40 protein-coding genes, 5 tRNA genes and 1 pseudogene are annotated in these 57,291 nt (G+C 44.9%); 30 read left to right on the forward strand and 16 right to left on the reverse strand.

The features are described 5' to 3' along the window. Positions 1 to 380: 380 nt before the first annotated feature. Positions 381 to 1,268: an HTH-type transcriptional activator IlvY gene (ilvY, locus tag FKN88_RS16200; protein ID WP_154169641.1), complete on the reverse strand. Its 888-nt coding sequence runs from the start codon at positions 1,266 to 1,268 to the stop codon at positions 381 to 383. Positions 1,269 to 1,404: 136 nt separating this feature from the next. On the opposite strand from ilvY, the gene ilvC reads away from it, so the two are divergent. Further along, on the forward strand, positions 1,405 to 2,889 hold the full coding sequence (ilvC, locus tag FKN88_RS16205; protein WP_158144505.1) for a ketol-acid reductoisomerase: 1,485 nt from the start codon (positions 1,405 to 1,407) through the stop codon (positions 2,887 to 2,889). A 122-nt stretch (positions 2,890 to 3,011) separates the two neighbouring features. On the opposite strand, the gene FKN88_RS16210 is transcribed toward ilvC, so the two are convergent. From FKN88_RS16210 to FKN88_RS16220, 3 genes are all read right to left on the reverse strand, one after another. Further along, entirely contained in the window at positions 3,012 to 3,263 is a 252-nt protein-coding gene (locus FKN88_RS16210; RefSeq protein ID WP_154169639.1) for an accessory factor UbiK family protein, read from the reverse strand. A gap of 115 nt (positions 3,264 to 3,378) precedes the next feature. Beyond that, positions 3,379 to 6,504 (reverse strand): multidrug efflux RND transporter permease subunit, encoded by a 3,126-nt coding sequence (locus tag FKN88_RS16215; protein WP_154169637.1) that lies wholly within the window; start codon positions 6,502 to 6,504, stop codon positions 3,379 to 3,381. Between the two features lie 11 nt (positions 6,505 to 6,515). After that, positions 6,516 to 7,622, reverse strand: coding sequence for an efflux RND transporter periplasmic adaptor subunit (locus FKN88_RS16220; RefSeq protein ID WP_040905713.1), 1,107 nt, complete (start codon positions 7,620 to 7,622; stop codon positions 6,516 to 6,518). Positions 7,623 to 8,129: 507 nt separating this feature from the next. On the opposite strand from FKN88_RS16220, the gene rep reads away from it, so the two are divergent. From rep to FKN88_RS16275, 11 genes are all read left to right on the forward strand, one after another. Then, positions 8,130 to 10,148: a DNA helicase Rep gene (gene rep / locus FKN88_RS16225; RefSeq protein ID WP_154169635.1), complete on the forward strand. Its 2,019-nt coding sequence runs from the start codon at positions 8,130 to 8,132 to the stop codon at positions 10,146 to 10,148. Positions 10,149 to 10,357: 209 nt separating this feature from the next. Further along, a tRNA-Arg gene (locus FKN88_RS16230) sits at positions 10,358 to 10,434 on the forward strand. Between the two features lie 40 nt (positions 10,435 to 10,474). Further along, positions 10,475 to 10,550, forward strand: a tRNA-His gene (locus tag FKN88_RS16235). A 242-nt stretch (positions 10,551 to 10,792) separates the two neighbouring features. Next, positions 10,793 to 10,869 (forward strand) — tRNA-Pro (locus FKN88_RS16240). Positions 10,870 to 10,940: 71 nt separating this feature from the next. Next, a tRNA-His gene (locus FKN88_RS16245) sits at positions 10,941 to 11,016 on the forward strand. A gap of 120 nt (positions 11,017 to 11,136) precedes the next feature. Continuing rightward, positions 11,137 to 11,213: transfer RNA gene (locus tag FKN88_RS16250), tRNA-Pro, on the forward strand. A gap of 533 nt (positions 11,214 to 11,746) precedes the next feature. Next, positions 11,747 to 13,462: an ABC transporter ATP-binding protein gene (locus FKN88_RS16255; protein ID WP_154169633.1), complete on the forward strand. Its 1,716-nt coding sequence runs from the start codon at positions 11,747 to 11,749 to the stop codon at positions 13,460 to 13,462. A 100-nt stretch (positions 13,463 to 13,562) separates the two neighbouring features. After that, complete coding sequence (locus FKN88_RS16260) at positions 13,563 to 15,119, forward strand: ABC transporter substrate-binding protein (RefSeq protein ID WP_154169631.1); 1,557 nt, start codon at positions 13,563 to 13,565, stop codon at positions 15,117 to 15,119. 149 nt (positions 15,120 to 15,268) lie between these two features. Continuing rightward, positions 15,269 to 16,246, forward strand: coding sequence for an ABC transporter permease (locus FKN88_RS16265; RefSeq protein ID WP_154169629.1), 978 nt, complete (start codon positions 15,269 to 15,271; stop codon positions 16,244 to 16,246). A gap of 2 nt (positions 16,247 to 16,248) precedes the next feature. Beyond that, on the forward strand, positions 16,249 to 17,187 hold the full coding sequence (locus FKN88_RS16270; RefSeq protein ID WP_154169627.1) for an ABC transporter permease: 939 nt from the start codon (positions 16,249 to 16,251) through the stop codon (positions 17,185 to 17,187). Positions 17,188 to 17,360: 173 nt separating this feature from the next. Beyond that, complete coding sequence (locus FKN88_RS16275; RefSeq protein WP_154169625.1) at positions 17,361 to 18,266, forward strand: SPOR domain-containing protein; 906 nt, start codon at positions 17,361 to 17,363, stop codon at positions 18,264 to 18,266. 44 nt (positions 18,267 to 18,310) lie between these two features. Here the strand turns inward: FKN88_RS16275 and FKN88_RS16280 are convergent, their stop codons facing one another. Then, complete coding sequence (locus FKN88_RS16280) at positions 18,311 to 20,644, reverse strand: Ig domain-containing protein (RefSeq protein ID WP_306687683.1); 2,334 nt, start codon at positions 20,642 to 20,644, stop codon at positions 18,311 to 18,313. Between the two features lie 349 nt (positions 20,645 to 20,993). Between FKN88_RS16280 and FKN88_RS16285 the strand changes: the two genes are divergently transcribed. Further along, positions 20,994 to 21,863: a hypothetical protein gene (locus FKN88_RS16285; RefSeq protein ID WP_187985349.1), complete on the forward strand. Its 870-nt coding sequence runs from the start codon at positions 20,994 to 20,996 to the stop codon at positions 21,861 to 21,863. A gap of 5 nt (positions 21,864 to 21,868) precedes the next feature. On the opposite strand, the gene FKN88_RS16290 is transcribed toward FKN88_RS16285, so the two are convergent. From FKN88_RS16290 to FKN88_RS16305, 4 genes are read right to left on the reverse strand one after another with little or no spacing between them, the layout of a single operon-like run. Continuing rightward, complete coding sequence (locus FKN88_RS16290; RefSeq protein ID WP_187985350.1) at positions 21,869 to 23,419, reverse strand: hypothetical protein; 1,551 nt, start codon at positions 23,417 to 23,419, stop codon at positions 21,869 to 21,871. After that, positions 23,419 to 23,982 carry an ECF-type sigma factor gene (locus FKN88_RS16295; RefSeq protein WP_170906481.1) on the reverse strand — a complete coding sequence of 188 codons (564 nt, stop codon included), beginning with the start codon at positions 23,980 to 23,982 and terminating at the stop codon, positions 23,419 to 23,421. The genes FKN88_RS16290 and FKN88_RS16295 overlap by 1 nt, the downstream gene beginning before the upstream one ends. Further along, positions 23,979 to 25,037: a hypothetical protein gene (locus FKN88_RS16300; RefSeq protein ID WP_187985351.1), complete on the reverse strand. Its 1,059-nt coding sequence runs from the start codon at positions 25,035 to 25,037 to the stop codon at positions 23,979 to 23,981. Before FKN88_RS16300 ends, FKN88_RS16295 begins: the two co-directional genes overlap by 4 nt. Next, the gene (locus FKN88_RS16305) at positions 25,028 to 26,365 is read right to left on the reverse strand and encodes a serine/threonine-protein kinase (protein ID WP_154169613.1); all 1,338 of its coding nucleotides are present in this window, start codon (positions 26,363 to 26,365) and stop codon (positions 25,028 to 25,030) included. Before FKN88_RS16305 ends, FKN88_RS16300 begins: the two co-directional genes overlap by 10 nt. 205 nt (positions 26,366 to 26,570) lie before the next feature. On the opposite strand from FKN88_RS16305, the gene FKN88_RS16310 reads away from it, so the two are divergent. Then, positions 26,571 to 27,335: an ABC transporter substrate-binding protein gene (locus tag FKN88_RS16310; RefSeq protein ID WP_154169611.1), complete on the forward strand. Its 765-nt coding sequence runs from the start codon at positions 26,571 to 26,573 to the stop codon at positions 27,333 to 27,335. A 73-nt stretch (positions 27,336 to 27,408) separates the two neighbouring features. On the opposite strand, the gene gorA is transcribed toward FKN88_RS16310, so the two are convergent. Further along, positions 27,409 to 28,764: a glutathione-disulfide reductase gene (gene gorA / locus FKN88_RS16315; RefSeq protein WP_158137581.1), complete on the reverse strand. Its 1,356-nt coding sequence runs from the start codon at positions 28,762 to 28,764 to the stop codon at positions 27,409 to 27,411. Positions 28,765 to 28,814: 50 nt separating this feature from the next. Beyond that, positions 28,815 to 29,654: a 23S rRNA (adenine(2030)-N(6))-methyltransferase RlmJ gene (locus tag FKN88_RS16320; protein ID WP_158137582.1), complete on the reverse strand. Its 840-nt coding sequence runs from the start codon at positions 29,652 to 29,654 to the stop codon at positions 28,815 to 28,817. Between the two features lie 432 nt (positions 29,655 to 30,086). On the opposite strand from FKN88_RS16320, the gene prlC reads away from it, so the two are divergent. Both prlC and uvrD read left to right on the forward strand, forming a co-directional pair. Continuing rightward, the gene (gene prlC / locus FKN88_RS16325) at positions 30,087 to 32,129 is read left to right on the forward strand and encodes an oligopeptidase A (RefSeq protein WP_154169584.1); all 2,043 of its coding nucleotides are present in this window, start codon (positions 30,087 to 30,089) and stop codon (positions 32,127 to 32,129) included. A gap of 164 nt (positions 32,130 to 32,293) precedes the next feature. Further along, on the forward strand, positions 32,294 to 34,468 hold the full coding sequence (gene uvrD, locus FKN88_RS16330; RefSeq protein WP_154169582.1) for a DNA helicase II: 2,175 nt from the start codon (positions 32,294 to 32,296) through the stop codon (positions 34,466 to 34,468). A 679-nt stretch (positions 34,469 to 35,147) separates the two neighbouring features. On the opposite strand, the gene FKN88_RS16335 is transcribed toward uvrD, so the two are convergent. Together FKN88_RS16335 and rarD are read right to left on the reverse strand one after the other, a co-directional pair. Beyond that, positions 35,148 to 35,810: a LysE family translocator gene (locus FKN88_RS16335; RefSeq protein ID WP_158137585.1), complete on the reverse strand. Its 663-nt coding sequence runs from the start codon at positions 35,808 to 35,810 to the stop codon at positions 35,148 to 35,150. A gap of 28 nt (positions 35,811 to 35,838) precedes the next feature. Then, a complete protein-coding gene (gene rarD, locus FKN88_RS16340; protein WP_154169577.1) occupies positions 35,839 to 36,750 on the reverse strand; it encodes an EamA family transporter RarD in 912 nt (303 codons plus the stop codon). A gap of 225 nt (positions 36,751 to 36,975) precedes the next feature. On the opposite strand from rarD, the gene recQ reads away from it, so the two are divergent. Both recQ and FKN88_RS16350 read left to right on the forward strand, forming a co-directional pair. Further along, on the forward strand, positions 36,976 to 38,811 hold the full coding sequence (gene recQ / locus FKN88_RS16345; protein ID WP_306687684.1) for an ATP-dependent DNA helicase RecQ: 1,836 nt from the start codon (positions 36,976 to 36,978) through the stop codon (positions 38,809 to 38,811). Further along, positions 38,804 to 39,118, forward strand: a complete 315-nt coding sequence (locus FKN88_RS16350; protein WP_154169573.1) for a DUF3630 family protein — start codon at positions 38,804 to 38,806, stop codon at positions 39,116 to 39,118. Before recQ ends, FKN88_RS16350 begins: the two co-directional genes overlap by 8 nt. A gap of 9 nt (positions 39,119 to 39,127) precedes the next feature. On the opposite strand, the gene FKN88_RS16355 is transcribed toward FKN88_RS16350, so the two are convergent. Then, positions 39,128 to 39,976: a MurR/RpiR family transcriptional regulator gene (locus tag FKN88_RS16355; protein WP_154169571.1), complete on the reverse strand. Its 849-nt coding sequence runs from the start codon at positions 39,974 to 39,976 to the stop codon at positions 39,128 to 39,130. A 292-nt stretch (positions 39,977 to 40,268) separates the two neighbouring features. On the opposite strand from FKN88_RS16355, the gene murQ reads away from it, so the two are divergent. Both murQ and murP read left to right on the forward strand, forming a co-directional pair. Next, positions 40,269 to 41,171, forward strand: a complete 903-nt coding sequence (gene murQ / locus FKN88_RS16360; protein ID WP_158137587.1) for an N-acetylmuramic acid 6-phosphate etherase — start codon at positions 40,269 to 40,271, stop codon at positions 41,169 to 41,171. Between the two features lie 24 nt (positions 41,172 to 41,195). Beyond that, a complete protein-coding gene (gene murP / locus FKN88_RS16365; RefSeq protein WP_306687685.1) occupies positions 41,196 to 42,644 on the forward strand; it encodes a PTS N-acetylmuramic acid transporter subunit IIBC in 1,449 nt (482 codons plus the stop codon). An 81-nt stretch (positions 42,645 to 42,725) separates the two neighbouring features. Here murP and FKN88_RS16370 read toward each other — a convergent pair whose 3' ends face one another. After that, on the reverse strand, positions 42,726 to 43,214 hold the full coding sequence (locus FKN88_RS16370; RefSeq protein ID WP_004397492.1) for a TIGR00645 family protein: 489 nt from the start codon (positions 43,212 to 43,214) through the stop codon (positions 42,726 to 42,728). Positions 43,215 to 43,330: 116 nt separating this feature from the next. Continuing rightward, positions 43,331 to 44,650 (reverse strand): amidohydrolase family protein, encoded by a 1,320-nt coding sequence (locus tag FKN88_RS16375; protein WP_306687686.1) that lies wholly within the window; start codon positions 44,648 to 44,650, stop codon positions 43,331 to 43,333. Positions 44,651 to 44,892: 242 nt separating this feature from the next. Here FKN88_RS16375 and FKN88_RS16380 point away from each other — a divergent pair, with 242 nt between their 5' ends. The 10 genes and pseudogenes from FKN88_RS16380 to FKN88_RS16420 all read left to right on the forward strand — a co-directional run bounded on the left by FKN88_RS16380 (position 44,893) and on the right by FKN88_RS16420 (position 57,109). After that, entirely contained in the window at positions 44,893 to 47,688 is a 2,796-nt protein-coding gene (locus FKN88_RS16380; RefSeq protein WP_306687687.1) for a pitrilysin family protein, read from the forward strand. Between the two features lie 378 nt (positions 47,689 to 48,066). Next, entirely contained in the window at positions 48,067 to 49,230 is a 1,164-nt protein-coding gene (locus tag FKN88_RS16385; RefSeq protein WP_199249765.1) for a linear amide C-N hydrolase, read from the forward strand. Further along, complete coding sequence (locus tag FKN88_RS17535) at positions 49,194 to 49,445, forward strand: YtcA family lipoprotein (RefSeq protein ID WP_072670339.1); 252 nt, start codon at positions 49,194 to 49,196, stop codon at positions 49,443 to 49,445. The genes FKN88_RS16385 and FKN88_RS17535 overlap by 37 nt, the downstream gene beginning before the upstream one ends. Positions 49,446 to 49,447: 2 nt before the next feature. Next, complete coding sequence (gene mdtN / locus FKN88_RS16390) at positions 49,448 to 50,515, forward strand: multidrug transporter subunit MdtN (RefSeq protein WP_158137603.1); 1,068 nt, start codon at positions 49,448 to 49,450, stop codon at positions 50,513 to 50,515. Continuing rightward, a complete protein-coding gene (locus FKN88_RS16395) occupies positions 50,496 to 52,397 on the forward strand; it encodes an FUSC family protein (RefSeq protein ID WP_306687688.1) in 1,902 nt (633 codons plus the stop codon). The genes mdtN and FKN88_RS16395 overlap by 20 nt, the downstream gene beginning before the upstream one ends. A 104-nt stretch (positions 52,398 to 52,501) precedes the next feature. Then, a complete protein-coding gene (locus FKN88_RS16400) occupies positions 52,502 to 53,947 on the forward strand; it encodes a TolC family protein (protein ID WP_306687689.1) in 1,446 nt (481 codons plus the stop codon). A gap of 181 nt (positions 53,948 to 54,128) precedes the next feature. Continuing rightward, positions 54,129 to 54,587: an ion channel gene (locus FKN88_RS16405; protein WP_158137604.1), complete on the forward strand. Its 459-nt coding sequence runs from the start codon at positions 54,129 to 54,131 to the stop codon at positions 54,585 to 54,587. 336 nt (positions 54,588 to 54,923) lie between these two features. Then, entirely contained in the window at positions 54,924 to 55,754 is an 831-nt protein-coding gene (gene fhuF, locus FKN88_RS16410) for a siderophore-iron reductase FhuF (RefSeq protein ID WP_306687690.1), read from the forward strand. A gap of 82 nt (positions 55,755 to 55,836) precedes the next feature. Continuing rightward, positions 55,837 to 56,022, forward strand: a pseudogene (locus FKN88_RS16415) (type II toxin-antitoxin system HipA family toxin); the annotation flags it as partial. 82 nt (positions 56,023 to 56,104) lie between these two features. Next, a complete protein-coding gene (locus FKN88_RS16420) occupies positions 56,105 to 57,109 on the forward strand; it encodes a YecA family protein (protein ID WP_306687691.1) in 1,005 nt (334 codons plus the stop codon). Positions 57,110 to 57,291 lie beyond the last annotated feature (182 nt).

Here is a 57,291-nt window from a genome sequence, read left to right on the forward strand (position 1 = left end):
TTTTTTATTGGTTGGTAATCAATAGCAGATAAAAGCAGACAGCGGATAAGTTTAATTGAATAGAATACCGGCCTGTCACGCCGGGGGGCGCGCTGGTTGTTCAACGGCAGGGAGTCCCGTCCGCTCCGCCACTGATAATAATCCCTAGCAGCAATGCTGGGGATTTTTTTGTTGTTCGTTATTAATACGAAAGAAAAGCAGACAGCGGATAAGTTTAATTAAATAGAATACCGGCCTGTCACGCCGGGGGTCGCGCTGGTTGTTCAACGGCAGGGAGTCCCGTCCGCTCCGCCACTGATAAGAGTCCCTAGCAGCAATGCTGGGGATTTTTTGCATGGGGCAAATAGGCAAACTACTAGGATTTGGACTTTCTTGACCCGTCAACCGCTTTGGAAGTCGCTGATCACTCGCCATAATGCCCTCACCAATGGATCATCGAGCTGAGAACGTTTGCAACAGACCCCTAATTTAAAGGGCTTAATCGGTAATACAGAGAGCTTTTGGACTTTATCTCTGAGCGGACTATTGTTGATCACGACATCCGGTGCCACGCCAACACCACAACCTAATGCCACTAAGCTCACGATAGCTTCATGTCCGGCGATTTGTGCATAGATATTGGGTTTAATCTTCATTTTCTTAAACCAACTGTTGGCTCTCTCTCGTGCTGTCCCTGCCTCGGGAACAATAAAGGGTATTTGGTTCCAATCGGGAAACTCTTTTTGCAGCTCTTCTAAAAAATGACTGATCCCTGTAGGGGCGATCACTGACAGCGGTATTTCACTGATCGTAGCGAATTCAAGCCTTGAAGGCACATTGTCAGGGATGGCTGCAATGGCAATATCCGCCTCATCTTCAAGAATAATTTCAATCGCTTGAGCTGGATCGCCGGTGAGTAATTTGAATTCAATATAAGGATGTTGGAGACGAAAAGCATTGAGTAAATCAGGTAAGTGGCTGTAACTGGCAGTGACCGAGCAAAATAAACGAATTTCACCTTTCAGTTCACTGTGCTGTTCATTGAGTTGTAATTGTAGTTGTCGCCAGTCATTAAGCATACGCTGGGCGACGGGTAAGAGTTTATAGCCAGATGGGGTGATCTCTACACTTCGATTATCGCGGACAAATAAACTATGACCTATTTCGTCCTCTAATTTTTGAATTTGTCGACTCAGTGCTGACGGACTGACATGCAGTGCTTTTGCTGTGCTGCTAAAATTTTTATACTCACAAAGGTGTACGAATAGCTGTAGGGTTTTTATGTTCATTAATCTTACCATTGTTGCATTTATTGCAATTACTACTTGTGAATATATCACTTTAAGCAATGATGTTCATGCACTACTATGAAAGCTATTCGGTGTATGACCACCGACCGTATGGATCATCATCAAGGAGCGCACAATGGCTAACTATTTCAACACATTAAATTTACGCGAACAGCTCGATCAGTTGGGTCGTTGCCGATTTATGGCCCGAGAAGAATTTGCGTCAGAAGCCGATTATCTGAAAGGTAAGAAAATAGTCATTGTAGGGTGTGGCGCTCAGGGCCTGAACCAAGGCCTAAATATGCGTGATTCTGGACTTGATATTGCTTATGCTTTGCGTCAAGTGGCGATTGATGAACAACGTCAATCTTATAAGAATGCACAGTCTAACGGCTTTCCAGTCGGTAGCTATGAAACACTGATTCCGCAGGCGGATCTAGTGATAAACCTAACCCCAGATAAGCAACACACTAATGTGGTAGAAAGTATTATGCCACTAATGAAACAAGGGGCAGCACTTGGTTATTCTCATGGTTTCAATATTGTCGAAGAAGGCATGCAGATCCGCAAAGATATTACGGTCGTGATGGTCGCCCCTAAGTGCCCTGGAACGGAAGTTCGTGAAGAGTATAAGCGTGGCTTTGGCGTTCCGACCTTAATTGCGGTCCATCCGGAAAATGATCCTCAAGGTGAAGGCTGGGAAATTGCTAAAGCGTGGGCGGCGGCAACGGGAGGGCATCGTGCTGGGTGCTTGGAGTCTTCGTTTATTGCAGAAGTAAAATCTGACTTAATGGGTGAACAAACCATTCTTTGTGGGATGTTACAAGCGGGCTCAATTGTCTGTTATGAAAAGATGGTTGCTGAAGGCGTTGACCCAAGTTATGCCGGAAAACTACTCCAATATGGTTGGGAAACCATCACAGAAGCACTCAAGTTTGGCGGTATCACTCATATGATGGATCGCCTATCAAATCCAGCTAAAGTAAAAGCTTTTGAGTTATCAGAGCAACTTAAAGATTTATTACGCCCACTGTATAACAAACACATGGATGACATTATTGCTGGTCACTTCTCTCGGACTATGATGGCTGACTGGGCGAATGATGATGCTGAGCTACTGGGGTGGCGCGCCGAAACGGCACAAACTGCGTTTGAAAATTATCCTGATTCGAACATCAAAATTGCTGAACAAGAGTATTTTGATAATGGCATTCTGATGATTGCGATGGTTCGTGCTGGGGTTGAGCTAGCCTTTGAGGCGATGACCGCATCAGGAATTATCGACGAATCGGCCTACTATGAATCACTACACGAGTTACCATTGATAGCCAATACTATTGCCCGTAAGCGTTTGTATGAAATGAACGTAGTGATTTCGGATACTGCTGAGTATGGTAATTACTTATTTGCCAACGTCGCCACACCATTGCTGCGTGAGCAATTTATGCCTTCAGTAAGTACCGATGTGATTGGCAAGGGACTTGGTGCGGTTTCCAATCAAGTCGATAACGCAACGTTAATTGAAGTTAATAGTGCGATTCGCAACCACCCAGTTGAATATATTGGTGAAGAACTTCGTGGCTATATGCAAGATATGAAGCGTATCGCGGTTGGTGATTAACCGCTAGTCACACTAAAGAGCAACACAGCAAACACAACAACATAAAAATATAATAAAGGGGCTGAGTGATACACGAAGCCCCACTTTTTTCCTTCCGGTTCACATTTCCCAGTTAACGCTACTTATTTTTCGTTAAGTTTCGCTTCCAGCTCGTTAAGTTTCTGCTCCATATCGCTGAGCTTTTGACGTGTACGTAGTAAGACTTGCGTTTGTACATCAAATTCTTCTCGGCTAACCACATCGAGTTTATTTAATTGTCCTTGGATAACTTGGCGCACTTTTTGTTCGACATCAGAGCCGAGGTCTTTGACGGGTTGAGGCATTGAGTCGTGGATTTGTTTAGCAATTTGTTCTAGTTTTTTGGGATCAAACATTGGGTGGTCTCTCCTTATTTATTGCCGCTATTCTATGCAATTCATGGTTAAAAGTCGTTACTTAGCCAATAAAAAAGGCCACGTTTGTGGCCTTTGCGATAACAGAGGAAGAAGCTTACGAGCGATTTTCGGCTAGTTGTCGTTGAGCGGCTTTCGCTTCATCAATCCGTGCGAGTTTCTCTAGATCTTTATCTTCAACGAAGATAGGAAGCGGTTTGTGTTTCTCCGCTAAATAGCTATAAATTACCGGAAGTACAAATAGCGTAAACAGAGTACCAATCGAGAGACCCGCGACAATCACGATGCCAATACTAAAGCGCTGTGCGGCTCCTGCACCCGTTGCGTACATCAGTGGTATCAAGCCTGCAATCATCGCCGCTGTAGTCATCAATATTGGACGTAGACGAACCTTGGCTGCTGCCATCACGGCATCAATACGGCTGAGCTTATTATGTAACTGCTCTTCTTTGGCCACCTCACAAATCAAAATCCCGTGTTTGGTAATCAAACCGACCAGAGTGATTAACCCGACTTGCGAGTAGATATTCATGGTTGATGCTCCCCACGCCAGGGCGATCAGCGCGCCGCAGATAGCTAAAGGTACAGATACCATGATCACTAATGGATCGCGAATCGATTCAAATTGAATCGCCAAAACTAGGAAGATAATCGCTAATGCTAAGCCAAAGGTCACGTAGAGTGCGCTTCCCTCTGTCACGTATTGTCTTGCTTCGCCCATATAATCATGGCTATAGCCTTTAGGCAGTTGAGTTTCAGCAATGTTTTCAAACCAAGCGATGGCATCACCCATGGCGGTACCTGGTGCAGGTACCGCACCAACCGTTGCTGAATTTAACTGATTAAAGTGAGGCAGTGAGCGCGGCTCGGCGACCACATCAATGGTGATCAAGCTGCCCAATGGGATCATGTTGCCATCGGAAGCCCGTACAAAGTAGTTTTTCATTGATTCAGGATTAAGGCGATATTTACGCTCGACCTGCGGAATGACCTCGTAAGATCGGCCATCTAAGTCAATACGGTTAACATAGCCATCGGCCATCATGGTCCCTAACGTCATACCAATATCCTGCATGGTCACACCGTAAGCGCCCGCCTTGTCCTTGTCGATGTTGATTTTCATCGTCGCGGAATCGTAGTTCAGATCCAAATCCGAATAGATAAAGAGTGGGCTAGCTTTGACTTGTGTTAATACATCACTGGCAATGGTGAATAAGCTCTCAAATGCGTTAGGTGTAGTGATGACAAACTGAATCGGTAACCCAGAACCTGCGCCGGGTAACTCAGGCATTTGGAAGGCTGTTACCGCCATGCCGGGAATATCTTGCACTAAGTGGCCAACACGTTTCGTCACCTCTGCTTGACTGGCTTGACGTTCGCTCCAAGGGAACATTGAAGCAATACCAAACGCTTGGTTAGAATTTGGAACCCCGGTAAACACTTGAGCAAATTGTACCTCTGGCTGATCAGAGAGAATTTTATTCACTTCATGCATCGTATTCGATAGGTAATCTAAGTTAGCGTTAGATTGTCCAGTACCGAGTAGCATGATTACCCCTTTATCTTCCGATGGGGCAAGTTCACTAGGAATGAATTTAAATAAAACGGGTAGACTCGCAAACACGATGATCGCAAAGGCAATCACGACTGGGCGATGCAACATCACTGCTTGCAACATGCGATCATAGCGCTGAGTTAACTTATCGAGTAGATGATGCACGGTTTGTTCAAATTTGCTCGGTATTTCATTGGCTTTGAGCATCTTCGAGCACATCATCGGTGATAAGGTTAAGGCGATAATACCAGAGACAAACACTGCGCCAGCTAAGGTTAGCGCAAACTCTTTAAACAATGCACCCGTGATCCCGCCCATTAAAGCGATCGGAGCATATACCGCACCTAGTGTTAAAGTCATCGAAATGACTGGAACCGCGATTTCCCGAGTACCGATAATTGCCGCTCGAAACGGTGACTCTCCTTCTTTAATATGCCGGTCAATGTTTTCTAGTACGACAATCGCATCATCAACCACCAGACCGATCGCCAACACCATCGCAAGTAGTGTCATCAGGTTCCATGAGAATCCCATCGCTTGCATCACCATAGCGACACCAATCAGTGATAGCGGAATGGTAATAATGGGAATAATCACCGCTCGCAGCGATCCTAAGAATAGCGTGATCACCACCAGTACAATTAACGCAGCTTCAATGATGGTTTTGATAACCTCATGAATGGATTCATTAATCGCAACGGTTGAGTCATACATGATATTCATTTTTATCGTGCTTGGCATATTGCGCTCAAGCTCAGGCAGGACATCAAGAACATCTTTGGCAATATTGATAGGGTTAGCGCTTGGGGCGGCGTTAATTGCTGCCACAACCGCTTCTTGCCCATTAGCACTCGCCCGGTAGCTGTCATGACTCTTCGCTAAACTGACTTTGGCAATGTCAGCCAGACGAATAATGTTGCTAGCATCGGTCCTTACGACAAGGTTTTTGAGCTCTTCAACACTAGAGACTTGAGTATCAGCGCTACCATTAAACAGCACAAACTCACCAGTGATTTGACCGGTCGCCGATTGATAGTTATTTGCACTCAATACGCCCATAACATCTTTCGCGGTTAGATTAAACGCCGCCATTTTTGCCGGATCTAACCACACACGTAGGGCATATTTCATACCACCGTACAGATCGATACTGGAAATACCATTAATTGCGTACAGTTGAGGGTTAATCACCCGTTGTAAATAATCGGTGATCTGACTGGAATCAAGTTCATTGCTAGTGAAACCCAGATACAACACGGCGGTTGTTGAACCTGTCGACATACTGACCGATGGATCTTCGGCCTCTTTTGGTAGCTGAGAGCGAACCGAGTTGGTTTTGGCTAAAATATCTGCCAATGCTGCGTTAGGGTCAGTATTGAGTTTCATGTAAACGGTGATTTTGGAGCTACCTAACACCGATTGAGACGTCATATAGTCAATATTATCGGCTTGAGCCACCGCTTGTTCTAATGGCTGAGTGATAAAGCCTTGAATCAAGTCGGCACTGGCACCGTAATAACTGGTAGAGACCGTAATCACCGTATTGGTCATTTCAGGGTATTCGCTCACTTGCATTTTGAACATCGCTTGCAAACCAAGCAATGCAATCAAAAAGCTGATCGATACCGCTAAAACTGGACGTTTAATAAAAACATCAGTAAAGCGCATAATTCCTCCGGTTACAGCATCGGTGTTTTGGCTGGTGGAGTCGTCGCATCGCTTTCTACGATACGTACTTTCACGCCATTGCTTAAACGAACTTGCCCTGTAGTGACGACGACATCCCCAGGATTTATGCCTTCGAGGATATGAGCAATGTCACGAGTACGTTCACCAACTTTGATGACTCTTTGTTCGACACGCTGTTCACCTTTATCTTTAGTCAACACAAATACACTATCGCCATAGAGTGTAAAGGTGATGGCGGTTTGAGGCAGAGTCACCTGATTCTCTAGTGTTGGTAATATGATGTGCGAGCGAGCAAACATACCACTGCGTAATTTACCATCGCTGTTAGGGATATCCGCTTGAACTTGAATCAAACCACTTTGCACGCTAACGGCAGGTTCAATCGCCGTGATCGAGCCTTTAAACGAATCGTCAGGATAAGCATCGACAAAAATATCAACATTTTGTCCGATGAAAATGCGGGAAATATCAGTTTGTGGCACGGTAAAACGTAGACGCATGACGGTGGTGTCTTCTAGGCGTACGATGTCAGTGCCGGGTTGTAAATATTGACCGAGATTGACATTACGAATACCCACTACGCCAGCAAAAGGTGCTTTAATTTCGCGGCGAGCGATAGCGGCTTTTAAGCTTTCGATATCGGCAGCGAGCGAGTAGTAACTGGCTTCTGCGTCATCAAGAGCTTCTTTAGAGATTGACCCTTTACTGAACAAACCTTTGTAGCGCTCGTATTTTGCTTTTGCAGCTGGGAGTCGAGCTTTTGAGCTCTTTAAATTGGCTTGTTCGACGGCAGAGTCAAGCATTACCAATGGTTGATCTTCTTCTACTTGAGCGCCTGATTCAAACAAGATGCGATCAATCACGCCACTGGTTTCTGTCGTTAGAGTGACGCCTTGATTCGGCTCAATAAAACCAATGGCTTCAATCACGGGTACCCAATCAACGGCATTGACCTCCGTGACCGTTACCGGAAATTCTGCTTCAGGTCGATTAGCCATAAATTCAGCGATTTTTTGCTGTTTAAACAGATTGAAACCTATCACGCTACCAAATAGCAGCACCACGATAAGTAACATAAATAATGTCCACTTTTTCATTCTGGTGAGAACTCCAAGTTAATGTTGAATGACGGTATCTCAATCGGCTCGATAACGACTTGAAATGTGCCACATGGTTGAAATGTTTCCCTATCACAATCGATGAGAGGGGTTAGGTTTTCTTGAGTTTGGGACCAAGTGCGCTGGATACACCTCATGCTCAATAGCTAAATAAACCGGTAGCAACGTTTATAAAACGTAGGTGGTTGTACCGATGATTACCAGTAAAGAGAGAGTCCAATAGCTATTTTTTGCTCAATTCATTTTATTTGCAATCAGTTGTTATGGTTTGGCATTCATATTTTTCTTCTGACTGAATAATAAGCTTGCCATCATATCTGATTAACTGAGGTCACATTATAGCCTACAACCCAACCATGTTTGCAATACAGTTGTGCAGTAAATGAGAAAAAATTTTACTTTGCGACTGTTTTTTGAGTTCAACATAGTATTGAGCCATCAGCGGCATTATGATTAGCGTCTTGAATAATCCACACAGAGAAGAAGATGAAGCTGAACTCACGACAAGATGAAGCGGTAAAGTATGTATCGGGTCCTTGTCTCGTCCTCGCGGGAGCTGGGTCGGGAAAAACCCGCGTGATTACCAATAAAATTGCCTATTTAGTTCAGCAGTGTGGATATAAGGCACGTAATATTGCAGCGGTGACCTTTACTAATAAAGCCGCTCGAGAAATGAAAGATCGCGTTGGTCAAACATTAGGTAAAGCGGAGTCGCGTGGTCTCATCGTATCAACGTTTCATACCCTTGGTTTAACTATTATTCGAAGAGAGTACAAAGCGTTAGGGTTAAAACCCGGTTTCTCATTATTCGACGATCAAGATCAATTAGCATTATTGAAAGAGCTCACGGAATCTCAGTTAGAGGGCGATAAAGATTTGTTGCGTCAGCTATTAAGTACCATTTCTAATTGGAAGAATGACATGGTATCGCCGCAACAAGCCAAAGCCATCGCAAAGGGTGAGCAGCAACAACTTTTTGCTTTTTGTTATGAGTGTTATCAGAAGCAGATGCAAGCGTATAACGCCTTAGACTTCGACGATTTGATCTCACTACCCGTTCGGCTCTTGCGTGATCATCAAGAGGTGAGAACGCGCTGGCAAAGTCGTATCCGATATTTACTCGTTGATGAATATCAAGACACCAACACCAGTCAGTATGAATTAGTTAAACTATTGGTCGGTGAGCGTGGGCGCTTAACTGTCGTGGGTGATGATGATCAATCGATCTACTCTTGGCGAGGCGCTCGACCACAAAATTTGGTCCAGCTAGGTCAAGATTTTAGTCATTTAAAATTGATTAAATTAGAGCAGAATTATCGTTCAACCAGTCGAATTTTACGTGCCGCGAACATTTTGATAGCTAACAATCCTCATGTGTATGAAAAAGTACTGTTTTCCGATATTCCTGATGGGGAAAAACTCAAAGTCATTATTGCTAATAATGAAGATCATGAAGCTGAGCGGGTCACTGCAGAGCTGATCGCCCATAAATTTCTTAATCGTACCGAATACCGTGATTACGCGATTTTATATCGGGGTAATCATCAGTCGCGTCTGATTGAAAAGTCACTGATGCAGAACCGAGTGCCTTATAAGTTATCTGGGGGAACGTCATTTTTTGCTCGGGCAGAAATTAAAGACATCATGGCTTATTTGCGAGTTTTGGTGAATCCGGATGACGATAATGCTTTTTTACGGATCGTGAATACTCCTAAGCGAGAAATAGGGCCTGCGACCTTAGAAAAACTAGGTAGTTACGCCAACATGCGAGGTAAAAGTCTGTTTGCGGCGAGTTTTGAACTGGGATTGGAACAACATTTAGCGGGGCGAGGCCTGGATAATGTACGACGTTTTACGCAGTGGTTAGTTGAAATCACCGATAATGCGGAACGTGGCAATACTGTCGAAGCCTTACGCTCGCTGGTGCGTGATATTCACTACGAAGATTGGTTGTATGAGACATCTTCAAGCGCGAAAGCGGCGGAAATGCGCATGAAAAACGTTTCTGAACTTTATACTTGGATTGTCGCCGATTTAGAAGGTGACAATTATGATCAAGAAGAGAAAACTCTAAGAGAAGTGGTTCAGCGCTTGACTCTACGCGACATGATGGAGCGTGGCGAGCAAGATGACGATAGTGATGCTGTTCAGCTAATGACATTGCATGCCTCGAAAGGATTGGAGTTTCCTTACGTTTATCTGATAGGCGCTGAAGAAGGCATTTTGCCTCATCAAACCAGTATTGATGAAGAGAATGTCGAAGAGGAGCGTCGTTTGATGTACGTTGGCATTACACGAGCGCAGCGAGAATTAACGTTTACCGTTTGTAAAGAACGCCGTCAGTTTGGTGAACTGATTAAACCGACCCAAAGTCGCTTTTTGGATGAATTACCTTACGACGATGTTGAATGGGAAACGAAGAAAAAAGTGCTTTCTCAAGAAGAGCGAATGAATAAAGGCCAAGCACATATCGCTAATTTAAAAGCCATGTTTACTAAAAAATAGCCAATATCGACTTTAGCCATTAACGGATTATTTTGGGTGATGGCGTATTGTCTATCACTGATAACGCGCTTTAGAGGCAAGAGTTAGCGGTAAAATTGGCTTTTATCGGCAAGGTTTGTTGAAAAAGACGCCAAACAAGAAAAAAAGTTGAAAAAGTACTAGACGCCCTCAGGGGATATCCGTATTATTCCACTCCGCCGATAGGGCATGCGCCCGTAGCTCAGCTGGATAGAGCGTTGGCCTCCGGAGCCAAAGGTCGAAGGTTCGAATCCTTTCGGGCGCGCCATCCGGTTGGTTGATTAGGGTGTGTATTGGCAACATCAGTGGTGGCTATAGCTCAGTTGGTAGAGCCCCGGATTGTGATTCCGGTTGTCGCGAGTTCGAGCCTCGTTAGTCACCCCATTATTTTGGTAGCAATAGCTTCCATTCTTGATTTTTCGAGATAAAAAATTATATCGGTGAGCAGCGCAGTTTGGTAGCGCATCCCGAGTTTGGGAATAGTGGACCAGAGGGCGACCCTCGGTAGTTGTTCTTAAAGTAAAAATTGTTTCGGTGAATAGCGCAGCTTGATAGCGCATCCCGAGTTTAGGAATAGCGGACCAGAGGGCGACCCTCGGTAGTTATTCTTAAAGTAAAAATTGTTTCGGTGAATAGCGCAGCTTGGTAGCGCATCTGGTTTGGGACCAGAGGGTCGGGGGTTCGAATCCCTCTTCACCGACCATTTTCAATAAGTTAAGCAATTAGCTTAACTGACAAATAGCTATAATTAATTAGCTATTACAAAGATTGATGGTGGCTATAGCTCAGTTGGTAGAGCCCCGGATTGTGATTCCGGTTGTCGCGAGTTCGAGCCTCGTTAGTCACCCCATTATTTAAGCAGTATAAAAAGATATCGGTGAATGGCGCAACTTGGTAGCGTATCCCGATTTTATGAGCAGCGGACTAAAGGGCGACCCTCGGTAGTTGTTCTTAAAGCAAAAAATTGTTTCGGTGAATAGCGCAGCTTGGTAGCGCATCTGGTTTGGGACCAGAGGGTCGGGGGTTCGAATCCCTCTTCACCGACCACCATAAGAAGCCCCAGTCGAAAGACTGGGGCTTTTTTCATGCGCTAAATTTAAAATGATATAGCGCTCTTGCTAGGGTCGGGGGTTCGCCTGATATTCAAGCTCAGCTCTTCACCGACCACTATAAGAAGCCCTAGTCGAAAGACTGGGGCTTTTTTCATGCGCTAAATTTAAAATGATATAGCGCTCTTGCTAGGGTCGGGGGTTCGCCTGATATTCAAGCCCAGCTCTTCACCGACCACTACAAGAAGCCCCAGTCGAAAGACTGGGGCTTTTTGTGATCATGGTAGAGATAAGTGGTGAGTCAGCGCTGAGTTGAGCTTTTCGATAACTCAGCGATAAATTTATCTTTTCGAGTTTGCTTGTTGCTTTTATGTGAAAATTTTGCCAAATTGTTCAACTTGTAAATAACCAGAACAATGGACTGGTCAAAAGGATTAATTGGTACTGACTGAATAATCAGCCATTTTATGGTCTGAATCAGTCAGTCTCAGACACGGATAATTACGCCATAGCGGTTGAGGTCTGGTTTGCATGTCACTTTTAGAAGTTAATAACTTACGCATAGAATATCCCTCACGTCATGGGGTTCATGTTGCGGTAAAATCACTCACACTGGATATTCAGCGCGGTGAAATTGTTGGTGTCGTCGGTGAATCGGGGGCTGGCAAATCGACCGTCGGTAATGCAATTATTGATCTATTGAGTCCTCCTGGCACCGTTGCTGGTGGTGAGGTGTTTTTAAATGGCGAGAAAATTTCTGGCCTATCAATAGAAAAAATGCGCCAAGTGCGTGGTTCAAAAATCGGCTTTATTTTTCAAGATCCGATGACGTCTTTAAATCCATTATTCACCGTTGAACAGCAGTTAACGGAAACCATTCATGCCAATATGAAGGTGAGTAATGAACAGGCTTACCAACGCGCATTAGCGTTGATGAATCAAGTAGGTATTCCGCAGCCTGAAAATCGTCTTAAGCAGTATCCTCATCAATTTTCAGGTGGTATGCGTCAAAGAGTGGTTATCGCTATCGCCTTGGCCGGAGAGCCGAACCTGATCATTGCCGATGAGCCAACCACTGCGCTAGACGTGTCTATTCAAGATCAGATCTTGAGTTTGATTCGTGATTTGTGTAAGAAAAATAATGTTGGCTGTATGCTGGTGACCCACGATATGGGCGTTGTTTCTAATGTTACCGACCGTGTTGCGGTTATGTATCGCGGTGATCTCGTCGAATTTGGACCGACGGCGAAAGTGCTTGGCGACCCTGATCATCCTTACACACGTAGTTTGATCTCTGCCGTCCCGCGCTCGGACATGAAATTAGACCGATTTCCGCTGGTTAGCTACATCGAGCAAGCCAGTGAACTGGCGCCACTGGATATCAAAACCCATTGGTTAGGACAAAGCCAAGATCAGCGTGCCTATACTGGCCCACTATTGAATGTTGAGCAGGTTAACTTGCGCTTTGTAACCAAAGACTCATTGTTTGCCAGTCGTCGTGAATATGTTCAAGCATCGAACAATGTCAGTTTCCAAGTCCATGAAGGGGAAACGTTTGGACTGGTCGGTGAGTCGGGATCGGGTAAATCAACCATCGCGCGAGTGATCGCGGGCTTATATCAACCTAATGAAGGTCGAGTGACGTTTGAGGGAATCGATCTTACCGCTCTCAAATCGGAAAAACAGCGTCGTCCTATCCGCCGTCAAATGCAAATGGTGTTTCAAAATCCGTATACGTCAATGAATCCTCGCATGAAGGTGATGGACATTATTGCTGAACCAATTCGCTTCCACCATTTGACCGACAATGAATCGCAAACGCGGCAAATCGTGCACGATCTTTTAGAGTATGTTGGCTTGGGCCGAATGGCTGGCGTTAAGTATCCTCATGAGTTTTCTGGTGGTCAGCGTCAACGTATTTCGATTGCTCGAGCTCTCGCGACTCGTCCTCGTCTATTGATTTGTGATGAACCGACTTCTGCCTTGGATGTTTCTGTGCAAGCACAAATCTTGAATTTATTAAAAGACTTACAGCAAGAGCTCAATTTAACCATGTTATTCATCAGTCATGATTTGCCGGTTATTCGCCAGATGTGTGACCGAGTCGGGGTGATGAAGATGGGGACCTTATTGGAAGTTGCCCCAACAGAGCAATTGTTTACCCATCCACAACATGAATACAGTCAACAATTGATCTCGTTAATGCCGGAATTCACAGGCTTAAGAGAACAACGAGTCTCGGCTTAATGCGCGATGAGCGTTAAAGGTTGACGATAGGTCATCGACGTTGTACCCAATAACCAAAACAACCCATAGGGATATCGATTCCCGCATAAGGAGTTATGCAATGAAAATCATTAAAAGCAAGCTAGCCCTAGCCTTAATTGCTGCTGGACTGAGTTTTTCGCTCAACGCTGCACAAATCAAAATCGCTTACGATTCAGACCCCGTGTCGATGGATCCTCATGAGCAGCTCTCTGGCGGTACACTTCAGTTATCGCACATGGTGTTTGATCCGCTGATTCGTTTTACTCAAGACATGCAATTTGAAGCCCGTTTAGCGAAATCTTGGCAGCGTTTGGATGATGAAACCATGCGCTTTCATTTGCGCGAAGGCGTCAAGTTTCACTCTGGTAATCCTTTCACCGCCGATGATGTGATATGGACGTTCAATCGCTTGAAAGAGTCCGCCGATTTTAAAGGTATTTTTGAGCCGCTAGCTTCGATCAGTAAAGTGGATGATTACACGGTGGATATTAAAACCCATGGTGTTTATCCCCTGATCGAAAACGTTGCGACCTATATTTTCCCGATGGACAGCCAGTTCTACTCTGGTAAGACCGCTGATGGCAAAGATAAAGCGGAAATTGTCAAACACGGATCTTCCTTTGCTTCTTTAAATGCTTCGGGCACCGGCCCTTTCATTATTACTCACCGTGAGCAGGGTATTCGTATGGAGTTTGCTCGCTTTGCGGATTACTGGGATACAGCCAGCAAAGGTAACGTTGAGAAACTGACTCTCGTGCCAATCAAAGAAGATGCAACCCGTGTGGCGGCATTATTATCTGGTGGTGTTGATATGATTGCACCTGTCTCGCCTAATGATTACCAGCGCATTCGTAATGCGCGTGATGTTGAGCTGTACACCATGCCGGGTACACGCGTGATCACCTTTCAATTAAACCAAAATAGTCATGAAGCCCTACGTGATGTACGTGTTCGTCAAGCGATTGTCTATGCGATTAATAATCAAGGGATTGTCGATCGTGTTATGCGTGGCGCAGCAACGGCCGCGGGTCAGCAGAGTCCAGTCGGTTATGCCGGTTATAACGAGAATCTCAAACCGCGTTTTGATCTTGAAAAAGCCAAACAACTGATGAAAGACGCAGGTTATGAACAAGGCTTTAATTTGTCGATGATTTCGCCGAATAACCGCTATGTTAATGACGATAAAATTGCTCAAGCCGCTTCTGCAATGCTTGCTCGTATCAATATTAAAGTTGATTTGAAAACCATGCCTAAAGCGCAATATTGGCCAGAATTTGATAAATGTGCGGCGGATATGTTGCTGATTGGTTGGCACCCAGATACAGAAGATTCCGCTAACTTTACCGAGTTTTTGACCATGACGCGTAATGAACAGACTGGTAAAGGGCAGTACAACTGTGGTCACTACTCTAATCCAGAAGTGGATGCCTTAGTTAATGCGTCTAACGTCGAGACCGATTTAGCCAAACGCAGTGAGATGCTGAAAAAGGTAGAAGAGATCCTATACAACGAAGCGGCCTTTGTACCATTGCATTGGCAAGACCCCTCTTGGGCTGCGAAGAAAAACCTTGAGTTAGCGCCGATCATCAATGGTATGGACTTCCCTTACTTTGGTGATCTGGTTGTCAACAAGTAGCGTTTAGATAACCTTTCTGAAATGTTTGAGGTTGAGGAAAGGTTGCCCTCTTAGATGGCAACCTTTTTCTTCTTTAAAGCCGTTGTTTATTGTGGTCAATATTGTCATCACCCCAGCAGGGTGATGGATAGTGTTGTAAGGGGCAGGGAATGTTTTCTTTTTTGATCAAACGCCTATATCAGGCACTGATCGTTATGTTTGTGATTAGCTTGGTGGCGTTTGCCATCCAAGATAACTTAGGCGATCCGTTGCGTGAACTGGTTGGGCAATCGGTGTCGGAAGCACAGCGCCAAGCGATGCGTGATGAGTTGGGGCTTAATGACCCATTTTTGGTCAAATATAGTCGTTTCTTAGGCGCGGCGATCAAAGGTGATTTAGGGACTTCCTACTTTTTCAAACGCCCAGCGGCTGAGGTGATTTTGGATAAACTGGTTGCGACTCTTGAGCTGGTTTTTGCCGCGACCGTGATCATCATTACCTTATCGATTCCATTAGGCGTCTATTCGGCTATCCACCCTAAACGGCTGTTTTCGAAACTTATTATGGCAGGCAGCAGCATTGGTATTTCGATCCCAGTCTTTTTGACCGCCATTATGTTGATGTATGTGTTTTCGATTGAACTGGGTTGGCTGCCTTCTTATGGCCGCGGTCAAACCACCAACGTTTTCGGCTGGCAGTCGGGGTTATTTAACCTCAATGGGTTAAGTCATTTAGTGTTACCAAGTGTCGCTTTGTCTTCGATTATGCTGCCTCTGTTTATTCGTTTAGTCCGAGCAGAGATGTTAGAAGTTTTAAACTCTGAATACATTAAGTTCGCTAAAGCCAAAGGCTTAGCGATGAATAAAATCTATTTTCAACATGCTTTAAAAAATACCCTATTACCGGTGTTGACGGTAGGCGGTGTACAAATTGGTACCATGGTGGCGTATACCATTTTGACCGAAACGGTCTTTCAGTGGCCGGGGACTGGATTACTCTTTTTGGAAGCGATTAATCGTGTCGATACACCGCTGATCACGGCCTACGTAATTTTTGTTGGGTTAATTTTTGTCGTCACCAATACGATCGTTGACTTACTGTATGGATTAATTAATCCGACGGTGAATCTCACCGGAAAAGGAGCCTAATCATGACGGCAATAACAACCATGCCCTCCGCTTGGCAGCGTTTTAAACAATCGGATTTTTTGTATTATTTTTTACGCGATAAAGTGGCGATGGTCAGCTTTGCGCTATTTAGTGTTTTTTTACTGTTAGCCTTGTTAGCGCCTGTGATTGCGCCGAGTAATCCTTACGATCTCGCCAGTATCGACATCATGGATTCTGAGCTGCCTCCTATGTGGATAGACGGCGGTGATGGGCAATTTGTATTGGGTACTGATGGGCAAGGCCGAGATATTCTCTCAACCATTTTGTATGGCTCGCGCTTATCACTGACGATAGGCTTTCTCGCCGTTGGGTTGCAGCTTATCTTAGGGATCATTATTGGTCTTTCTGCGGGCTATTTTGGTGGGCGTATCGACAGTTTTTTAATGCGTTTTGCCGACATTCAACTCTCTTTTTCGACCATGATGGTAGCCATCATTGTTTCGGCGATTTTTAAAGCCAGTTTTGGCGGCGAGTTTTATAGCCAATATGCGGTGATCATGCTGGTGGTGATCATCGGTATTGCGGAATGGCCTCAGTATGCTCGAACCATTCGCGCATCCGTGTTAGCTGAAAAGCAAAAAGAGTACGTTGAAGCGGCGCGTGTGATGGGTTTTAAGTCGTTACGGATTATGTTTCGCCATATTTTGCCCAACTGTTTATCACCAATCTTAGTCATTTCGACAGTACAAATCGCCAATGCGATCATGTCTGAAGCGGCGTTGTCGTTTCTTGGTTTAGGACTGCCTGTCGATCAACCTTCTTTAGGAGCATTAATCAGCACCGGATTTAAGTATATTTTCTCTGGAGCATGGTGGATAACCGTATTCCCCGGCATCATCTTGATCAGCTTAGTTTTGGTGATTAACTTACTAGGAGATTGGCTGCGTGATGTCTTTAATCCTAAAATTTATAAAGGTTAAGGTCTAGCTGATTGATTTTATATCGATATGCCACTTACACTGAGAGTCGTCATTGAAGACGACTCTCTTTTTCTAGACATAGAGGTTGGCGTGATTTTCGCAGTGGTTTTTAGGTCATTGAGTTAGTAGCGAATCAAATCACGGTTGTCACTAAAGTTGGGATAACGATAGATATGAGAATCAGCACAATCAACACTGCACCACGAGGGCTCGTTTACCTACTATTGGGCGGAGCTTTATTCTTCAACGGCCCATTATTTGCGCAAGAGGTACTTTGCGAAGCGACGCAAGCCTCTAGCGAACAGTTACCGGTTCTGGCCAGTCATTGCCCGATCGGTGATGGGTTATGGGGCAATAGTCAGCCACGTTCAAGTCAATCTCAGTTCTGGATTCAATGTGGTCTACTTGATAAACCCTTATCGCTTGAACAAGCGAAGCTTATCTATCAACAGATTTCAACCCATGTATGGATGAAGCCAGAAGGGCGAGCCACACGCTGTTTGATCGGCCCCTACGATAGTTTTACCCAAGCACGCAGTGAGTTGATGCTGGTTAATAACCTTGCCGCTTATCGTGATGCGTTTATTCGAGAAATTCGCCCATCAGCACCGCATTCCTCAACGGTAACTACTCCAACCACGGACAGTCCGGCAAAACAGGCGGAACGAAAAGTGGCAGAAAGTGGTGTAGCGGCAATTCAACCGCTACGCTCTGCTCGGCCTGTAAGTGTTTCTGAAGATGTTGAGATCCGTCATCAAGCGACGATTAATGGCACGACTTATGTCGTTCCTTATAGCTTTGCGAAAAATAAGTCGTTTTATATGGAGCACAACCAGCCATGGAATCGACTCAGTTATGACGAAGCAAGAACGCTTTGTCAGCAACAAACGATGCGTTTAGTAAATCAGCAAGAGTGGCAGCAGCTATTAGCCAGTCAAATTGCCGAGCGAGATCAGTGGCCATTATACATTCCCTATTGGGGAGAAGGTCGTAAAGGGTTATTTGCCAGCGGTAAAGTGACTCAACTACAAGGTAATTCGAAGCTGAATGTATTGTGTGTAAAGTCGGTGAGTCAGTGAAAAAGCCCCGCATAGCGGGGCTTGATATTTTTCGAGGCTAATAATTACTCGTTATCGCCTGTCCCTGTCCAGGTGACATTGAACTTAATGGCTTCAATATATTGCCCTTGATGGTTCTTTACTCTGCCGATAAAGCTATACACACTACCAATGGTTAGTTCCGGTAGGTCGAAATCAATCGATGCGTGCTCAATGTGATTTGCTGTTTTTTCATGGCACTCAAGTGAGGTACCCCATTCGTTACCCGAATAAACACCGTAAGATTTGTAAACTTTACCCGTATTGTAATCGGTCGTTTCAGTGACTAGCTGTGGTCCGTGAATGATAAAGTACTTATAAAACTCTTCTGCATTCTGGCAAGTGAAATTTTGGTCTGGGAACTCCAACGTTAAGTTTGCATCCATTGCCCCGATATCATCTGGATTGTTGTTTCTCAATAGCGATAATGAGACCATGCCTAATGCTTCAACGCCCTCTTGCTGTGTCGGTAACATCATAGGGAAAAAGCGCTTTTCTGGGCCGTCATTCGATTTTATTTGAATTCGCGCTTCAGCGTCTGACTTACGATGAAACAATGTGTAACGCTCGGTTCCTTCGTCAGATGACCAAGTTAAAGTTTTTGCGCCTGGGGCGATATCATCAGCGTCTGTAATCGTTAGTGTGGCTTTTTCTTGACCGAAAGAGGCTATCAATTTCTCGCCTTGAACTTGATAGGTGCCGTTATACCAAGAACGATTGTCGAGATTGCCACACTGGGTTAAGTTGTCCATAGTGCGGTAGTTACCCGATATTTTGCCGTTTTCAAAATGCAGCGTATCGCACCAAATCCTATCATACGGTAGTTTAGTTGTTGCCGTACCACCTCCGTGTTCAAGACGATACCAAGTGGTGGCTTCTAAAGGATGCTTGAGTGATGGCGGGGCAATCCCTTCTTTTACCTCTGGTAGAATAAAGGTTGTCGAGCTTTCTGCCCCTTGGTCATCTTTGACCTTAACGGTAAAGGTTTTTCCAGCTGGAGAAGCTTGGCTTGGAGTGCCACTAAGGGTGATCATTGGGCTATCAACATCAGCGATGGTTAATCCTGCAACTTGTACCTCACCGCCCCAATAGCTAACGACTTGGCCATCGGTATCGTTAAATAGCGCGCTGATATTAATCGATTGATCAAACGCTTCCCCTTGTTGGAGATACCAAGCATCGATCTGTTGCTGTAATGTCTCTTTTTCAGCTAGATTGATGACGGGGGCTTGATTTAGCGCGGTCACTTTTAAGTTTAGTTGTACGCGCACTTTACCTAGCTTTGCCTCTTGGTTGTCTTTATCGGTGGCGACTAAGATCAAGTAAAGATTATCTTGTGCCTTGAGCTCAGAGCCGTTTGAGCTGAGAACCAATTGCTGATTGTCAATCTTCGCGCTCAGTCCTGAAGCCTTTAAATCCTGCTCTAATTCAACCTTAACAGTCGTTTGGTCTTTATCGCTAAATAAGTCCGCGATAGAAAACGCTTGGTCAGCAAAGGTGTCGCCTTCTTTGAGATTTAGATTGGCAAAATCGTCCTCAAGTTTACCCTTAACCTCTTTGCTCACCTGCAGCTTATGGTTGGTGACTACATTAGGGGCGAAATCACTCTCGGCATTCTCATTCTCATTATCATTGATAATCACTGGACGTTGATTGACATCCTTGATCTCTGTGTCGTCCATTTTATCGACGAGTTTTGCTGCTTGTTCGGCAAATTGCGCCGCGTTTTGGTCATAACTTGCTGGGTTAGCGGCTTTCGAGTCGGTGAGGATCTGGGCTTTTTTATGCAGCTTAGGATTGGTGTTGGTAAAATCGCTTAATAGTTCCGCCTGGTTATCCAGCCCTAAAGTGTTAGCAACGGTTTGTTTCGCTTGAGTGAGGTCGCTGGTCGGATCGTTTTTCATTGCTAGCACAATCAAATCGGTGATTGGCGAAATCACCTGCTGCTGTGCCTCAAGGGTAGGAGCGCGAAATACCACTTCATGGGCCATGGCTTGAGCCGGATGGTCCATATCAATGGTGTATTTACCGGCATAAGCCGCATTTTGGCTCGCCAAGCTGCTCTGCACCGCTCCACCTGGGGTCAAGGTCTGTACCGCTAAGTGACCTTTGAGTTGATAGTCAGCCGGTAATTCCAATTGACCACTTTGGTCGGTTAAGCCAAATACATGCTCATTATGATCGAATTTGCCGTTTTTATTCGCATCGTCAAAGATCACCGCTTGATAAAAGTGACCATCAAGGGCGGTGATTAACACTCCCGCTGTAATGGGTGGCTGCTCGCTATTATCCGCGCTATCGGAACCACAGCCGCTCAATGCGATTGCTACTGACAGAGTTAGTAAACTAATTTTGTTCATTATGTTGAATTTCCTTGCAAACTTATTTAGTGCACAGTTAAACCTTAGCTATTAAGCCGATAGTTAAGGTATATCCCCTTCCTACTTGAAGCTTTAGTGGTATTGGCTATGTTCGTTTACCCCAATCAGATAGTTTGTCTACGCTGATCGGGAGTAACTATTCATAACTTCAAGTCGTTTCGGTGTATGAATATCAATGAGCGTGGTTGTACTGGCTTTTGATATCAATATCAAGGAACGGAAATCAGAGAAAAATCCGTAAAATTTATTTTATTTTTTTTGTTTATCGAGCGTTGGCATTTAGCGCCAAATGGGTAGTATCTGCGCCTCTCATCATAAGGAGTGGAACATGAGACAACCCCTTACTATCGCTAGCTGTTTATTTTGCTCATTTTCTTGTTTGGCCGCTAATACAGCAGAATATGGTTATTCATATTTCACATTGGGGGTTGAGAATGTTCATTACCAAGAGCAACATGGCGCGACTCAATCTTCAGTCACTATGCTTAATCCGGTGCTCAATAGCGGTGGTTTATATCGCATCAATACGAATTGGGATTTTTCAATTGATGCTTTGGGTACATTTTCTCCTCGCAATGCACAAGAGCAGTGGCAGTGGCAAGGCCAGCGCTTGCAAGATAATCAGACCGAATATTTAAAAACCGCAACTCATGTACAACTGCACTATAAATGGCAAGATCATTGGCGGATAGTGGCTGGACCTTCATTTACTTATCAGACTTACACCCGTTATGCCGCCAACACTTATTTAGGACAAGGCCATTTACAAAATGTGGGTACTTGGAAGGAAACCATGACCCAAGTTTATCTTGATGCTGGGCTTGGCTATGACTCTGGTTATCTCAGTGGTGCTGACGGGTGGCAGTTGAAAGGTAAGCTAATGTTCGGCCTACCGCTATGGAATCGAATCACCAATTCACAGTTTGCCGATATGAGTTTTGATAGCTTTGGTTTTCGCACTGGGCTTGAGGGCTCACTGAGTTATCAAATTATGCCGGGACTGAATGTGGGTGGCTTTATGCAGTTTAGCTATGAAAAGCGCTTTGCTTCCCAAAATAAGCGAGTTGAGTTGAATCATTGCCTGACCATGGAACAAGGCCGTTGCAGTGAATATCAACCACGATCCGCCAATGCTTTAGTTCCTGAGGCGGATACCGTGACATTTAGCCTTGGTCTACAGGCATTATGGCGATTTTAGGTGACTTACTTAGGTGAATGGTAAATCAGATTAATCGCAAATTTCTCCAATAAGTGCGCGTATTCAGGACGCGGATAAAGTAAATAGGTATAAATTTCACCCGCAACCGGCACATCTTGAGCTAAAAACTCATGGTCTAAATAGACGGCGATACGGGTTTTGGTTCGTGCATATTCACCACATAAAGGAGGATAGTTGCCAGCGCGATCACCACTTTCACTAATTAAGGGGATTTGATAGTGGCTAGAACCAATTAAGCTCGAATAGGCCCAATAAGGCTCGATATCTCGACAAAACAGACTATGAGTTGGATGGAAAACATTCAGATCTGAATCTGCAGGTTGGTAGTAATTTGGTTGGATGTGGCGTACGTCAAAAATATAGTTAAATAGGCCGATGGGATAAAACTCTTGCTGGGCATTGAGCATCAGATAATCGAAATTTAAGCCTTGATACTGATATTCACCGGTATCTACGTTCAAGCGTGATTCTGCGCCAACTCGTTGATCAAATAAACTGAACGCCATCTCTTGGCCATTTTCGTTACTGGTAATGTGATAAATCATCAAATCGGAATAAAAATGAGAGGGATAATGATGACGCAGCTGCCAACTGGCGGTTTTTCCGGCTGGAAAGTGTAAGTGAATGTGTTCATCTTGCTGCTGATAGGTGGCCACGATTCTCATCTCCTCTAGCTGCGGGCAGCGTCGTCGATGGTTAGCTGCCGCGTACCAGACGTTACCTTCTTTGAGTTCGAATAACTCACACTGTAAAACATGAAACGGGTAACGCTGGCTGCCAAGGGTTCTAGTGGTATTAATTCGATATAAGGGTTGATCGATTAACATATCGCTTAGCGGTGGCTGTGGTGTAATTGCAGGCAACGAAAAATGTGCCGTCACCCAATTTTCAGACTCTAATCCATGTTGATTATCATTAGCTGAGATACTGAGCCTTAGCTCGCTTTCTTGACTGTCAGCGATACCTGTCAGGGTTAAGGGTGTTAAACTACGTACTTGTAGTGCGCGACTATTAAGTTCAACCCGATAGCTAAGTAAATCGCCATCTGGATCAATAAATAAAGGTTCAATAGCAACGGAATAATGGATCGCGCTGCCGTGTGGTAATACCCAACCAGCGATCTGTTGCTGAAGCTGCTCATAGTAGGTTTGGTTAATATGAGGAGGGCGATTTTGAGTCGTGTCTGGGGCCGTCTTGGTAATATCTCTTCTCTGGCGATCTGTTAGTGAATGAAATTCTTCAATCGTCAGATTCTCATCGTTAACTGGCTGCGTAACGCTCTCTGATGGCGTTGCCTCCAAGACTGGTTGCTTAGGATCCAGATTAATCACCATGTTGATCTCATGGCTTAGTTGAAGTTCAATCATCTCTTCTTGGCGTGAGCGCGGTGATAAACCCAGCGTTACGGCCATTGTTGATGGTTCAATTTTTTGACTGACAAGTGTGGTAGATTCGGCAGCGGATGGTTGACTTGACCATTGCCAGTAGATAAGAGTTAAACAACCAAGGCCAATCAATCCAACTAGGTATCTCATTATTGATGCATCCGCAGTTGTAGCCACGATTGAGCAAATTTAAGATCTTTTTCGATTAAGCTGGTGCTGCACTCTAACAGTTGACTTATTTCGTTGATTTTTAAGCCAAGAAAATATTTTAACTTTAACGCGTTGGATTGCCTTGGGTAGCGAACCGTAAAGCTATCTAAGGTTTGATCGAGCAAAATCAGCTGTTCAACATTCGCTTCTGCTGGGGTAGGGAGCGATACTGTCGCCTGGCGCTTCTGAGCTTGCACTGTTCTGGCATGATCAATCAATATTTGCCCCATGACTTTAGCGGCGAGCAGTAAAAATTCACGTTGATGGCGAATCTGTTGTAAATCGGCTTGCGCTAATTTGATGTAGGCTTCATGAACCAGTACGGTGGTATTGTATAACTCCTCACTTAATACCGGATTATCGTGACCATATTTAGCGATGTTTTTACGCCGTTCTTGTTCGGCTAAACGGCGAAGTTGTTGATAGGCCAACTGATATAACTGTGCTTCGGCCTCTTTATCCCCTTGCTGCCACTGGTGTAAGATCTGGGTAAAGTGATTCATTTAGTTTTTATCTCATGGTGTTGTTTGGTGAACTCGCTGGCGTGAAGTAGTTGTAAGGTTTCACTGCCATCTTGGGCTCGAATTTTTTGCTGTTGTAAGCGATACAAAATTCCTTGATCCCAGCGCTCTCCAGCAGGCAGATACTCCCAACTGACAATCTGTCTACCTTGTTCCGCATCATACCAAGTGACGCTGGTGTTGAGCTGGGCAAGCTGGACATAAGGCTCTGGATTATTACGCCACCACATGGCAGGAAACTGAGCGGAGATATCTTCGCGATAGTCGTTGATCTGCGCTGGGCAGTTTGGTTGATGCTGTGGGCCGAGCTTAATCGTATTCGGTGAGATAAGCAGACAACGATATTCGATACCATTTTGTTGATAGAAGGTTTGTCGCCAAATACCCGATAGGTTGATTCGGTCACCTTTCTGTTGTGGGTAAGTGAAGGCTAAAGTTTGCCCTAAATTATGATGACTAATATGCTGGTTTGGGCCTAAGCCTTGTACTTTTTCGATCAATAACTGGCTCTCAGGGTGAAAACTCAGAGCAATGGTACGATATTTCCAGTCGCCTTCATCGTCGTGATCTTCGACATAAAAACCACTTAAATCATTGTTAGTACAGCCGGTAAGGGCACAGCCAAGTAGCCCTTGGCGATCAACAAAAGGTTGCAAAGGCTCGGTTGATTGCGAGGTAATAGCCCCCTTGATATCGAGATGACAATTTTGAAAATAGTCACCGGGTGAGGGGTATTCAGTGAGGCCATCGTTGTCAATCGAAAAGATAATACGGCCAATGGGAGGTTGGTAGTCTGGGTGAAATTGACGATCCAGATCATGCAAACAGACTCTGCCATGCCAGTCGCGTTTTTGAATCATGGTATTGATTAATCGCTGACCTTGAGGATGAAAAATAACCTCTGCGACATCTTGAACCGTAGCTGTACCATTTTGAGTACCACTAGCTAAGCAAGATAGGCTTACCAAGCACAATAAGCCCATCAAAAATTGAGTAAATTTAAGCCGCGAGCAGAGGATAGTGATGATCATTGACATTGGTTATCAGAGCAATTGAGTATGAGTTTTTGTTTAGGTACGTTCGGAGCCACTAAGGCTGCCAGTAGTTTTTGTTTAATGTGTTGTGGTATCTCTTGGCTAGACAGTAGTGATCGCCGAGTCATATCTAGCATTCCTTCGAGAGTGAGTGACTCTCCCTGTGCGTACTGTGCGTGATGCATCAGGGTGGTTAATTGCAACAATATCTTTTCTGTGATTTGTTGTTCTTGCTGTAATTGTCGGTTTTTTTCGATCAGCGTATAAGTGAACATCATCACCAAGCAAACGAGAAGTAAACTGAGTGCACTAAGCATGGGGCGACGTCGAATAAAGCAACTTAGTACGTGCCACGGTTGCTCAGACTGTTGTTTAATCGGACGATGTGCAAGCAGCGCATCAATGTCTTGTCGCAGCTCGCCAACAGTTTGATATCTTTCGGTAGTATGCTCTGCTGTCGCTTGGTTTATGATCAGGGTTAAAGTTGCAGTCAGTGACCCCACAGGAATTATGCTCGCCAGTACTTTGCCTAATGAATACACGTCACTTTGTTGAGTTAAATAATCGCCCCGTTTTTGTTCAGGGCTGGCATAGTCGGCACTGTAAGCTTTAAATTCAAATTGTGGTTTATCACCATGGCCCTCACGCAATTTTTGCGTGAGGTTAAAATCAATTAGTTTTAATTGATGCTGTTCGGTGACGAGAATATTTTCGGGTTTAAGATCGGCATGCAGGATATGATGATCATGCGCATGCTCAATGGCACGACATAACTGACTAAATAATTGTAATCGCTGGTGCAGGTTAAGCTGATAATGTTGGAGGTGAGCGTTGAACGCTAGGCCATCAATGCGCTCCATCACCATATAAACCTGATCATTATAAATGCCGCCATCAAATACCTTAGCGATAGCAGGATGATTCAGTTTAGCCAGTAACTGCGCCTCGTTAAATAACATTCGAGAACCCAATACTTGGTTCATGGTCGGTTGAATAAATTTAATCGCCAACTGTTGTTCGAAAGAATCATCCGCTCGATGGGCGGCATAGACAACGCCCACGCCACCTCGACCAATCTCCTCGGTTAACTGATATTTATCGATGCGCAAATTGGAATAGTCTTGTCTTGAGCTAGACCAAGTCTGGGCATGATCAGTTAATAGTTGGCTCAAAGAAAAGGTCGACGTTGTTTTTGAAGCCAACAAAGTCACCAATTGTTGATAGAGAGCGGAATTCTGCCGTTGTAATGATTCAAGCCACTGATTTTGATCCGATTCTGATAGATCGAGGTAATCATAAAAGCACTGAGTAATGGAGGCTGGGTCGGGCACGAAGTTTGGTTTTTATTATTATGAATTTGAATTAGTTTAACCAACTTAGTTACATAAAGAAATACATCATATTGCAGTGACTTAATGAAGAGTGCCCTTATCGGCGTCATTCCATTCAGCAATAGCCGTAATCACTGTCTATACTTTGCTCATTGGTAGCCGCTCTGTTATGGGGCATGCGCTATTACTAACTGGAGGCGTTAGCATGGGTAAAGGTATTAAATTATTAATTATCAGCTGGTTAAGTTTGTTTTTTTCTGCACCACTGTGGGCTAATGTGACGTGGCAAGGCCATTGTCGAGACCGAATCCCCTATCTTTATTTTGAAAATGGTCAGTGTAAAGGGCCGGGTGGGGATGTGATCACTCAAGTCATTGGTAAATTAGGCCATCAAGTTCAGTGGACGCAAGTGCCTTGGGCGAGAACCATTGGTGTTGCACCACAAGGCGGTGTTGACTTAATCCCCTTACACTCTATGGATGAGGAGCGTGAGGTCTATTTACATCCACTACTCATGGGTTATGGTCAAAGAGAGGTCTTTTACTTTACCCGTAAAAACTCTGATATCGATGCTAAAGATTTTGATGAAATCGTCAGTAAAGGGTATGTGGTTGGTGCATTAAATGGCAGTTTTTATAGTTCGCAATTTAATCAAAATACCGATCGGCTACGGACTATTTTTGTCACTAGTGGCGATCAAATTATTAATATGCTCAAGGCGGGACGATTTGATTTGGCTATCACTTCGGAGCAGCATGGACTTGACGTATTTGAAAGTGATCCCGAACTGAGAAAAATTAGTTATACGGATGTTTCGCTCAATGGACGCTTTTTTAGTGTGCCTAAACGCTCAGCAAACTATCAATACATTAATCAATTAGAGGCGGCATTGACTGAAATGCGCCGTTCTGGGGAAATTACGCGGATATTTGAGTCTTACGGTTTAGAGGCGCCGATTCAACAAGAGTGATTACGTTAAGATAAGCGTATAAACAAAAACTGCGAGCCAAAATGTCAGCTCGCAGTTTTATTAGGAGGAGACGTTACCGCATAGTAACAAATTCTTCACTGCCCGTTGGGTGAATAGCCACTACCGAATCAAAGTCAGCTTTGGTCGCGCCCATCTTCATTGCAACCGCAAAACCTTGAATCATTTCATCCACCGTAAAGCCAATACCATGTAAACCGACCACGGTTTCTTCTGGGCCCGCGCAGACTAATTTCATTTTGCATGGCTGGCGATGAGAGGTGACTGCGGTATACATAGCAGTAAAGCTCGATGTATAGACTTTGACCTGATCGGCGCCATACTTAGCGATCGCATCAGGTTCGGTTAAGCCAATGGTGCCAATCGGTGGGTGACTAAAGACCACGGTAGGCACTAAGTCATAATCCATTTTCGCTTCAGGTTTGTTGTTGAACAAACGCTCAGACAACTGACGACCCGCTTTGACGGCCACGGGGGTCAACTCAATACCGCCTTCCATAATATCGCCGACACAGTAAATGCCTTCAACATTGGTATTTTGGTATTGATCGACTTTAATGTAGCCTTGCTCATTAGTCGCTACGCCAGTGGCAGCAAGATTAATCGCATCAGTCGCGGGATGACGGCCAATCGCCCAGATCAGGGTGTCGACATTGCAGCTTTGGCCATTTTCAAGATGCAGTGTCAGGCTGCCATCGGCCTCTTTAATTACTTGTTTTGGCACGCTATGGGTGTGCAGCGTTGGCCCTTCCGTTTTCATTACTTCGGTTAAGGTATCGATGATCATCGGATCAAAGCTGCGCAGTGGCGATTCTTTACGTACAAACAAGTGGGTCTCTGTGCCAAGGGCATGCAGTACCCCAGCTATCTCAACCGCGATATAACCAGCACCGACCACGGCTACGCGTTTCGGTTGCTCGGTTAACTCAAAGAAACCGTTGGAATCAATACCGTATTCTGCGCCAGGAATGTTTGGAATGGTTGGTCGGCCACCCACGGCAATCAAAATATGATCGGCAGTATAGTGCTGACCTTCGACTTCGATGGTTTTGGCATCAATAAAACGGGCAAAACCACGAATAACATCCACTTTGTTATTACCGAGCACGCGATCGTAAGATTGATGAATGCGACCAATATAGGCTTGGCGGCTTTCAATCAGTTTTGACCAATCTAGACTATTAACCTTGACATCAAAACCGTAGTCTTTCGCGTAAAGCTGCATTGCTTCGGCAATTTGAGCGCCATGCCACATGACTTTTTTCGGCACACAACCGACATTCACACAAGTGCCACCGAGATCTTTCGCTTCAATCAACGCGACTTTTGCGCCATACATTGCCGCACGGTTCGCCGAGGCGATGCCACCGCTGCCGCCGCCAATACAGATATAATCAAAATGTGTTGTCATTCCTTTCTCCGTTATTCTTTTCAGTGCGTTATTAAGTAGATTGGGTCAGTTTATTCTGGAACAACCCATTCGACTTTAAAATGACCCGTTGCCGGAGCGATGGCTTGCTTGAGAAACGGTAGAATGGTTTGCATTTCACTCTCCAGTTTCCACGGCGGGTTAATTACAATCATCCCTGACGCGGTCATACCGCGTTGGTTGGTATCGGGTGCTACACCAAGCTCAATTTGTAATATTTTACGAATGCCAAGGTTAGCTAGCCCATCTAACATATCCTCAATATCGCAGCGGTTAACCACGGGATACCAAATCGCATAAATGCCCGTTGACCAACGTTTATGGCTTTGCGCGATGGCTTGCACCACATCGCGATACTCTTTGGCCAGCTCATAAGGCGGATCAATCAGCACCAAACCGCGGCGTTCTTTTGGCGGTAAGCTGGCTTTTAAGCGTGCAAAGCCGTCTTGTTTGTAAATCGCCACTTGGCGATCACGAGCAAATTCTTGCTCCAGTAATGGGTAATCACTGGGATGCAGCTCGCTGAGTACCATGCGGTCTTGGGCACGAAGATGAGCACGAGCGATGCGTGGTGAACCTGGGTAATAGCGTAGCTCCTCGCCTTGGTTGAGTGCTTTAACCGCATCCAGATAACTGTCTATTTCAGCGGGCGTGTCTGCCTGCTGCCATAATCGGCCAATCCCTTGTTTGTATTCTCCGGTTTTTTCTGACCACTCGTGGGTTAAATCGTAGCGCCCAACGCCAGAATGAGTATCGTGATAAACAAATGGCGTCTCTTTTTGCTGTAACGCATTGAGAATAAGACTTTGTACGATATGCTTTAATACATCAGCGTGGTTGCCAGCATGAAAACTGTGACGATAACTTAGCAAAATGAGCTCTCAAAACACCCTGAGCGAGTGTGGCTAGTGAATCAAATAATATCGCCTGATTATATACTCAAAAGCGTTTCAGGTGCAGATTGGTGATACGTCAGTCTGAGCGAGGTGGGTTGATGATATCCCCTTAGTAATTGAAGCTGCTGCGGTGTTGGCGACGTTCATTCACCTCAGTCATATCGTTTGTCTATGCTCATGGGGATTGATTCACTTGCCGCTTACTTGTAACTCCAAGTCGTTTGGGACAGTGGGGTGAAAGTTAGCTTAAGATCGTCAATCTTGTGGTGATTTTAAGTCATAATACTTAAGTCGCTATTGAAATTTCGCTTCACCACCCCGATTTACTTTCTCATAACAAGAACCTTCTTACTTTGCTAATCCAAATAGGAAGGAGAGCGACACGTCTTAACTCAAAAGGAATGTTATATGTCAAACCCTCTTCTCACGTTCACGGACTTACCGCCGTTTTCTGCTATTAAACCTGAGCATGTAAAACCTGCGGTTGAACAGGTGATTGAAGCTTGCCGCACTAAAATTAATCAAGTTCTTGAGGGTAACACTCAACCTTCATGGGCGAGTGTGATTGCGCCGATTGAAGAAGTCGATGATCGCTTAAGCCGAGTGTGGTCGCCTGTTAGTCACATGAATTCCGTTGTTAATAGTGATGAGCTACGTGACGCTTATGAAAGCTGTCTGCCTCTGCTGTCTGAGTACAGCACTTGGGTTGGACAACACAAAGGGCTGTTTGACGCCTATAAAGCCATTAAAGCCAGTCCAGAGTTTGCAACCTTAACTCGAGCTCAGCAAAAAACCATCGACGATGGCCTGCGTGATTTTGAGCTTTCAGGGATTGGCTTACCTGCTGCGGAGCAGAAACGCTATGGTGAGATCAGTAAGCGCATGTCCGAGTTAGGTTCAAAGTTTTCTAATAATGTCCTTGACGCCACCATGGGCTGGAGTAAACAGATCTCCGATGTTGAGCAGTTAGCAGGTATGCCAGAATCAGCCCTTGCTGCAGCGAAAGCGGCCGCAGAAGCGAAAGGGTTAGAAGGGTATTTATTGACTCTAGAGATGCCTTCTTATCTACCCGTGATGACCTATTGTGATAACCAAGCTCTGCGTCAAGAGTTGTACGAAGCGTACGTGACGCGAGCATCGGATCGCGGCCCTAACGCTGGTCAATGGGACAACAGCGAAATCATCGCTGAGAAACTCAAGCTACGCCATGAAATTGCTCGGATGTTAGGGTTTAACTCTTACAGTGAAAAATCATTAGCGACCAAAATGGCGGAAACCCCAGATCAAGTGTTGGGCTTCCTGAATGATTTGGCGGCGAAAGCCAAGCCTCAAGGCGAGCGTGAAGTAGAAGCCTTACGCCAATTTGCTGAGCAAGAATATGGCGTGTCTGAGCTGCAATTATGGGATGTGGCATACTACAGTGAGAAGCAAAAACAGCACTTGTTTAACATTTCCGATGAAGAATTGCGTCCTTATTTCCCTGAAACAACGGTAGTCAAAGGCTTATTTGAAGTGCTTCACCGTGTGTTCGGTATGTCGGTTAAAGAGCGTGCAGGGGTGGATACTTGGCATCCTTCGGTACGTTTCTTTGATATTTTTGATTCCAACCATACCTTACGTGGTAGCTTCTATCTTGATCTGTACGCTCGTGAGCATAAACGGGGCGGTGCTTGGATGGACGATTGCCGTGGCCGTCGTGTGACGCAAAATGGTGAATTGCAAACGCCAGTGGCTTATTTAACCTGTAATTTCAACCGTCCAGTCGGCGATAAACCAGCCTTATTTACTCATGACGAAGTGGTGACTTTATTCCACGAATTTGGTCACGGTATTCATCATATGCTGACTCAAGTTGAAGTGGGTTCAGTGTCTGGCATCAATGGTGTGCCTTGGGATGCGGTTGAGTTACCGAGTCAATTTTTAGAAAACTGGTGCTGGGAAGAAGAGGCATTGACCTTTATTTCAGGTCATTACCAAACCGGTGAACCGCTGCCAAAAGCCATGCTGGATAAAATGCTCGCTGCGAAGAACTTCCAATCGGCGATGTTTATTCTGCGTCAATTGGAATTCGGTCTGTTCGACTTTACGCTTCATACCACCTACGACCCAGAAGTAGGGCCAAAAGTGCTAGAAACCTTAGCTGAGGTGAAGAAAAAGATCTCAGTATTACCAAGCTTAGAGTGGAACCGTTTCTCTCACAGCTTTAGCCATATTTTTGCTGGTGGTTATAGCGCCGGTTACTACAGCTACTTATGGGCTGAGGTGTTGTCTGCCGATGCGTTTTCACGCTTTGAAGAAGAGGGTATTTTTAATACTCAAACCGGACAAAGCTTCCTAGAAAACATTCTTGAAATGGGCGGCAGTGAAGAGCCTATGGAGCTATTCAAGCGTTTTCGTGGTCGTGAACCACAAATTGACGCCATGCTGCGCCATGCTGGGATCCCCGCTTAAATACACGTCAAGCAAACATCACTTAGAAGGGCTGCACATGCAGCCCTTTTCTATTCCATCACTCGACGATCACGATGAAACGGAGACTTATGACGTCATTTGGTTATCCCATCGTTTAAGAGTATAATCGTACAAATTATGTATAAATAAACAGTAGATTAGCCATGATGGATCCCTCTCTTTTGCTCGATGGTCTCAACGATAAACAGCGCGAAGCCGTTGCCGCCCCTTTAGAAAATCTATTAGTGTTGGCAGGAGCGGGCAGTGGCAAAACACGGGTACTAGTACATCGTATTGCTTGGCTAATCTCGGTTGAACAAGCGTCGCCATTTTCGGTCATGTCGGTGACGTTTACCAATAAAGCCGCTGCAGAAATGCGTGGACGAATTGAAGAGCTAATGCAAGGCAGCGCATCGGGTATGTGGAATGGTACTTTCCATGGCATTTGTCACCGTATCTTACGTGCTCACTATTTAGATGCCAATTTGCCGGAAGATTTTCAAATCTTAGATTCTGAAGATCAACTGCGTTTATTACGCCGTTTAATCAAAGCGCAAAATCTTGATGAGAAACAGTGGCCCGCTAAACAGGTTTGTTGGTGGATCAATGGCAAAAAAGACGAAGGATTACGTCCGCGGCATATTGATGTTTACCGCGATCCGGTGACGCAAACCTATCTGCAGTTGTACAGCGCTTATCAAGAAGCGTGCGACCGAGCGGGGTTGGTCGATTTTGCCGAAATTTTATTGCGTACTCACGAGCTTTTGCGTGATAAACAGCACATTCGCGAACACTATCAAGCGCGTTTCAAACATATTCTGGTCGACGAATTTCAAGATACCAATAATATTCAGTACGCTTGGCTACGCATGTTAGCTGGGCCTGAATGCCATGTGATGATTGTGGGTGATGACGATCAATCGATTTATGGCTGGCGCGGAGCGAATATCGCCAATATTGAAAAATTCACCTTGGAATTTCCGAGTGTTAACACCATTCGTCTTGAGCAAAACTACCGTTCAACCAAAACCATTTTACAAGCCTCGAATGCCTTAATTGCCAATAACACCGAGCGGATGGGGAAAGAGCTATGGACCGATGGCAATGAAGGTGAACGGATCTCGGTGTACTCTGCTTATAACGATTTGGATGAAGCCCGCTTTACGGTGACCAAAATTAAAGAGTGGCGAGATAACGGCGGTTTACTCAATGATTGTGCGATGCTTTATCGCAATAACGCTCAGTCACGGGTATTGGAAGAAGCGTTAATTCAAGCTGGTCTACCTTATCGCATCTATGGCGGGATGCGCTTTTTTGAACGCCAAGAGATCAAAGATTCGCTGAGCTATTTACGTTTAATCGCGAATCGTCATGATGATTCGGCTTTTGAACGAGTGATCAATACTCCGGTGCGAGGTCTGGGTGATAAAACGCTGGAAACCATTCGTTTTGCCGCCCGTGATCGCGGCTGTACTTTGTGGGATGCCAGTATCGCGTTATTGAATGAGCAAGTGCTAACCGGGCGCGCTGCGGGAGCTTTGAGCCGCTTTGTTGAGCTGATTAATGCCTTGGAAGATGATAGCGCTGAGATGCCTCTTTACGTACAAACGGACCACGTGATCAAAACGTCAGGTTTATACGCCATGTATGAACAAGAGAAAGGCGAAAAATCTAAGGCGCGAATCGAAAACTTGGAGGAATTGGTCACCGCCACACGTCAGTTTGAAAAACCGGAAGAAGCCGATGAGATGAGCATGCTAACCGCATTTTTAACCCATGCGGCACTGGAAGCTGGAGAAGGGCAAGCGGATGAGTTTGATGATGCGGTGCAATTGATGACATTACACAGCGCGAAAGGACTCGAATTTCCTTTGGTGTTTATGGTTGGCGTCGAAGAAGGTATGTTCCCGAGCCAAATGTCCGCTGAAGAAGCGGGGCGTTTAGAAGAAGAGCGCCGTCTGTGTTATGTCGGCATGACGCGAGCGATGCAAAAGTTATACATCACCCATGCAGAAATTCGCCGTTTGTATGGCCAAGATAAGTACCACAAGCCATCACGTTTTATTCGCGAACTACCTGAGCAGTGTTTAGATGAAGTGCGTATGAAAGCGCAAGTCAGCAGACCCACTAGCAGTGGCCGGTTTAGCACTAGCGCGGTGAAAGAGAATTTTAATGAAACGGGCTTTAGTTTAGGGGCGCGAGTGCGGCATCCGAAATTCGGTGAAGGTACGATCATCAACTTTGAAGGCAGTGGCCCACAGAGCAGAGTGCAAGTTGCGTTTAATGGTGAAGGCATTAAATGGCTGGTCACCGCTTATGCTCGACTAGAAAAAGCCTAACGTTTTTCAGCGTTACCAAACAAGTGGGTAACGCTGATTACCGATAAAAGAAAACCCCGCGGGCAAAGCCTGCGGAGTTAGGGTCTTACTTGCAGCAATCCAGCTACTCAATCGGTGCTCCCTGCATCAATTCCTTGATAGTATGCCATATCCTTTAGCGTAATCCGTCCATCGCCTTCCTAGCGGTGTCCTTTATCATCCTGATCGACTAACCATCCTGTTAGTTCGCTTACTTGTTCCCTGAGCAGTGTCCTTGACATCATCCTGATGTTTAATCCTTGCCTCATCCAGAGGAGTCCATTGTCATTCCGTTGTCGTTACCATCCTAGTAACGAGTGCATCCTTTCAATGTCCCTGTGCAGTCCTTGCTGATGATTAATCCTTAACCATCACTCGTCATCCTGACGTTTACTGTCCGTAGTAATTTCTGTTCCGTGTCAGCATCCTTCCGACACCACCCATATTACGCTTTTAAACGGCTTCAACAAGAGACTAAAAATAAATGCACAATAAATCCCATGCTATAGATTTTGTTTTAAAGTTTTTAAATTCAGCTAGTTATGGTTTTTTTAGTGGCGTTACTCTAGAGATAAAACGATGTTGGCTTACTTATTTGTGCGAGATCGCTTACAAAAGGGCAAGCCAATCTTCCTCTTTGTTCGCTGAGCTCGAAGATCGATTAGGATTGATAAAACAAGCCGATCAGCGCTTGAGAGAGAATCATTAAGCCAATTAGGCTGAAAATAATCCCACATAATAAATCAATATAGCGGCTTGCTCGTTGCAATTTACGCTGCAAGCGCTCGGTTGATAGCATCCACGCTAGTGCGGCAAACCACAGCAGTGAGATAGCCCATAGAATCAGTAACGCCATCCCTTTACCTTGTAGTGACATACTGGCTGGCACTAACGTTGACATCAAACTGATGAAAAAAACCAAGGCCTTAGGATTAAACAGATTGGTAATTAAGCCACGAGAAAATGCTTGTCGCTTATTATTCAGTAGCAATTCTGTGCGCTGGGAGATAACCCCACTGTCTGTTTTCCAGTGTTGCATGGTATGGCGTAATGCATTACTGCCCAAATAGAGTAAGTAACTGCCACCAGCGACTTGGACAAGTGCAAACAGCAAGGGCTGTTGATGAACAAGATAGCTGACTCCCGTTAAGCTTAATAACGAGTGAAGCAAGATACCGCAGGAGAGCCCGAGGGCAATATAAAGCCCAGTGTGGCGACCATAGCGAGTGGCGTTTTGAATCACCAGCGCCATATCTGGTCCCGGACTCATCAAAGCAATGAAATGGACACTGGCTAAGGTGATTAATAAGCTGATTTCATTCATGGTTATTGGCTCAATTTAGATGATTATTTTACTCGGTAACAATACGTGTGGTATGACGTTTATAAGTTAAACCATCATAACTAAAGGCGATTAATGCGCCCCAAATAAAGACGAAAGTGATCGCTTTATCGGCGCTGAATGCTTCGCCATACACCAATACGGCTAACAAAAACATCAAGCTGGGGCCGATGTATTGGAAGAAACCGAGCGTCGATAACTTAAGGCGTGTTGCCGCACCAGTGAAACAGAGCAAAGGTAAAGTGGTGATGATACCTGCGCTGATCAGCAGTAGATTCAATGACCAGTCATTGTTCGATAGATGGCTGGTTGGCGTATCGGCCAGCATAAACAGATATAACGCGGCGACAGGCAGTAAAAATAAGGTTTCGATAAATAGGCCACTTTGCGCCCCCACGCCGACTTTTTTGCGTAGCAAACCGTATAAACCAAATGTAGTGGCGAGCACTAGCGCTACCACTGGCAGCGATCCAAATACCACCAACTGAATGGCAACGCCAATCATCGCCAGTAGCACGGCAAACCATTGTAATTTGCGTAGTCGCTCACCTAAAAATAGCATGCCAAGAAAGACATTCAGGATTGGGTTGATGTAATAGCCAAGACTGGCATCAAGCATATGGTTAGCATTAATCGCCCAAATAAAAATCAACCAGTTACCACCAATCAGGAGGGCGGTGATTAATAAATAACCGAGCTTGATTTTGGATTGGAAAATGTCCACTACATGACGCCACTGGTGACTGAAGTGAAGTAAGCCTGCTAGTAAGAAGAAAGACCAAATAATCCGATGACTGAGAATTTCTAGCGGAGAAACGTGGCCCAGTAATTTAAAATAAATCGGTGCTACGCCCCACATGGTGTAAGCACTGATCGCTAAAAAAATGCCTTTTTTAGCTTCTTGTTGTTGTTCTAATGTCATGATGTCGAATTCTCTGCAGTCGCAAGGGATAAAGAGGAGAAATGCTGGTCAGGGCGTGTTAACTAATACGTAAAAACGTAACTAAAGGTTAACCGCTGAGAGTATAACCTGTAAATCGAATTCATCGACTACTTTGCGGTTTAATTCACCGGCAAACGGCACTACAATAACCGACTGTTCTGATGCTTGAAGTATCAGTATCCCCACTCATGATTGAGAACTTGCATGACCGCCACTGTACTCGTTGAACAACCGGAACTTAACTTATCGCCGCAGCACGTGTTACGTGAGGTGTTTGGCTATCAGACGTTTCGGGTTGGACAGCAAGAGGTGATAGAGGCGGCGATCGCTGGACAAGACAGTTTGGTGATTATGCCCACAGGGGGTGGTAAATCGCTTTGCTACCAGATCCCCGCATTAGTTTTGCCTGGGCTCACGGTGGTGATTTCACCGCTGATCTCTTTGATGAAAGATCAGGTTGATCAGCTCAAAGCTAATGGTGTTGCCGCGGAGTGTGTCAACTCTAGTCTCTCACGTGAGACGCTGATTGCGATTTACAACCGAATTAATCGTGGACAGATAAAATTGCTCTATGTCTCGCCAGAGCGAGTGTTAATGACCGATTTTATCGAACGTTTACAACAGCTACCATTAGCGATGATCGCTGTGGATGAGGCGCACTGTATTTCTCAGTGGGGGCATGATTTTCGCCGAGAGTACGCCTCACTTGGTCAACTTAAACAGGTTTTCCCTCACGTTCCCTTTATGGCACTGACGGCAACGGCAGATGATGCAACGCGAATTGATATTTTACATCGCCTGCAATTGGCTAACCCGCACACTTATTTGGGCAGCTTTGATCGACCCAATATTCGTTACACCCTAGTCGAAAAGCACAAACCCGTATCGCAAGTGATCCGTTATTTAGAAACGCAACGCGGCCAATGTGGGATCATCTATTGTGGTAGTCGTAAAAAAGTCGAAATGCTGACGGAAAAGTTGTGCAATAACGGCATTCGAGCGGCCAGTTATCATGCTGGGATGGAGGTTGATGAGCGTGCTTATGTTCAAGAGGCGTTTCAGCGTGATGACGTGCAAATTGTTGTTGCTACGGTCGCCTTTGGGATGGGGATTAATAAATCCAATGTGCGTTTTGTGGTCCATTTTGATATTCCACGCAATATTGAATCTTACTATCAAGAAACCGGACGTGCGGGACGAGATGGTTTGCCTGCTGAAGCGATCATGCTTTACGACCCTGCCGATATCGTTTGGCTGCGCCGCATGCTAGATGAAAAGGAAGAGGGGCCTCAAAAGCAGGTCGAAAGCCATAAACTGACGGCGATGAGTCATTTTGCTGAGGCGCAAACCTGCCGCCGACAAGTATTGCTCAACTACTTTGGCGAATATCGTGATACGCCTTGCGGTAACTGTGATGTCTGCCTTGACCCACCGAAACATTTCGATGCCACGGAGCAAGTGCGCAAAGCGCTGTCTTGTGTTTATCGTGTTCAGCAGAGTTTTGGGATTGGTTATGTGGTGGAAGTGCTGCGTGGGATGCAAAATATCCGGATTCGTGAAAATGGTCACGATAAACTCTCTACCTATGGTTTAGGGCGCGATCACAGCCATGATTACTGGGTGAGCATTTTCCGTCAGTTGATTCATAAGGGCTTGCTACAGCAAAATATTACTCGCAATTCCACCTTGCAGTTGACCGAAGAAGCCCGGCCGATTCTGCGTGGCGACAAAGCGGTTGAATTAGCCGTGCCACGTTTAGACACCGCAGCGCGGGCGGTGAAATCGGATAAATTGTCGAATAAAAACTACGACAAAAAACTGTTTGCGAAATTGCGCAAACTGCGTAAATCGCTGGCCGATGAAGAAGGCTTACCACCGTATGTGGTCTTTAGTGATGCGACTCTAATTGATATGTCGGATATTTTACCGACCTCGTATGGTGAGATGTTGGCTGTTAACGGTGTTGGTCAGCGCAAACTAGAGAAATACGCCGATCCATTTTTGGATGTCATTCAGGAGCATTTAACCGGTCATGGCTGAGTTCGCTTTACAAGATTATCTCGCCGATCCGGGGCGACTTATCCTGAGCACGCCAGAATGGGATATGGATAGTTTCCCCGCTCTTGGCGAGCATTTTCTGCAGTGGTTATCCGCTTCGCTTATCGATAAGCAGCTTGATGCCGATTTGCATACTTGGCTAATAGATTTTGAAGGTTGTCAGCTACTACTCAAAGCCGAACATTACAGCGCCAGTATTTGGCTTGAAACATTGAGTGATGAGCAAGGTCGAGAAGAGCTAGCCTTTATCGCCCAGTTACTCTCTGGTCACCCATCCGCCGCTGATTGAGTCTTCGGCTTATAAAATTTGCCGAATGTCCGACGAAATGGTCTCTATCAATTGTCGCGCTGAATCTTCTCGCCGCTGAACCAAACTGATAAACAGTAAATCGGTTAAGACATTTTGCGCAGTACGAGAGGCGATAGACGAGCTGCGATGTTGCGTTTCATCGGCGATGGTATCTAAAGCGATATCCGCCAGCTGACGCAGTTTACTTTTCTTTGGTGCGGTCAGAGCAATCACTTTGGCCCCTTGTTGCTTGGCCGCTTCGGCGGCAATAAAGACCTCTTTTCTATCCCCAGAAAAAGAAATCGCGATTTGCACATCTTGAGGCGTGAGCGTTCGCGCGGTAGCAATTTGTACGTGACTGTCTTGCTCAGCGAGTGCGGTAATGCCTAATTTCAATAGCTTGAAAGCTAAATCCTTCCCGGTCAGTGCCGACCCGCCAATGCCGACGATTTGCACTCGATGCGCTTGATTAATCCAATTCACCGCATGGTGAAATTGTTCAAAACAGAGCGCGTTAGTGGTATGAAACATGGCATCCGTTTTTGCTTGGACTAACTTTTGTGCAATCACCGCCAGTGGATCATTAATAAAAATATTGTGCTGTACAGGCGTTGATTCGAGCGCTTGTTTGCGGCTGAGTTCTTCTACCAGCAATAGCTTAAAAGCACTGTAACCTTTAAAGCCCATTTTTTGAGCAAACTTAATGATACTGGATTGGCTGGCACTCACTTGATCGGCCAATTGTAAACTGGTCATTAAGGCCGCTTGCTGAGGATGAGCAAGGATCCAGTCGGCAATTTTTAACTCATTTGCTGAGAGCTGAGTACGTCGACTGATCATTCGATTAACTATAGACATGATGATTTCTCCATATTCTATAAGCGGTTTTACCACGAATCTGCAATTTAAAAGACGATTTATGGTGCGGTTTTTGGAATTTTTTATTCCTTGCTGGGAATTAAATCTGCTTTGACGATGAATAGTATTCAGTGACTTGGCGTATCTTTTAGCTTGTCTTACCTTATTTTGGATGATTATTCCATGCTTTAGCTGGTTAATGAATAACCATAGCTGTGATCCTTATCACTCGATTGGAATTTTTTATTCTATAGAATCGCCATCAGTTGTTATTAGACATATAGGCTTGTGCATGAAAATAGATTTAACCCAATGGGTAACGGAGAGCCGTAATCCAGCGAGCGCGGCGATTGATACCTTATCCACGTTTGAGATGTTACAAATCATCAATCAAGAGGATAAGAAAGTCGCTTTAGCGGTTGAAAAAACCTTGCCTCAAGTGGCGCAAGCGGTCGATGTGATTACTTTTGCTCTGCAATCTGGTGGGCGTTTGTTCTACATGGGAGCGGGAACTTCTGGCCGATTAGGTATTCTGGATGCTAGCGAATGTCCCCCTACTTATGGTACCTCACCCGACTTGGTGATTGGCCTGATTGCTGGTGGTCATCAAGCGATTTTAAAAGCGGTGGAAAATGCAGAAGATAATGTAGAACTTGGTGAGCAAGATCTGCAGCGTTTTCACTTTGGTAAACAAGATGTTTTAGTGGGCATCGCCGCTAGTGGCCGAACGCCGTATGTACTGGGCGGCATGGCTTACGCTAAATCCGTTGGTGCGACGGTTATTTCTCTGGCCTGCAACCCTAATTGTTTAATGGAACAAGCCGCGGATATTGCTATTACGCCCGTGGTTGGCCCTGAAATTGTCACGGGCTCTTCAAGAATGAAGGCTGGCACGGCGCAGAAGCTGATCCTCAATATGTTAACCACAGGAGCGATGATTCGCAGCGGTAAGGTCTTTGGCAATTTAATGGTCGATGTTGAAGCCACTAATGCCAAGCTTATTCAGCGTCAAACGAACATTGTTCGTGAAGCAACGGGCTGTAGTACAGAGCAAGCTGAACAAGCGCTAGAAGCTTGTCAACGACATTGTAAAACGGCGATTTTGATGATCCTTGCCGATCTGAATGCACAGCAAGCCGCGGAGCGGTTGGCAAAGCATCATGGCTTTATTCGTGCGGCACTGAACGATCAATAATCCAATCGTGTTGAGGTAAGGTAAATGGCTAAAATTACATCGAGCATGATAGCTCAACTGCTTCGCGCGGTCGGCGGCAGTGATAACATTAGTAAGTGTGGTAACTGTATGACCCGCTTACGCTTAACATTGAATGATAACCTCCTCGCCGATCAAGCTGGGATTAAAGCCATTGCTGGGGTTATGGGGGTGGTAGAAAGCGATCAACAACTGCAGATTATTCTCGGTCCTGGTAAAGCGCAAACTGCGGCTGAAATGATGAATGAGATGATCGCCAATCTTGGGCTTACCGCTACATCAACGTTAGATACGCCTGATTTATCGACAATTGCTGCGGCGCAAAAACAGCAGATGAAGAGTAAACAAACCAGTGCCGTGCAGCGTTTCCTCAGTAAGTTTGCGACCATTTTTACGCCATTAATTCCGGGCTTTATTGCCGCTGGTTTATTACTTGGTTTTGCCACTTTATTAGAGCAGATGCTAGTCCTTGGTCAATCGCCAAATCAATTTACGCTGGATCTGATCGCCTATATGAAGGTGTTTGGCAAAGGATTATTCGCCTTTCTGAGCATCTTAATTGGGTATAACGCGCAGCAAGCATTTGGCGGTTCTGGGGTCAATGGCGCTATTTTAGCTTCCTTGTTTGTGCTGGGTTATAACCCAGATGCGACAACGGGCGTTTATTCTGGCATGAGTGAATTTTTCGGTTTTGTGATTGACCCTCGAGGCAATATTATCGGCGTACTGTTAGCGGCGATTTTGGGTGCTCAGGTCGAAAGAAAAGTTCGCCAATACATGCCTGATGATTTAGATATGATCTTAACCTCTTGCGTCACGTTATTGATCATGGGGGCGGTGACTTTTTTGGTGATAATGCCGATTGGTGGTGAGTTATTTAAAGGCATGTCATGGTTGTTTCTCAACCTGAATGATAATCCACTAGGGGCTGCGTTGCTCTCCGGTTTATTTTTGATTTCGGTGGTGTTTGGCATTCATCAAGGGTTTGTTCCGGTCTACTTTGCTTTGATGGATGTGCAGGGTTTTAACTCGCTGTTTCCTATTTTGGCGATGGCTGGAGGCGGCCAAGTTGGCGCGTCGCTAGCCCTGTACTTTAAAGCCAAAAAAGACGCCGTGCTGCGCACCCAAGTGAAGGGCGCGATCATTCCGGGTATTTTAGGCATTGGTGAGCCGCTGATTTATGGCGTCACCCTACCCAGAGTGAAACCGTTTGTCACGGCATGTATTGGCGGTGCGGCTGGTGGTTTCTTTATTGGTTTAGTCTCTTATCTTGGCTTACCTGTCGGACTTAATACGGTATTTGGGCCATCGGGTATTGTTGCGATTCCGTTAATGACATCAGCGCAGGGTATTTTCCCAGGGATGTTGGTATTTATCTGTGGTCTACTCATTTCTTATGTGGTTGGTTTTTTTGCAACGCTTTGGTTTGGATGCAAAGATGTTGACTTAAGTTAGTTCACCTTCCCCCTATTGGTGAATGATTTTGCCCTGATCCGATAGGTTCAGGGCTTTTTTATGTTTGGCTCTAGCGGCGGATTATTTTTTGGTGATTTTATCTAAATAACCCATCATAAAAGCAGAGATGACAAAGGTAATGTGCAGCATCAAATACCATTGTATTTTCTCATTGGCGATATTTTCGGTGTTCATAAACACTTTCAGCAAATGAATTGAAGAGATCGCGACAATCGAAGCAGCAACTTTATTTTTCAGTGAACCGGCATCGAGTTTACCCAACCAGCCCAATTTATCGTTATGTTCCTCAACGTCGATTTTAGAAACAAAATTCTCATAGCCAGAAAACATCACCATCACAATCAGCCCGCCAACTAAGGTGATATCAATCAATGATAACGCGATTAGAATCAGGTCAGCTTCTTGAATAGCAAAGATATTTGGGAGTAGGTGAATCACTTCTTGAAAAAATTTAATCCCTAAGGCGAGGAGGATAAAACTCAAACCGAGATAAATAGGTGCCATGATCCAGCGAGCAGAGTACAGCAGTTTTTCGATAATACGTTCCATTTAAAGTAACCATCAACAAAGCCCAATAGGGCAGAATGAGGCTGATATTACTTTGTTTTTATACTTAAGGTGTAGTGAAAATTGAGGGGATAAGATCCCCTCAGCAGACGTATTGATTAGAGCGTATTTTTATAAATGAGACCGTCTTTCATGATCAGTTGTAGGTTATCCGTTGCTTCTAAAATGGTTAAATCTTGTAGCGGATTGCCATTGACGATCAGCAGATCGGCCAAAGCTCCGGCCTCAATAACCCCTAACTTACCTTGATAAGGCGCACGCTCTCCTGAGAGCATCAGTAGCTGTGCATTGTCGTAGGTAGCCATTTTCAGTACTTCAGCAGGGGTGTACCAGCGAGTCATAATACTCAACAGTTGCGTTTGCCCTTTGAGTTTTTCCGCACTGAACAAAATATCGGTTCCCCATGCGACTTTTACTTGATGTTTTTTCGCTAAACGATAGGCCCTGTCTGTGCCTTGTTCGACCATTTTTTGTTTCAGACGTTGCGGTGAGCCTTCGGCAAAGCTGGATTTTCGCTCAGAAGTAAACGGTTGTAAGCTCCACCAAATGCCTTCTTTGGCCATTCGTTTTGCGGTTTTTTCATCAATTAATTGGCCGTGTTCAATCGATTTAACCCCACCATCAATGGCTTGATTAATCGAGCGAGGAGTATAAGCGTGCACGGTTACATAGGTGCCCCAATTTTCTGCCGCTTCCGTCGCGGCGCGAATTTCTGCCAGGCTGTATTGAGTCACATCAAGCGGGTCATAAAATGATGAGACGCCACCACCTGCCATGAGTTTAATCTGCGATGCCCCGAGGGCTAACTGTTCTCGCACATGCTGACGGACTTCATCTGGACTATCAGCAATCGCTGAAGTGCCTGTCCTAACAGAGATGGTGTGTTTTTTACTATCAGCGGTTATTAACTCATTGGGCAGCCGAAAATCACCATGGCCGCCAGTTTGAGAGATAAAAGCCCCGGCTGGCCAAATACGAGGACCGGTGGTGATCTGCTTATCGATCGCCATTTTTAAGCCGAAAATGGGGCCGCCCAAATCGCGCACACTGGTATAACCCCGTTGCAGCATATCGGCAGCGGTTTTAGCGGCAACAATATTAATAAACCCTTGATCAGCAAGCATTAAGGTTTGTTGAGGCAGGGCGGCGAGCATTAAATGAGTATGAGCGTCAATCAATCCCGGCATTAAGGTTTTGCCTTGACCATCAATTACTATGGTGTTGGAGTCAGTGACGTTAAGGGCTTGGTAATCTTCGATTTTGCTGATCAAATTATCTTGCACATAGACATTTTTTGCTGCGCTGAGCGTTGCTTGTCGTCCATCAAATACTTGCACATTTTTAAATACATACTGAGCGGCAAAAGTAGGCCAAGCGATTAGGCTTACACCTAGCAGTAGCCAAAGCGGTTTATTCATTTTATCACTCCAATCAACTAGCGGCATGGCACCTTGGTGCACAAACAGATAAAAGTGTAGCGATATTTGGCGAAACTATCCGATTTGAAACGCAAAAATGCCAACTTTGTTGAATAAACCTCAGCGGTTTACTCGTTGAGTTGCTTGATGTTTTTGTATGCATTTGTATGTAACCATTCTAAAGCGAGATAAAACATGAATAATGACGATTCTTTTTTACTGATGTTATTCGAGGTTGTCTCTTGTCTCTCTTTACTCGGTTAATGCCATTCTTTGGCGCTTGCTACATCATCATGTCTCTACACTCGGTTGCCAATGAATTAACCCCTGATCCACGAATCCATCAAGGTCGTTTAGCTAATGGCCTAACTTATCAGTTGATGGTTCACCCGTACCCCAAAAAAGCGATTATCATGCGCATGCAAATTGCCGGTGGTTCCTTGGTGGAGTCTGAACAGCAGCAGGGATTGATGCATCTATTAGAGCATATGGCGTTTAATGGCTCTCGATCCGTTCCACAAGGGGATATGATTGCTCAGTTAGAAAAGCTTGGCCTTAGTTTTGGTTCGGATACCAATGCAATTACTGAACATCATCAAACGGTGTATCAATTTAATATCATTGAAGGCTCTCAAGATAAGCTTACAACTGGGCTGATGTTAATGCGTGAGATTGGTGATCAACTGACTTTAACACCCGAAGCTCTAGCGCAAGAAAAGCCGATCGTAATGGCGGAAATACGCGAAAAACAATCGATAGAGCTAGATAATTATCAACATCAGCAGGCATTTTTATACCCAGATAGCCCATTGGCGAGTCGTCTGCCAATCGGCTTGGAAAGCGCAGTTAGTCAAGCGACAGTAGCACAATTACGTGATCTCTATCAGCGCTTTTATACACCAGAGCGCACGACCATAATTGTTGTCGGTGATATTGATATTGCCGCCACAGAGCGTCAGATTCAGCAAGGTTTTGCCAACTGGCAACCACATCCACAGGCAGTTTTAGTCAGTGATGATCCACTGCCAACCTTGACAGTCCAGCAAGAGCTTAGAGCGGATAGTTTTTTTGACCCACGTTTACCGACGACAGTGACTTTGGGTATGTTACAGCCTCAAGATGTACTTGCTGATGGTATCGCAAGACGGCATAGAATGCTTAACGACTGGCTAATTCGTCATCTGTTGTATCGCCGCTTAACCGCCCATCTGCCAGAGGAGGATATGGGGCGTCGAGTCAATGTGGCCTTATTTGAAGAGTTTAAACATGGCTTACGCTTTGAGTTATCACTTAATTCCGCCCCTCATCAGTGGCGAGAAAGCCTTACCCTGCTAGAGCAGACCATGCGTCAAGCTTTGGTGGGTGGTTTTACTGAACAAGAAGTTAATCGAGCATTAGACTTGATCGAACAAGATATACAGCATGCTCTAGCTCAACCACTAAGTGTGAATAGCTTTGGTTTAGCTGAGCAATTGGTCGATTTTAACGCTCGCGGCTTATATTTTTTAGATCCCAAGCAGGAATGGGCGTTGTTTCAACAATTGAAGCCTAGTTTGACTGCATCAGCACTGCATGAAGCCCTAAAGCAGCGTTGGCAAGGGGAACCATGGATTTATCTGACTCACTCTCAACCAGAAGAACAGGTGGCAAAAGAGCTTCTGAGCGTCTATCAGCAAAGCCAGCAGCAGCCGATTAGCGCTCATCAAGAGCAAAAATTGACTCCGTTTGCTTATGCAAATTTCGGTAAGCCTGGAAAAGTCATTGCCGATCAGCGTGATGAACAGGCAGGAATCCGCCAACTGGTTTTTGCTAATGGCGTACGACTTAGTTTGAGACCCACTCAATTTGAATTGGGACAAGCGATAGTGCAGCTCAAAGTCGGTTTTGGTGATGTAGCCCTGCCTAAAAGCGAAGGGCTAACCACGTTATTTCAACGTAGCTTTGTTCTTGGAGGATTAGCTGAGCATAGTTATGCTGAGCTGGGACAAATATTAGCAGGGCAAGGTTTAGCTGTGGGATGGAAACTATCGGAGCAAGGGTTTAATGATGCCGTCTCTGTGCGAACCGAGCGATTAAGAGCGCAGCTAGGGTTACATACCGCTTTTTTGATTGCGCCAGGGTTTAGACCTGAAGCGTTACACCAGTTTCGGCAACAAGTGCGAGAGCATGCATTTAGCCGCCATACCAACGCTGAAACGTTATTTTGGCAGCGATTCGCTGAGCTATTACATCCAGAGGACATAAACTACGCCCTTGGCCGCGATCAAGAGCTATTGAAGCGAGATTTTTCTGAAATCGCCCCCGTGCTCGCGTCGGCCGTCGATCGTGGCTTACTTGAGGTCACGATTGTCGGCGATATTGATGAATCTCAGGCGATTCAAGCGGTAGCCGAAACATTGGGTGCTTTAGAGCGTCATCCGTTGCCAATCACCAAGCGTCCAGTCGTAGCTCGCCTGCCTGAGTTACCAGCGAGCCGCCAGTTGAGCCATCAAGGAGCGGTTGATTCAACAGCACTGGCTTGGATTTGGCCTAATCTTGATAGTTACTCCGTTGAGCAAGCGGCGAAAATCTTGTTATTAGATCGCGTTTTGCAACTGCTGATCACTGAAGAGCTACGAGTACAAACGGGGATGAGTTATTCACCTTATACTTTCAATTCTAGTGCGAAAGAACCGTCAGAGTTAGGTTATATCGGCTTATTTGCGCTGGTTGATAGACAGCATGTTTTATCTATTGAAGGTAAAGTTGACACTCTCATCGAGCAACTGGGTTCAGGGCAGCGAATAGACGCTGATTTATTGGCGAGAGCTAAGCAGCCTTTATTACAATCCATCGCTCATGTCAGTAATAGCAATGGATTTTGGTTAGAGGCTACGGCAATGGGCCGAACTCAACCAGAGTATTATCAGCGCGTGCAGCAAATTTATGATCATATTGCCGCCGCTGATATTCAGTCAGTACAAACAAGTGCCCAACGCTATTTAAGTAAAGACAAGTGCTTAAAAGTGATTACCTCGTTTGGCGAGTCCGTGGATTGATTTACTGAATATTGGTTGCAAAGAAAGCCAACTGACTTTGTAAATATAAGAATGCTACTCGTTTAATTCGGGTGGCATTTTTTTTCAAGCACGAGGATCACGATTTTTAAATACATTTTTAAAACAATCCATCTCCTTTTTAAATGTATTTATTTTTTATCGTTATTTAGTTGTCAGTAAAAACTGATGATTAGCAATGAATTTACAACATTGATGGTGCGGAAAAACTCTATTTTTTGAGATGAACTAATGATAGAGGTGGATTCATTGACAAAGCCATTGATTGAACTATATTTTTTTTACGAATACTTTGTCGATACACCTCCTATTAAATGGGGATTCATGTGACTTGGTACAGAATTATTTCAAGGAGCTGTCATGCACGCATCATCTACACTCAAACGAACACTCATTTCAACAGTACTTGCGGCAACGTTTATGCTTCCAGCAATTAGCCAAGCTTGTACGTCACTTTTGTATACTGATGCCAACGGTGCGCCTTATGCGGGTAGGACCATGGAATTACCGGTCCAGCTAGATTATAAGGTCGCTTTCTTTCCCCAAGGCTCGAAATTTTCTTCCCATGCCGATAAGCATGCTTCTTTAAATTATGAAGCAAAACACGCTTTTTTATCGATTGCCATGCCAGATCCTATTACTAAAGATCTTAAAGTAGTCGAGGGCATTAATGATCAAGGGTTGAGTTTCAGTGTCTTAGCTTTTGCAAGTACTGAAGGCCCAGAAGATATGTCAGACAAAACTCAAAAAATGTTATCTGCGATCGATTTAGGAAGTTGGGCATTATCACAATTTAAAACGGTGAATGACGTCAAGGCCGCGTTAGAGAAACAGCCTGTATTGGTCACCGCTCTATTACCCATGGGATTATTGAAAACCCCTTTCCACTACACTCTACACGATGCTAATGGTCACTCTATCGTTATTGAGTTTTCGAATGGTAAACAGCATATCTATGAAAATCCTTTAGGTGTTATGACCAATGGTCCTGAGTTTACTTGGCACTTAACTAATCTTAATAATTACACGTTTTTAAGTAATATCGACCAATCAGAGATAAAACTCGGCGGGGTAACGTTTAAACAACCGGATTCAGGAATCGCAACGGCAGGATTGCCGGCATCAAATACGTCGGTAGGCCGCTTTGTTCGTGCGGTTTATTATGCTCAGTTTACTGAAAAAGCGAAAACACCCGATGAAGCCGTCACGACCTTGGCGCATATTATGAATAATTTCGACCGACCTCGAGGTATCACTATTGATAGTCGTATGACCGAGGCTCTTCAAGATAAGGTAGCTCCTGGAGTGGTTGGACACCGTATGTACACATCAGAATATTCGACTTGGACTTCGTTATCTGATCTTAAACGGCTGCGATTAAGTGTTCGTTTATATGAAAGCTTAAATTACGTCACTTTTGACCTAGGAGCATTACGCAAACAATCAAGTCCAATGGTCGTTCCTCTCAGTCAGTTCTCTGGTGGAGCATGGGATGGAACGCAAACACTCTTATCTCATCAATAAGGGGCATATCGGTGAGCCCTTTGTTACCCTTTTATGGCGCTTATTTTCCGTCTTGGCTTATATGCGCCATGATTGGGATAATTAGCACGGTATTAATACGTATTGTCTTAATCCGACTTGGTGTTGATGAAGGCATCCCGTTACGAACGATCGTTTATATCGCGCTTGCGAGTATGATTACTTTGACGCTAGCGATCACTGTTTTTGGAGTTTAGTGATGTCTAACTCTGCTTATACACGTCGATATAGTGTTGTGGGTACTGCCTTGGCGATAGCGGTTGTACTTGGCGCACTTGTATCGGGATGGTATTACTTTCAACACAGCACAGATAAGGCTCTTTCTGAGGATGCGGTACTGAGTGCAAATGTTGTTAACGTTGCTTCTATCGTTGCAGGACGAGTAATCACTATTGCTGTAACCGATAATCAGCGTGTCGACGAGGGACAGTTGTTATTTGAAATTGATCCCAAACCCTATGAAATAATAGTCAATAAAGCCAGATCAGAATTACAGCTTGCTAAAGCATTGCGTGATGCTCAGCGTAGAACAATTACGGCTGAGTCATCCAATGCTGCTATCGCTTCAGAACAGGTTCATCGTGCTCGTACCAATCTCTCTCTTGCAGAGACCGCACTTGCCCGGCTATTACCATTAGCGGCTAAGGGGTACGTTACTGTTCAGCAAGTGGATGATGCGAGAACGGCGAGGGATGATGCTCAAACCACGCTCGAACAAGCCATACATCAAGAGGCTGCGGCTCAAGCTTTGATCACCAGTCTTGATGAATCAGAGGCATTAGTTGGTGCTCGGCAAGCAGCATTAGCGATTGCTGAGCATGAATTAGCGGCAACTCAAGTACGTGCCCCACATGAAGGTCTTGTCGTCGGTCTCACGGTTTCAACGGGAGAGATTGTTGCTCCCGGGCAGTCTCTGTTTACGCTTATTGATACTCGTAAATGGTACGCTTTGGCGACTTTTCCCGAAACAGAGCTGGCTCATATTGCTGTGGGCAACTGTGCACAGGTTTATATACTGGCAGATCGTTCTATTCCCGTTTACGGTCGGGTTGATAGTATCGGTTGGGGAGTGATATCTGAAGAGCTGATCAATTTACCTCGCAATGTTCCTTACGTACCCAAATCATTAAATTGGGTACGGATTGTTCAACGCTTTCCTGTACGAATCATTATCGATAATCCTCCAGCATCTTTGATGCGTGTAGGGGCTTCAGCGGTTGCGGTAGTCAAGCATAGCGAAAATTGTGATGACCGTTCAAAAGAGTAATACTCGCGAGTTGATGTCGTATTTATGGTCTCAATCTCTGGAGGATTTACAGTCAGCGCCAGGGCGAGCGGGTTTAGCTTGGCGAATTGCACTGTTATGCGCTTTGGTAACCGCGGTCGGTATGATGTTTCAGATCCCTGAAGCTGCGATCAGCTGCTACCTAGTCATCTTTCTAATGAAGCCTGATGCGGTGGTCAATATTGTCACGGGTTTTGGCTTTCTCATCTTATTGCCCGGACTTATTGCGTTTTTGGTTTGGCTTATCAACCTAACGAATGGTTCGACGATGCATATCATGGCGGCTATTGTCGTCACTTCTGTTTTGCTGGTTTATCTTGGCGCGGCAACACAGCTAGGGGAGCAAGGTAGCGTAGCGGCGTTGATCATTGCTTTTTTACTTACTTTGATCGTTAAGGCACCGTTTGGCGAAGCGGCGAGCTTTGCACTGCGTGAAGCTTGGTTAATGGCTGCTATGCCGATGATATTAATGATCGGCTTTAATTTTCTACTCGGATTTTCACCAGTACAGCTATTACGGGATAAATTGCGCTCTCGATTGGCCGTGACTATTAAGGCATTAGAAACCGGTGACTCAGCCGCGTTACTTCAATATCTACGCGAAGGAAATAGTGCCTTTGAGCCGCAAGCGCTTACTGTAAAAGCACTTCGTTTAGTTAATCTTTCTGCCGCGCAACAGATAGCTACCGATATTCGTGCAGGTTTTAAACTCATGCTTGCTGTTTCCGCCTTACCCGCCTCTATGGATGCTGATCGCCGGATCGCTCTAGTGGATGCTATTCGTGATATTGATGATTCACTTGCTCAGGGGAAGGCTCCCCAATGTTCAATTGCTCGTGCTCAAGATCTTGACACTGAAATGGGAGAAGCAGAGAAGCAGGCCTGGGATGCGCTCCGTTTACTTGCGGGAGCGAGTGAGCCTGAAATCGTGTCGACAAGCAAGCCCGCATTTGTTGCCCCAGACGCTTTCACTAATCCTGCCTACACTCGTTTTGCGTTCAAAACGACCTTAGCTGCGATGATTTGTTTTCTTATCTATACCGCTATCGATTGGCAAGGCATTCATACGGCGATGATTACTTGCTATGTAGCAGCATTAGGAACGACAGGAGAGACTTTACACAAGTTGGCGCTGCGCATTGTTGGGTGTTTGATAGGAGCATCACTTGGCATTGCCTCTATCTTTTGGGTGATACCTTATATCGATGATATTGCTTCGTTAATGGTATTGATATTTTTAGGCTGCTTAATTAGCGCTTGGATTTCAACGGGGCCAGAGCGTAGTTCTTATGCTGGTGTTCAGGTAGCGCTCGCCTTTCTACTCACCGTATTGCAGGGTTTTGGTCCGAATCTGAGTTTGGAAACCGCGCAAGGTCGAATTTTTGGTATATTGCTCGGTAATGTTGTGGTTTATCTGATTTTTTCTCGTCTTTGGCCCGCGCCTTTAGAGGGCGAGGTCCGTACATTATTTTCTCGTGCTCTATCGGAGTTGACTCGGATGGCTAGGTTACCTTCCCATCAACGCATACAGGCTTTGGGGCATACTGCTGCTGTAGAATCGTTAGTCGGAAAATGTGATGAAGCGTTGTGTCTATTGCCGTTTGAGCCAAAATGGTTACGCCCGCCACCAAAACGTGAAGCGGCTCTTAAAAAAGCGATTGATGAAATAGAATCGCTCAATAGAGCCATTTGGTTGAGCGGTGAAACGGACCTTGGGCCACTTGCTGATTTACTTGATGATCTTGCACTACGATTTCAAGATAAGTCCGGAAAGCCCGGTTCTTATAATATTGAATTGAAAGAGCGTTCTGATCTTTCCGCATCATTTATTGATTCACTGGATCACGTTATGGAGGCAGCATGATAAATAACGGTCGATATTATTTGCGATGTCGTGTTGGTTCTTCATTCATCGTATTAATGATGGTTTTGATAGTCTCTGGCTGCGTATCTAATGTGGATCACAGGGTGTCTCCAGCTCCGGATCAGCCATGGGTACCAAGTGATAAGGATAAAACCGCATTATGGAGTCTGGCTGGTTCCGATGATAGTCAGCCCACTCCAACTCATGTTATTCCAGACTTCAGTATTCCCGAAAACCCTGCTCGTGCGCAATTTAGGCAAAATGAGTTTATTGATTCTGAACAACGCTATGGGCTCCCTGAATTGATTGATTTGGCACAACGAACGAATCCAGAAACACGAGCGGCTTGGCAACGCGCGAGACAAGCGGCAATTGCGGTTGGCATGGTCGAAAGTACTTACTTACCTTTCATTGCAGCAAGTGTTGTGGGAGGATCTCAGACGGTCACCGTTCCATTACCGGAAATTTTCGGCCAGCGTCATATCGATAATACAGAACAAGGCAGCGCACAAATACTGTCACTTCAATGGCTTCTGTTTGATTTTGGACAGCGAAAAGCGCTTTCAATGGAAGGTCAGCAGGTTGCGGTAGCAGCAAATATTTTATTCAATGGCACACATCAAAAATTGATTTTCGATGTCTCTCAAGCTTATTACGGTTATGGTGCAGCCATTCAACGGCGAAGTTTTGCTGAGGAGGCCTTACACAACGCTCAAGATATTCAAGCGGCGGTTGCAGCAAGAGCGGATCAAGGGCTCGCTACGACCATGGATGTTGCTCAAGCACGGCAGGCCGTCGCTCAGGCTAAATTTCGTCGTATTCAGGCTATTGGTGATGAGCGTACGGCTTATTATCATCTGCTTGCCATTGTCGGTGTTAATAGCGAATTGAACGTTGATGCTGCTAATATAACGCAACACCCCCTTCCTAAACCCATTGATACTCCTATGGATAGGCTAATACAGCAAGCCTTATCACAACGTCCTGATGTTGCAGCAAGTTACGCCGCTTTACAGGCGAGTAAAGCTGGTGTTGATGCGGCTCAGGCGGGTTACTTACCCAAGGTTTATTTGGGTGCAAGTGCTAGCTGGGGATCTGGAAATTTCGATATTTCTGGTCTTCCCTCAATCAGTCAGCAGGGATCTGGGAACAGTGTTCTCTTGGGAATAACCGTACCTATTTATGATGGCGGTTTAAGAAGTGCGCGGGTTACAGAGGCTAAGTCTCGATTTGAGGCTGCTGAGGATGAGTTTCAGCGGGTACAAAATGCTGCCGTAGCAGAAATTATTGCTGCACATAACGCTTTACGCACGGCACATGAAGCCTATCATGCAGCAACCGAGCTGGTTGCAGCTGCGTCAATTACTTACGAAGCCGCCATTGCCGCTTATCGTAATGATATCGGTACGATTGATGCAATCACAGTCGCAGATACGGCATTACTTGATGCCCGACAAGCGCAAGGGGATGCTCATGTGGCGACACTTATTAGCTCAGTTAACTTAGCTTTTATTATGGGTAAACTGACTTCGCGCGAGAGCTTGCTCTGAAGTTAAAAATGCAGCCTCTAAGACGATAGCCATTGTTATTGGATTATCTCTGTTTTTTCTTAAGTCAGATTATTCATCCGCTTAGATAATTGAGATGGCAATATAACTACTACTGAAATATATCGCTTTCTAGCATTCAGGGCTTTACGCATTAATTTTTGACAATAGGTAAAGAAATAACATGAGCAATATTAAAAGTTTTAAGCCTTTTTCTATCGCTAAAATATATTTATTAGCCGTTTTGCTGGTCTTTAGTCTCTTCTATGTGCATGCATGGTTAATATTTGATGTCGCTGGAGATTTTCTACGAGCTCATCCTTGGTTTATTGAGCACTTTAGCCCGAGCTACGCAGGAAAGATAATTATCCTATGCTGTTTTATGATCCTATTTTTTGCCCATTTACTTGAGGTTGTCGGGTGGGGGATATTTTTGCGTTGGGCTGGATTAGTGTCTTCGGTCACAGAGGGATTATACTTTGTTGGTACCTCAATCAGTACTCTAGGTTATGGTGATGTTGTACTTACGAAGCCTTGGCGACAGATTGGGCCAATAATTGCTATCGCTGGAGTACTTAAGTTCGGATGCTCAACGGCTTTTCTCTTCTTTGTAATCCAAACTGTGTGGGAAAATAGTCTCTAAAAACAGGGTATGTATTTAGAGTTTAAGATAGTTATAGTCATTATCTGGTTGATTGATAATAGTTTTTATTTTAATTATTATTTGTGTTAGGGTGTTGTTACTATTCTGAGAGAGCATTAGAAGAAGATGTTATCGTTTTCCTTCGCGTGATGTTAGCTTCGTTCAGCCCGGTAAACCTTCGAGGAATTAACTAAAGGATGGATATAAACACGCCTTCCATTAATCCCTTTAGCCCGACCCTGAAGCGCTGTGTCTAATGATCATCCCTCGGGTGAGAATGGCGAGCGGTTATCACCGAAGTGATGAACATAATGAAGTCAATGGGGGACTACCATCATGGGAATAATCACTCTAGCTAACCAGCTCAACCATTTGCTCAGCCAAAAAGCGGCATTTTATGCTGAGCATTTCAAAGCCATCGATAATTTGCAGCAGTTACCTCCAAATGCTCATTGTTTAAACTCGGTGCTCAGTGCGACACATTACAGACCATGGTTGGAACAGTTTGCTCTTAGCTATCGAGTAAAAGGGAGCGTTGTTGGAGAGGCAACGCGAGAAGTCGATGCAAGGGCATTACATTCAATGTGGAGTCAGTGGTTTTTTGGTCTGCAACTGCCACCTTTATTATTGTGGCTGTTTTGTTGTCCGCCCGGTAGTGAGCTTCAGCGTGCCATTGCTGCGGCATCCAGTTGGGATAATTGGTACTTTGAAGCGCACGAAAGTGGTCGAGTAGAAACTTTTTATTTATTGCTTAGTCCAGAGACGAATTATCTTGCTTCCGTCAGTCAGCTTGCCAGTTGGGAGCAGTTACTCGAACGATTGCTCATCCCGATCGTCGAGCGTTTAACTTGCCTTAGCCCTGTGGCTGCAAAGCTTCATTTTAGTCATCAAGCTTATATTGTGCATTGGTATCTGGGGGAGCTGTCACTCCCTGATAGCTGGCGTGATCAACGGATAAACGAGATATTCGCTCGTCCAGAGTTATCATTAAGGGTAAGTGATCAGCCGACAATCAATCCCTTTTGGCGAAAATTAAGACTTAAGGAGCAGCAAAGCGCGCGTATCGTGTGTTGTCTGCGCCACAAACTGCCTTGCACCCAAATGTGCGCAGATTGTCCGCTAGATAAGAAGCCTCGCATACATGCTGCCCAAAAAGCTTGTGGTTAGTGCGCTGTTTAATCAGAGCGAGGGGGATTAAACTTTACTCACTACTTGCCTATGGCTTTTACTAAATCTTAGTGCTGTTTTTTGGTTGATTAAGTTTACCTCTAAAAATCTCGCGCTCGGCTATGAAGAAGGTTTGTGTGAGGCTGTCTATTTGCAAATGGCTGAACAAGCTAAGTGTCAACCGCCAATTTGGCAGCTCATTAAAGCACCGAATACAAGCGGTGCGTCTGCTTGGTTGGCGTTCAAGCGTTTTGATTATGTCACTCAATAGACCAATTTAAGCAGCAATCGCAGTTGAGGTCGCTTGCATATGCACAGCGCTTTTTTTACAACAATAATAAGGGACAACAATGAAGCTCGGTCGTAACGATCCTTGCCATTGTGGCAGTGGTAAAAAATTTAAACGTTGTTGTATGAGCAGCGTTTCCAAGCAACATGCCCAAGTCTTCGATGATGCTCAAGCTATGCTGGCAATGAACCCAAATTTGAGTATTGATGAACTCAACACTGCTTTACAACACAAAGTTCAGGATCGCAATAATCAACCTCATCCCGATTTTTGTGGTGTGACGCCAACGCAAATGGCCAATTGGCTTTATGCGCCTTTTGATCAATTACAGTGGGTGACCATCAGCACACCAGAAGATCTTTCTTTCAGCCCTATAATGCGCTATTTAGCCCTCATTCTTGATGAGGCTATGGTCCAAGAAGGCTCCTTCAAAGCCACAAGTAAAGGCAACTTACCGACTAAATTAGTCAAACAGGCCAGTGCGTTATTGCCTGAGTTTGCCGTTGCTCAATTCGAACGTGATATAAGCATCAGCGAGTTTGCGGGCAGCAACGAAGACAAGTTCAATGCCTTGCACTACACCAGAGTGCTAGCCGAAATTAGTGGCATTATTTATCGGCGAAGCGGTCGCTACCATGTAAAAAAATCAGCGCAAAAACAATACCAAGCCCAAGGGCTACAAGCATTTTTCAAACCCATGCTAGAAGCCGCCATCAGCAAATATAATTGGGGTTATTTGGACAGTTTTGAGTTCGATGTCGACTTACGTACTTTTTGGCTATTTATGCTGTGGCGCATTCAAAGCCACAATAGTGTCGATCAGCTGATTGACGAAGTGATGATAGCTTTCCCCGATTTACTACACTCCTTCCCTGCAGATGATTACGTCTCGCCAGAAAGAAACTTAAGTATGCTTATTGAATCAAGGTTTATTGAGCGATTTTTGCAGTTTTGGGGATTTGTGACCATGGACCCAAGACGTTATATAAACGCTGAATCCGTCGCCAGAGTGGTTCAGCTACAGCCTTTGTTAAAACAAACTTTTCAATTCACCATAAATACATAGCAAGGTTATCGTGAGCGAATATTAATACTATATATTCGAACGTTTGGAACTGCTCGACCCTGTAAATAATTTTGTGTAACTGCTATTGCTTACAAGTAATCAGTTAATCGTTCTTCAAACATAATCATAAAGCGATTTAGCGCTTGCTTCCAGTGATGAATTGGCATCGTCCATCTCTTGGA

The organism is Vibrio sp. 2017_1457_13 (assembly GCF_030851525.1).
Classification (GTDB): Bacteria; Pseudomonadota; Gammaproteobacteria; order Enterobacterales; family Vibrionaceae; genus Vibrio; species Vibrio metschnikovii.

What these genes read in the sequence shown, in the direction of transcription:
- ilvY (WP_154169641.1), bottom strand. Translation starts at nt 1,268, where the DNA reads ATGAACATAAAAACCCTACAGCTATTCGTACACCTTTGTGAGTATAAA.
- ilvC (WP_158144505.1), top strand. Translation starts at nt 1,405, where the DNA reads ATGGCTAACTATTTCAACACATTAAATTTACGCGAACAGCTCGATCAG.
- FKN88_RS16210 (WP_154169639.1), bottom strand. Translation starts at nt 3,263, where the DNA reads ATGTTTGATCCCAAAAAACTAGAACAAATTGCTAAACAAATCCACGAC.
- FKN88_RS16215 (WP_154169637.1), bottom strand. Translation starts at nt 6,504, where the DNA reads ATGCGCTTTACTGATGTTTTTATTAAACGTCCAGTTTTAGCGGTATCG.
- FKN88_RS16220 (WP_040905713.1), bottom strand. Translation starts at nt 7,622, where the DNA reads ATGAAAAAGTGGACATTATTTATGTTACTTATCGTGGTGCTGCTATTT.
- rep (WP_154169635.1), top strand. Translation starts at nt 8,130, where the DNA reads ATGAAGCTGAACTCACGACAAGATGAAGCGGTAAAGTATGTATCGGGT.
- FKN88_RS16255 (WP_154169633.1), top strand. Translation starts at nt 11,747, where the DNA reads ATGTCACTTTTAGAAGTTAATAACTTACGCATAGAATATCCCTCACGT.
- FKN88_RS16260 (WP_154169631.1), top strand. Translation starts at nt 13,563, where the DNA reads ATGAAAATCATTAAAAGCAAGCTAGCCCTAGCCTTAATTGCTGCTGGA.
- FKN88_RS16265 (WP_154169629.1), top strand. Translation starts at nt 15,269, where the DNA reads ATGTTTTCTTTTTTGATCAAACGCCTATATCAGGCACTGATCGTTATG.
- FKN88_RS16270 (WP_154169627.1), top strand. Translation starts at nt 16,249, where the DNA reads ATGACGGCAATAACAACCATGCCCTCCGCTTGGCAGCGTTTTAAACAA.
- FKN88_RS16275 (WP_154169625.1), top strand. Translation starts at nt 17,361, where the DNA reads ATGAGAATCAGCACAATCAACACTGCACCACGAGGGCTCGTTTACCTA.
- FKN88_RS16280 (WP_306687683.1), bottom strand. Translation starts at nt 20,644, where the DNA reads ATGAACAAAATTAGTTTACTAACTCTGTCAGTAGCAATCGCATTGAGC.
- FKN88_RS16285 (WP_187985349.1), top strand. Translation starts at nt 20,994, where the DNA reads ATGAGACAACCCCTTACTATCGCTAGCTGTTTATTTTGCTCATTTTCT.
- FKN88_RS16290 (WP_187985350.1), bottom strand. Translation starts at nt 23,419, where the DNA reads ATGAGATACCTAGTTGGATTGATTGGCCTTGGTTGTTTAACTCTTATC.
- FKN88_RS16295 (WP_170906481.1), bottom strand. Translation starts at nt 23,982, where the DNA reads ATGAATCACTTTACCCAGATCTTACACCAGTGGCAGCAAGGGGATAAA.
- FKN88_RS16300 (WP_187985351.1), bottom strand. Translation starts at nt 25,037, where the DNA reads ATGTCAATGATCATCACTATCCTCTGCTCGCGGCTTAAATTTACTCAA.
- FKN88_RS16310 (WP_154169611.1), top strand. Translation starts at nt 26,571, where the DNA reads ATGGGTAAAGGTATTAAATTATTAATTATCAGCTGGTTAAGTTTGTTT.
- gorA (WP_158137581.1), bottom strand. Translation starts at nt 28,764, where the DNA reads ATGACAACACATTTTGATTATATCTGTATTGGCGGCGGCAGCGGTGGC.
- prlC (WP_154169584.1), top strand. Translation starts at nt 30,087, where the DNA reads ATGTCAAACCCTCTTCTCACGTTCACGGACTTACCGCCGTTTTCTGCT.
- uvrD (WP_154169582.1), top strand. Translation starts at nt 32,294, where the DNA reads ATGATGGATCCCTCTCTTTTGCTCGATGGTCTCAACGATAAACAGCGC.
- FKN88_RS16335 (WP_158137585.1), bottom strand. Translation starts at nt 35,810, where the DNA reads ATGAATGAAATCAGCTTATTAATCACCTTAGCCAGTGTCCATTTCATT.
- rarD (WP_154169577.1), bottom strand. Translation starts at nt 36,750, where the DNA reads ATGACATTAGAACAACAACAAGAAGCTAAAAAAGGCATTTTTTTAGCG.
- recQ (WP_306687684.1), top strand. Translation starts at nt 36,976, where the DNA reads ATGACCGCCACTGTACTCGTTGAACAACCGGAACTTAACTTATCGCCG.
- FKN88_RS16350 (WP_154169573.1), top strand. Translation starts at nt 38,804, where the DNA reads ATGGCTGAGTTCGCTTTACAAGATTATCTCGCCGATCCGGGGCGACTT.
- FKN88_RS16355 (WP_154169571.1), bottom strand. Translation starts at nt 39,976, where the DNA reads ATGTCTATAGTTAATCGAATGATCAGTCGACGTACTCAGCTCTCAGCA.
- murQ (WP_158137587.1), top strand. Translation starts at nt 40,269, where the DNA reads ATGAAAATAGATTTAACCCAATGGGTAACGGAGAGCCGTAATCCAGCG.
- murP (WP_306687685.1), top strand. Translation starts at nt 41,196, where the DNA reads ATGGCTAAAATTACATCGAGCATGATAGCTCAACTGCTTCGCGCGGTC.
- FKN88_RS16370 (WP_004397492.1), bottom strand. Translation starts at nt 43,214, where the DNA reads ATGGAACGTATTATCGAAAAACTGCTGTACTCTGCTCGCTGGATCATG.
- FKN88_RS16375 (WP_306687686.1), bottom strand. Translation starts at nt 44,650, where the DNA reads ATGAATAAACCGCTTTGGCTACTGCTAGGTGTAAGCCTAATCGCTTGG.
- FKN88_RS16385 (WP_199249765.1), top strand. Translation starts at nt 48,067, where the DNA reads ATGCACGCATCATCTACACTCAAACGAACACTCATTTCAACAGTACTT.
- FKN88_RS17535 (WP_072670339.1), top strand. Translation starts at nt 49,194, where the DNA reads ATGGGATGGAACGCAAACACTCTTATCTCATCAATAAGGGGCATATCG.
- mdtN (WP_158137603.1), top strand. Translation starts at nt 49,448, where the DNA reads ATGTCTAACTCTGCTTATACACGTCGATATAGTGTTGTGGGTACTGCC.
- FKN88_RS16395 (WP_306687688.1), top strand. Translation starts at nt 50,496, where the DNA reads ATGACCGTTCAAAAGAGTAATACTCGCGAGTTGATGTCGTATTTATGG.
- FKN88_RS16405 (WP_158137604.1), top strand. Translation starts at nt 54,129, where the DNA reads ATGAGCAATATTAAAAGTTTTAAGCCTTTTTCTATCGCTAAAATATAT.
- fhuF (WP_306687690.1), top strand. Translation starts at nt 54,924, where the DNA reads ATGGGAATAATCACTCTAGCTAACCAGCTCAACCATTTGCTCAGCCAA.
- FKN88_RS16420 (WP_306687691.1), top strand. Translation starts at nt 56,105, where the DNA reads ATGAAGCTCGGTCGTAACGATCCTTGCCATTGTGGCAGTGGTAAAAAA.